The 57,671-nt window shown below is 75.1% G+C and carries 42 protein-coding genes; 21 read left to right on the top strand and 21 right to left on the bottom strand.

Translation table 11 applies throughout. The features are described from left to right. Positions 1–134: 134 nt before the first annotated feature. Positions 135–506, top strand: a complete 372-nt coding sequence (locus AC067J_RS22675) for a hypothetical protein (protein WP_478301893.1) — start codon at positions 135–137, stop codon at positions 504–506. 27 nt (positions 507–533) lie between these two features. On the opposite strand, the gene AC067J_RS22670 is transcribed toward AC067J_RS22675, so the two are convergent. The 3 genes from AC067J_RS22670 to AC067J_RS22660 all read right to left on the bottom strand — a co-directional run bounded on the left by AC067J_RS22670 (position 534) and on the right by AC067J_RS22660 (position 3,042). Then, complete coding sequence (locus tag AC067J_RS22670; RefSeq protein ID WP_478301891.1) at positions 534–1,184, bottom strand: LamG domain-containing protein; 651 nt, start codon at positions 1,182–1,184, stop codon at positions 534–536. A 161-nt stretch (positions 1,185–1,345) separates the two neighbouring features. Further along, positions 1,346–2,122 (bottom strand): CBS domain-containing protein, encoded by a 777-nt coding sequence (locus AC067J_RS22665; protein WP_478301889.1) that lies wholly within the window; start codon positions 2,120–2,122, stop codon positions 1,346–1,348. A 314-nt stretch (positions 2,123–2,436) separates the two neighbouring features. After that, the gene (locus AC067J_RS22660) at positions 2,437–3,042 is read right to left on the bottom strand and encodes a TetR/AcrR family transcriptional regulator (protein WP_478301887.1); all 606 of its coding nucleotides are present in this window, start codon (positions 3,040–3,042) and stop codon (positions 2,437–2,439) included. Positions 3,043–3,115: 73 nt separating this feature from the next. Here AC067J_RS22660 and AC067J_RS22655 point away from each other — a divergent pair, with 73 nt between their 5' ends. Beyond that, positions 3,116–4,036, top strand: a complete 921-nt coding sequence (locus AC067J_RS22655; RefSeq protein ID WP_478301885.1) for an alpha/beta fold hydrolase — start codon at positions 3,116–3,118, stop codon at positions 4,034–4,036. An 88-nt stretch (positions 4,037–4,124) separates the two neighbouring features. Here the strand turns inward: AC067J_RS22655 and AC067J_RS22650 are convergent, their stop codons facing one another. The 3 genes from AC067J_RS22650 to sigK form a co-directional block, all read right to left on the bottom strand. Then, entirely contained in the window at positions 4,125–4,511 is a 387-nt protein-coding gene (locus AC067J_RS22650; RefSeq protein ID WP_478301883.1) for a hypothetical protein, read from the bottom strand. Between the two features lie 101 nt (positions 4,512–4,612). Next, on the bottom strand, positions 4,613–5,365 hold the full coding sequence (locus AC067J_RS22645) for an anti-sigma factor (RefSeq protein WP_478301881.1): 753 nt from the start codon (positions 5,363–5,365) through the stop codon (positions 4,613–4,615). Then, the gene (sigK, locus tag AC067J_RS22640; protein ID WP_478302183.1) at positions 5,362–5,922 is read right to left on the bottom strand and encodes an ECF RNA polymerase sigma factor SigK; all 561 of its coding nucleotides are present in this window, start codon (positions 5,920–5,922) and stop codon (positions 5,362–5,364) included. Before sigK ends, AC067J_RS22645 begins: the two co-directional genes overlap by 4 nt. A gap of 523 nt (positions 5,923–6,445) precedes the next feature. On the opposite strand from sigK, the gene AC067J_RS22635 reads away from it, so the two are divergent. The 3 genes from AC067J_RS22635 to AC067J_RS22625 all read left to right on the top strand — a co-directional run bounded on the left by AC067J_RS22635 (position 6,446) and on the right by AC067J_RS22625 (position 11,908). Then, positions 6,446–7,588 carry a spore photoproduct lyase family protein gene (locus tag AC067J_RS22635; protein WP_478301879.1) on the top strand — a complete coding sequence of 381 codons (1,143 nt, stop codon included), beginning with the start codon at positions 6,446–6,448 and terminating at the stop codon, positions 7,586–7,588. A gap of 172 nt (positions 7,589–7,760) precedes the next feature. Then, positions 7,761–9,236 carry an SDR family oxidoreductase gene (locus tag AC067J_RS22630; RefSeq protein ID WP_478302182.1) on the top strand — a complete coding sequence of 492 codons (1,476 nt, stop codon included), beginning with the start codon at positions 7,761–7,763 and terminating at the stop codon, positions 9,234–9,236. Positions 9,237–9,721: 485 nt separating this feature from the next. Beyond that, positions 9,722–11,908 carry a hypothetical protein gene (locus tag AC067J_RS22625; protein ID WP_478301876.1) on the top strand — a complete coding sequence of 729 codons (2,187 nt, stop codon included), beginning with the start codon at positions 9,722–9,724 and terminating at the stop codon, positions 11,906–11,908. Between the two features lie 110 nt (positions 11,909–12,018). Here AC067J_RS22625 and AC067J_RS22620 read toward each other — a convergent pair whose 3' ends face one another. The 3 genes from AC067J_RS22620 to AC067J_RS22610 form a co-directional block, all read right to left on the bottom strand. After that, positions 12,019–12,642, bottom strand: a complete 624-nt coding sequence (locus AC067J_RS22620; protein WP_478301874.1) for a MarR family winged helix-turn-helix transcriptional regulator — start codon at positions 12,640–12,642, stop codon at positions 12,019–12,021. A 202-nt stretch (positions 12,643–12,844) separates the two neighbouring features. Beyond that, positions 12,845–15,016 carry an MMPL family transporter gene (locus AC067J_RS22615; RefSeq protein ID WP_478301872.1) on the bottom strand — a complete coding sequence of 724 codons (2,172 nt, stop codon included), beginning with the start codon at positions 15,014–15,016 and terminating at the stop codon, positions 12,845–12,847. A 60-nt stretch (positions 15,017–15,076) separates the two neighbouring features. After that, positions 15,077–15,469 (bottom strand): hypothetical protein, encoded by a 393-nt coding sequence (locus AC067J_RS22610; RefSeq protein WP_478301870.1) that lies wholly within the window; start codon positions 15,467–15,469, stop codon positions 15,077–15,079. Positions 15,470–15,789: 320 nt separating this feature from the next. Here AC067J_RS22610 and AC067J_RS22605 point away from each other — a divergent pair, with 320 nt between their 5' ends. After that, on the top strand, positions 15,790–16,332 hold the full coding sequence (locus tag AC067J_RS22605) for an RICIN domain-containing protein (protein WP_478301868.1): 543 nt from the start codon (positions 15,790–15,792) through the stop codon (positions 16,330–16,332). 134 nt (positions 16,333–16,466) lie between these two features. On the opposite strand, the gene AC067J_RS22600 is transcribed toward AC067J_RS22605, so the two are convergent. From AC067J_RS22600 to AC067J_RS22590, 3 genes are all read right to left on the bottom strand, one after another. Continuing rightward, positions 16,467–16,832, bottom strand: a complete 366-nt coding sequence (locus AC067J_RS22600) for a hypothetical protein (RefSeq protein WP_478301866.1) — start codon at positions 16,830–16,832, stop codon at positions 16,467–16,469. 239 nt (positions 16,833–17,071) lie between these two features. Beyond that, complete coding sequence (locus AC067J_RS22595; RefSeq protein WP_478301864.1) at positions 17,072–18,715, bottom strand: M12 family metallopeptidase; 1,644 nt, start codon at positions 18,713–18,715, stop codon at positions 17,072–17,074. 255 nt (positions 18,716–18,970) lie between these two features. Then, complete coding sequence (locus AC067J_RS22590) at positions 18,971–22,093, bottom strand: phosphocholine-specific phospholipase C (RefSeq protein WP_478301862.1); 3,123 nt, start codon at positions 22,091–22,093, stop codon at positions 18,971–18,973. Between the two features lie 551 nt (positions 22,094–22,644). Between AC067J_RS22590 and AC067J_RS22585 the strand changes: the two genes are divergently transcribed. The 3 genes from AC067J_RS22585 (at position 22,645) to AC067J_RS22575 (ending at position 35,177) form a co-directional block, all read left to right on the top strand. Continuing rightward, positions 22,645–26,025 (top strand): non-ribosomal peptide synthetase, encoded by a 3,381-nt coding sequence (locus AC067J_RS22585; RefSeq protein ID WP_478301860.1) that lies wholly within the window; start codon positions 22,645–22,647, stop codon positions 26,023–26,025. A gap of 102 nt (positions 26,026–26,127) precedes the next feature. Then, complete coding sequence (locus tag AC067J_RS22580) at positions 26,128–31,974, top strand: amino acid adenylation domain-containing protein (RefSeq protein WP_478301858.1); 5,847 nt, start codon at positions 26,128–26,130, stop codon at positions 31,972–31,974. Next, a complete protein-coding gene (locus AC067J_RS22575; RefSeq protein WP_478301856.1) occupies positions 31,971–35,177 on the top strand; it encodes an amino acid adenylation domain-containing protein in 3,207 nt (1,068 codons plus the stop codon). The genes AC067J_RS22580 and AC067J_RS22575 overlap by 4 nt, the downstream gene beginning before the upstream one ends. Positions 35,178–35,253: 76 nt before the next feature. On the opposite strand, the gene AC067J_RS22570 is transcribed toward AC067J_RS22575, so the two are convergent. Further along, positions 35,254–36,597, bottom strand: a complete 1,344-nt coding sequence (locus AC067J_RS22570; protein WP_478302180.1) for a tetratricopeptide repeat protein — start codon at positions 36,595–36,597, stop codon at positions 35,254–35,256. Positions 36,598–36,812: 215 nt separating this feature from the next. Between AC067J_RS22570 and AC067J_RS22565 the strand changes: the two genes are divergently transcribed. The 4 genes from AC067J_RS22565 (at position 36,813) to AC067J_RS22550 (ending at position 40,131) form a co-directional block, all read left to right on the top strand. Further along, positions 36,813–36,941, top strand: a complete 129-nt coding sequence (locus AC067J_RS22565) for an albusnodin family lasso peptide (RefSeq protein WP_478301855.1) — start codon at positions 36,813–36,815, stop codon at positions 36,939–36,941. 71 nt (positions 36,942–37,012) lie between these two features. After that, positions 37,013–38,836: an albusnodin/ikarugamycin family macrolactam cyclase gene (locus AC067J_RS22560; RefSeq protein ID WP_478301853.1), complete on the top strand. Its 1,824-nt coding sequence runs from the start codon at positions 37,013–37,015 to the stop codon at positions 38,834–38,836. Continuing rightward, entirely contained in the window at positions 38,829–39,560 is a 732-nt protein-coding gene (locus tag AC067J_RS22555) for a lasso peptide biosynthesis B2 protein (RefSeq protein WP_478301851.1), read from the top strand. The genes AC067J_RS22560 and AC067J_RS22555 overlap by 8 nt, the downstream gene beginning before the upstream one ends. Further along, entirely contained in the window at positions 39,469–40,131 is a 663-nt protein-coding gene (locus AC067J_RS22550) for a GNAT family N-acetyltransferase (protein WP_478302178.1), read from the top strand. Before AC067J_RS22555 ends, AC067J_RS22550 begins: the two co-directional genes overlap by 92 nt. A 182-nt stretch (positions 40,132–40,313) precedes the next feature. Here the strand turns inward: AC067J_RS22550 and AC067J_RS22545 are convergent, their stop codons facing one another. Both AC067J_RS22545 and AC067J_RS22540 read right to left on the bottom strand, forming a co-directional pair. Next, complete coding sequence (locus tag AC067J_RS22545) at positions 40,314–40,691, bottom strand: hypothetical protein (RefSeq protein ID WP_478301849.1); 378 nt, start codon at positions 40,689–40,691, stop codon at positions 40,314–40,316. 53 nt (positions 40,692–40,744) lie between these two features. Next, entirely contained in the window at positions 40,745–41,401 is a 657-nt protein-coding gene (locus tag AC067J_RS22540; protein ID WP_478301847.1) for a TetR/AcrR family transcriptional regulator, read from the bottom strand. An 86-nt stretch (positions 41,402–41,487) separates the two neighbouring features. Between AC067J_RS22540 and AC067J_RS22535 the strand changes: the two genes are divergently transcribed. Beyond that, positions 41,488–43,077 carry an MFS transporter gene (locus AC067J_RS22535; protein ID WP_478301845.1) on the top strand — a complete coding sequence of 530 codons (1,590 nt, stop codon included), beginning with the start codon at positions 41,488–41,490 and terminating at the stop codon, positions 43,075–43,077. Here the strand turns inward: AC067J_RS22535 and AC067J_RS22530 are convergent. The 3 genes from AC067J_RS22530 to AC067J_RS22520 form a co-directional block, all read right to left on the bottom strand. Beyond that, positions 43,074–43,466: a hypothetical protein gene (locus AC067J_RS22530; protein ID WP_478301843.1), complete on the bottom strand. Its 393-nt coding sequence runs from the start codon at positions 43,464–43,466 to the stop codon at positions 43,074–43,076. The genes AC067J_RS22535 and AC067J_RS22530 overlap by 4 nt on opposite strands. A 195-nt stretch (positions 43,467–43,661) precedes the next feature. Further along, entirely contained in the window at positions 43,662–44,315 is a 654-nt protein-coding gene (locus AC067J_RS22525; RefSeq protein WP_478301842.1) for a DUF3152 domain-containing protein, read from the bottom strand. A gap of 588 nt (positions 44,316–44,903) precedes the next feature. Then, entirely contained in the window at positions 44,904–47,957 is a 3,054-nt protein-coding gene (locus tag AC067J_RS22520) for a class I adenylate-forming enzyme family protein (protein WP_478302176.1), read from the bottom strand. Between the two features lie 375 nt (positions 47,958–48,332). Between AC067J_RS22520 and AC067J_RS22515 the strand changes: the two genes are divergently transcribed. The 7 genes from AC067J_RS22515 to AC067J_RS22485 all read left to right on the top strand — a co-directional run bounded on the left by AC067J_RS22515 (position 48,333) and on the right by AC067J_RS22485 (position 55,261). Continuing rightward, positions 48,333–49,607, top strand: a complete 1,275-nt coding sequence (locus tag AC067J_RS22515) for an ABC transporter substrate-binding protein (protein WP_478301841.1) — start codon at positions 48,333–48,335, stop codon at positions 49,605–49,607. After that, positions 49,604–50,536 (top strand): carbohydrate ABC transporter permease, encoded by a 933-nt coding sequence (locus tag AC067J_RS22510; protein ID WP_478301839.1) that lies wholly within the window; start codon positions 49,604–49,606, stop codon positions 50,534–50,536. The genes AC067J_RS22515 and AC067J_RS22510 overlap by 4 nt, the downstream gene beginning before the upstream one ends. Then, on the top strand, positions 50,533–51,366 hold the full coding sequence (locus AC067J_RS22505) for a carbohydrate ABC transporter permease (RefSeq protein ID WP_478301837.1): 834 nt from the start codon (positions 50,533–50,535) through the stop codon (positions 51,364–51,366). The genes AC067J_RS22510 and AC067J_RS22505 overlap by 4 nt, the downstream gene beginning before the upstream one ends. 9 nt (positions 51,367–51,375) lie before the next feature. Next, complete coding sequence (locus AC067J_RS22500) at positions 51,376–52,632, top strand: ABC transporter ATP-binding protein (protein WP_478301835.1); 1,257 nt, start codon at positions 51,376–51,378, stop codon at positions 52,630–52,632. A 103-nt stretch (positions 52,633–52,735) separates the two neighbouring features. Continuing rightward, entirely contained in the window at positions 52,736–53,002 is a 267-nt protein-coding gene (locus AC067J_RS22495; RefSeq protein ID WP_478301833.1) for a GlsB/YeaQ/YmgE family stress response membrane protein, read from the top strand. 172 nt (positions 53,003–53,174) lie between these two features. Then, complete coding sequence (locus AC067J_RS22490) at positions 53,175–53,915, top strand: polyprenol monophosphomannose synthase (RefSeq protein ID WP_478301831.1); 741 nt, start codon at positions 53,175–53,177, stop codon at positions 53,913–53,915. A gap of 71 nt (positions 53,916–53,986) precedes the next feature. Continuing rightward, entirely contained in the window at positions 53,987–55,261 is a 1,275-nt protein-coding gene (locus tag AC067J_RS22485; RefSeq protein WP_478301829.1) for an FUSC family protein, read from the top strand. 84 nt (positions 55,262–55,345) lie between these two features. Here the strand turns inward: AC067J_RS22485 and AC067J_RS22480 are convergent, their stop codons facing one another. The 3 genes from AC067J_RS22480 to AC067J_RS22470 all read right to left on the bottom strand — a co-directional run. Continuing rightward, positions 55,346–55,795 carry an SRPBCC family protein gene (locus AC067J_RS22480; RefSeq protein ID WP_478301827.1) on the bottom strand — a complete coding sequence of 150 codons (450 nt, stop codon included), beginning with the start codon at positions 55,793–55,795 and terminating at the stop codon, positions 55,346–55,348. Positions 55,796–55,799: 4 nt separating this feature from the next. Next, the gene (locus tag AC067J_RS22475; RefSeq protein WP_478301826.1) at positions 55,800–56,273 is read right to left on the bottom strand and encodes a VOC family protein; all 474 of its coding nucleotides are present in this window, start codon (positions 56,271–56,273) and stop codon (positions 55,800–55,802) included. Positions 56,274–56,459: 186 nt separating this feature from the next. After that, on the bottom strand, positions 56,460–57,671 hold a 1,212-nt coding region (locus AC067J_RS22470; RefSeq protein WP_478301824.1), incomplete at its 5' end, for an alkaline phosphatase family protein.

The raw sequence follows: 57,671 nt of genomic DNA, 5'->3' as shown, positions 1-57,671 counted from the left end.
GTCCGGCGTCCACCCACCACCCGCCGCCCCACCACCCGTCCACCGTCCACCGCCCCACCACCCGCCGCCCACCGAGACCCGGAAACCCCCGGGGGCGGGGCCGGCCGGGCCCCGGCGGGGTAGCGTTTCAACCCATGAACCACCACCCGCCGGCCGACGACCGCGAGCGCCAGGTCGCAGCCGGGGTACTGCTCCGCTACCAGGACCCGCACCCGCACCCGGCCCTGCGCCACTCCCCCGTCAGCTACGTCTCGACCGCGCTCTGGTTCGAGCTGACCGCCCTCGCCATCGCGCCCGCCGCAGCCGCCCCGACCGCCCACGCACTGCTGCGCGCCATCGCCGCCGACGCGGTCGACGCCGCACTCGCGCCCGGCAACGAGCGGGCCCCGCGCGACGACCTGTACGTCACGCACCCCGCGTACATCGGCCCGCACCGCCGGGTGGTCTGGTTCCAGCGCTCGGGCCCGCGCGGTCTGATCACCGCGATGTTCCCGCCCGAGTCCTGACGCCGGGCGACACCCGGGCGAGGACGCTCAGCGCTCGACCCGCAGGCTGTGGCAGACCCAGCTGAGCCGGTCGGGCCCGAAGACCGGCGGCCGGTCGTGGTACGTCCCGTCCGAGACCGAGAGGTTGACGATCAGATAGGCGTGCCAGTCCGGGCCGACACCGCGCCGGTCGGCGTGGATGAGCGTGTCGCCGACGAACCAGTCCACCGAGTACGCGCCGAAGACGGTCCGCAGGTCGAAGGTCGCGCCGGGGGCTATCCCGGCGGCGGCGCCGTGCCAGTACCGGTAGCCGCCCCGGACGTGGTTGGAGATCTCCAGCAGGTCCGGGTGGTCGGGGTGGTACTCGAAGACGTCGACCTCGTTGCCGCCCTCCCGCCACGTCCAGATGGCGGGCCAGGCGCCCAGCTCGACGGGCAGGGTGACCCGGGCGGTGAGGACGTCGCCGGTGCGGACCTGGAAGCCCTCCGGACTGCCCTCGGTGGTCAGCAGGTTGCACGTCCAGAGGTCGCCGCCGTGCCGCCGGGTGGCGGCGAACACCCCGCCGGGGCAGTGGAGGCGGCTGAGGAAGTCGAGCTTGTGGTCGCCCCGGTTGGTCGGGCCCATCCGGGGATAGGCGCTGCTGCGGCCCGCGATCCACTGGCTGGTCGATGTGAAGTCGGCGTCGAACACGACGGCCACGGCTGCCTCCCCGGTGCCCCGGCGTCGCGGCGGCCCACTACCGCCGCACACGAACGGTGATTTACCCGACACGCAGCGCAATATGCGAACCGGACGCTCCGGGTCCACACCGATCGCCCGCCGGGCGTGGCGGGGAGGAGGGAGTGCGCGGGCGCGTGGGGTCAGCCGACGGCCGTGGGCGCACCACTGCCGCGCGCGTCGCCGCCGCGCGCGCCCCGACCGACGGACGACGTGCCGCGGCCACCGGCGGCGGAGGAGGAGGCGGCGGAGGAGGAGGAGGAGGTGGCGTCACCGTCGGAGGGCGCGCCGTCCGACGACTCGCCGCCGAAGGTCTCGGCGCTCAGCCGGTCGGTGACCGACACGACGCCGTCGACCGAGCGGCAGAGGTTCAGCACGATCGGGATGAGATGGGACTCCGGCACGGTGCCGCTGAGCACCACCCGGCCCTGGTCCACCTCGATGCCGACCTCGGCCGGACTCACGCCCTCGACCACGCCCAGCACCTCCTCGACGATCTCGCGGCGGATCACCCGGTCCTCGCGCAGGAACACCCGGAGCAGATCGCCGCGGCTGACCATGCCGAAGACCCGGCCGTCGTCGTCCAGCACCGGAAGGCGCTTCACCCCGTGCCGGCTCATCAGCCGGGCCGCCGCGACCACGCTGGTGTCGGGGGTGGTGCAGACGGCGGGGCCGGTCATCAGATCGGCGGCGGTCACCGCGCCACCGGGGCCGGTGCGGGAGAGTTCGGGCGGTGGCAGCAGGCTGCCGGGGTCGTCCTGTGCGGCCAGGGTGAGCAGCAGGTCCGCCTCGGAGACGATGCCGAGCGGCCGGCCGTCCGCGTCCACCACCGGCACGCCGGTGATGTCGTACTCGGTCAGCAGCGCGACGATCTCCCGGAAGCCGGTCTCGGGGGCGATCCGGATCACGGGGCTGGTCATCACTGATTCGACGTTGGCGTGGCGCACGCCGGTTCACCTCGTCCGCGGGCGTCGTTCGACCGGACACCTGGACGTCCGACCGGTACACCTGGAGCATCGCCCCCGGCCGGGCGAACCGCCAGGGGCCAAGGGGCTGAAAAGCCGGGACCAATGACCCTGCCGCCGAACGCGCTCCGAACGCCCCCGACCTGGGGCGCCGCCCGGCCGGCCTCCCCGCCGCACGGGTTCCGTCGGCCCCGACGGGGCCCGACCGGATCGTCGGGGCCGACGTCCCGACCGGCTCGTCGGGGCCGACGGAACCCACGCCGGTCCTGCTACCCGGCGGGGAACAGGCGGCCGAGGTGGTACTGCAGGACGGCGGTCGCGTCGTCCGCCGTGCGCTGGCCGAGCAGGACGCTGAGCCCGAGGCCGGAGGACATCGCCAGGAGGACGACGGCTTCGTGCCGCGTATCCAGCCGCGGGTCGGCCTCCCCGGCCGCCCGGGCCGCGTCCAGCCGGCCGACCAGGAACTCCTCCATCTCCGAGGGCGCCGAGAGGAACGGCTGGCCGGCGAGCACGGGGTCGGTGACGGCGAGCACCGCGTACTCGGTGTAGACGAGGTGGAACGTCCTGCTCTCGTCGTCGGTGGGGACGGCCTCGACCAGGACGGCTTCGATGACGTCGCGCGGCCGCGGTGACGCGCCGACCGACCGCACCCTCGCCCGGACCCGCTCGCCCATCCGGGTCGCCAGCCGGGTCAGCGTGGCGAGGAGCAGCTTCTCCTTGGAGTCGAAGTAGTACTGCACGAGCCGCACCGAGATGCCGGCCTCGACGGCGACCGAGCGCATCGTGACGGCATGGAGCCCGTCGGTCGCGGCCGACCGCAGCAGCGCATCGATGATCTGGGACCGCCGCTCCTCGTGATCCACCAGTTTCGGCATCGCGCTCCCTCCAAAAGCTTTTATGGTACAAACATACCATCAAGTGAGCGTGCTTCCATCCCAGGAGGACCCCATGACCAGGACCGCCGTCGGACACTTCGTCAGCGAGGAGGCCCGCGAGGCCTTCCTCCAGGCCTACGACCGCGCCATGGAACTGTGGCCGAGCCCCCGCCAGGAACTGGACGTCGAGACCGGCCACGGCACCGTCCACGTCCACCGCTACGGGCCGGCCACCGGCGAGCCCGTCGTGCTGCTGCACGGCCACGCCGGCCACCCGTCCAACTGGTACCCGCAGATCGCGGCCCTCGGTGAGCACCGCCCGGTGTACGCCGTCAGCACCCTGGACGACCCCGGCCGCAGCGTGCAGCGCGTCGTCGCGAAGGACTCCGCGGACAACGCCGCCTGGCTGGACGAGGTGCTCGCCGGCCTCGGGCTGGACCGGGTCCACCTGGTCGGCGTCTCCTACGGCGGCTGGCTGGCCCTCAACCAGGCGATCCACGCACCCGCGCGGCTCGCATCGATCGCCCCGCTCGACCCGGGCGGCATCGAGAAGGTGCCCGCACGGTTCTACGCGCACATGATCGGCGGCCTGCTCGGCATGCTCGCGCCCCGACGCTTCCGGCCCGCCCTGGGACGCCTGCTCGCCAACCCGGCCCTCAGCTCGCCGCGGGAGATGCTCGCCCCGCTGATGCTCGGCATGCGGACCTACCGGCCGCGCAACCGCCCCGCCGCCAGGCCCTTCACGGACGTGGAACTGAGCTCCGTACGGCTGCCGACCCTCGTCCTGCTCGGAAGCCGCAGCGCCCTGCTCCGACCGCGCCGGGTACTAGACCGGGTGGTCGCCCTGATCCCCGGAGTCCGCGCGGAGATCGTGCCCAAGGCCGGACACGGGCTGAACCTCGAACGCCCGGAACTCGTCAACGCCCGCCTGCTGGGCTTCATCGAGGACTGCACCCGACCGACGCCGACCCAGCCGACGCCGACCCGACCGTAGCCGGACTCCTCCAAGGGCGGCCCGACGGCATCGGCGTGGGCCTCGCGCGGACCATCGGAGCAGCTCGGCCCGCGTGAATCCGCGCCCGCTACCGCACGACGCGGATCTCCGGCATCGGCAGGCGCCATTCGCCCGAGGTCCGGACGAGGACCCTCCGGGCCAGCTCCCGGGCTTCGATCCACCCCGGATCGGCCGCCAGGGCTTCCCCGCTCCACCGTTCCGCGTTCTCCCGGCCGCTCATCCCCGCGAAGACCGCGTCGATGGCTCGCAGGTGAGGCAGGACCTCACGGTCGAGGTCACCGTCCTCGACCAGGATCTCCACCATGCGGAAGGCGTGGTCGAAGTCCAGAGCGACCTCATCGGTCAGGACACCGTGCGCGTCCACCCATGCGAGCTGATCCGCGGGGTCAGCCGCCAGCACGGTCAGCGACTCGACCAGCAGGCGTCCACGCAGAGAAGTTCCAGGTTCCCCCATCCGGGGATCGTCGCACAGTACGACGGGGCGTGGACGTCCCGGGCGGGCCTCGGCGGCGGGCGGTGGGCGGTGGGCAGCGGGCAACGACGGGGACGGGGCGGTCAGGCGAACGGGAGCAGCACGACCGGGGCGCCGGTCGGGTGCGGGGAGCCGCCGGCGGGTTCGACGGTGACGCCCACACCCGCCGCCCCAGCGATCGGCCCGTCGAGCAGCACCGCGCCGGTGCCCGCGGGCAGCAGGCCGGCCGGCCGCATGGTGCCCCCGTCGTCGAACCAGAGCTCGTACGCCAGGCCGGGCGGCAGCGCGGGCATGGCCGCCGCCAGCAGGCCGGCCCGGCCCCGGCTCTCCGACCAGACCACGGTGGCCGTGCCCGCCCCCGCCGTCGCGGTGGCGGTGGCGGTCCGGACGTCCGGCGCGGTGAGCAGCGTGCCGAGAACGGCCTGCTGTTCGACCAGCCGGTCCGCCCGCGCCCGGGCCTGCCGGGCCTCCTCGTGCTGGTGGACGGCGGTCCCTCCCAGCGCCGCGGCCACCGCGACCGAGGCCGCCAGCGCCAGCTTCGGCCAGTGGCGGCGCACCCCGGCGGCCCGTCCGGACCGCACGGCGGCGGCCCGGCCGCGCGGCGGGAGCTGGCGGACCGACCCGATGCCGGTCATCACCCGCGCCTTGAGCGCCGGCGAGGGCGCCACCGCCTCGGCCGCGCCGAGGCGGGCCAGGGTGGCCGCGAACTCGTCGACCTCCCGGGCGCACGGCCCGCAGCGGGCGAGGTGTTCCTCGAACGCGTCGCGCTCCGGGTCCGGCAGTGCGTGCGCCGCGTAGGCGCCGGTCAGCGTGTGGAGGTCCGCCCCGGTCGTCATGACGCCACCCCCAGGCAGTCGCGGAGCCGGATCAGGCCGTCCCGCATCCGGGTCTTCACCGTGCCGAGCGGGGCGGCCAGCAGGTCGGCCACCTCGCGGTACGACAGGCCGCGGTAGTAGGCGAGCGTGACGGCCTCGCGCTGCAGTTCGGTGAGCGCGCGCAGGCAGCGCCGGACCAGTTCCCGCTCCAGGCGCCCCTCGACCTGCTCCGCCACCTCGTCGAAGGCCGGCGTGTGCGACCGGGCGGCGACCCGCCGGTCGCGGTCGGCCGCCGCCTGGGCGGCCCGCACCCGGTCCACGGCGCGCCGGTGGGCCATCGTCAGCACCCAGGTCATGACCTCGCCGCGCTCGGGCCGGTAGCGCGCGGCCGTCCGCCAGACCTCCAGCAGGACCTCCTGGGCCACCTCCTCCGACTGCGCCGCGTCCCGCAGCACCCGGCGGACCAGGCCCAGTACCGGGCCGGCCACCGCGTCGTAGAGGGCCGAGAAGGCGTCCTGGTCGCCCAGGGCGGTACGGGCCACCAGCTCCCCGAGGTCCGGGCTGCGCCGCGCGGGCATCGGCAGGGACACGACACTGCTCACGCGGCCGCCCCCGGTCGCAGGGCGGAGACGGGGGCGGGCTGGCCGCCCGGCGGGCGGTTGGTCGGCATCGTTCCTCCAGTACCCGGCGGCGCGGGGCGGCCGGGGTGGTCGTACGGGCAGGTCACCGGGTCTTCGGAGCCGCGCGCCCGGCGGATTGCCCCGGGTTCCGGTGCGGCACGACGGAGCTGTCCGGCGGAGCTGTCCGACGGAGTGTCCGGCCCCGGCCCGGCCCTGGCGCCCGGCTCCTGCGGGCGGGCGTGGGCGGGCGCGGGCATGCGTGGGCGGCCCAGCCTGCCACCACCGGGCGGCCGGACGGAACCCGAGCGGCGACGGGCCGACGGGAACGGACCGAAGGGAACGGCCTGCAAGGAACGGTCCGGACGGAACGGACCGAAGGGATCGACGGACCCTCAGGAACGGACCGGGGCAGGGTGCGACCCGTCCGCCGGGGCTGCGGCCACGAAGAACGGACAGCGCCACGCTCTCAGGAGGTCCTGCCATGCCACCCACCGCCAGGCCGCCCCGGCCGTCCGGGCCGTCCAACCCGTCCGGGCCGGGGCCACGACCACCACGACCACCGCGGCCGCCCCGGCCGTTCGACATCCGCTACGTCTACGCCGAGCCCGAGGCCGCCGCCTCCCCCCGGGGACGCGCGGTGCTGGCCCGGCTCCCGGAGGCGCGGGTGATCGAGGTGGACTCGCACTGGCGGATCCCGCACCTGCACGGCAACGCCGGCAACGTCGAGCGGTGGGCCCGGATCAAGCGCGAGGTGCTGGTGCTCGGGGTGAAGAAGTCCCTGACCGCACGGCCCAACGGGCGTTCGGCCGACTGGATCGCCCCCAGCTCCGCAAACGGGTGCGCCCTGGCCTGCGCGTACTGCTACGTCCCCCGCCGCAAGGGGTACGCCAACCCGGTCACGCTGTTCACCAACATCGACCGGATCGTCGGGTACCTCGCCGGGCACGTCCGGCGTCAGGGTCGCAAGCCGGGGCCCAACCAGTGCGATCCCGCCGCCTGGGTCTACGACATCGGGGAGAACAACGACTGCGCGGTGGACGCCCTGCTCTGCGAGAACACCGCCGACCTGGTCCGCGCGTTCCGGCACTGGCCGACCGCCAAGGCCTCGTTCGCCACCAAATGGGTCAACCCCGCGCTGCTCGGCCTGGATCCGCGCGGGCGGACCCGGATCCGCTTCTCGCTGACGCCCCCGGCCGACGCGCGGCTGCTCGACGTCCGCGCCGCGCCCGTCCCGGACCGGATCGCGGCCGCGGGCGACTTCCTGGCGGCCGGCTACGAGGTGCACTTCAACCTCTCACCCGTCGTGCTGCGCGCCGGCTGGCAGGCCGACTGGGCCGAGCTGCTGCGCCGGATGGACGACACCCTGCCCGCGGCGGTCAAGGCGCAGGCGGCGGCGGAGATCATCATGCTGACCCACAACCGCGCCCTCCACGAGGTCAACCTCGGCTGGCACCCCCGGGCCGAGGAGGTGCTCTGGCGGCCCGCCCTCCAGGAACCCAAGCGGTCACAGAACGGCGACCTGAACGTCCGCTACCGCCTCGGGGCCAAGGCCGCCGCGCTCGGCGAGCTGTCCACGCTCATCGGGCGGCACGCGCCCTGGTTGCGCGTCAGGTACGCCTTCTGACCCCTGCCCCCACCTCCCCGGAGCCACCGTGAACCCCGACCACGAGACCCCTGACGAGCCGGACACCGACGACAGCGGCAACGACAGCGGCGACGGCACCGGCACCGGCACCGGCACCGGCGGCAACAACGCCGGGAGCCGTGCCGGACGCGCCGGGCCGGGCGCGCGCTGCCTGGTCACCGGCGCGACCGGCTACATCGGCGGCCGCCTCGTGCCGGAGCTGCTCGCCGCCGGCCACACCGTCCGCTGCCTGGCCCGCGATCCGGGCCGGCTGCGGGACCACCCCTGGCGGAGCCGGGTCGAGGCCGTCGCCGGTGACGTCACCCGGCCGGAGAGCCTGGCGGGTGCCTTCGAGGGCGTCGACGTCGCGTACTACCTGGTGCACTCGCTGGGCACCGGCCCCGGCTTCGAGGCCACCGACCGGGACGCCGCCCGCTCCTTCGGACAGGCGGCCCGCCGGGCCGGCGTGCGGCGGATCGTCTACCTGGGCGGGCTCGTCCCGGCGGGGGTGGCGCCCGACCGGCTCTCGCCGCACCTGCGCTCGCGCGCCGAGGTCGGCCGGGTGCTGCGGGAGAGCGGCGTCCCGACCGCCGAGCTGCGGGCCGCCGTGATCATCGGCTCCGGTTCGGCCTCGTTCGAGATGCTCCGGCACCTCACCGAACGGCTGCCGGTGATGGTCACCCCGAGCTGGGTGGACACCCGGATCCAGCCGATCGCCGTCCGGGACGTGCTGCGGCTGCTGACCGGCGCCGCCTCGCTGCCGCCCGAGGTCGACCGGGCCTTCGACATCGGCGGCCCGGAGGTGCTGACCTACCGCCGGATGATGGAGCGCTACGCCGCCGTCGCCGGGCTGCCCCGGCGGCTGATCGTCGCCGTGCCGGTGCTGACGCCCCGCCTCTCCAGCCACTGGGTCGGCCTGGTCACGCCGGTGCCGAACCGGATCGCCCGCCCGCTGGTCGAGTCGCTGCGCCACGAGGTGGTCTGCGCGGAGCACGACCTCGCCCGGTACCTGCCGGACCCGCCCGGCGGCGCCACCGGGTTCGACGAAGCGGTCCGCCTGGCGCTGCGGCGGATTCAGGACGCGGAGGTCGCCACCCGCTGGTCCTCCGCCTCCCTGCCCGGGGCACCCAGCGACCCGCTGCCCACCGACCCCGACTGGGCGGGCGGAAGCCTCTACGAGGACGTCCGGGAGCTCCGGGTGGACGCCGGGCCGGCCGCGCTCTGGCGGGTGGTGGAGGGGATCGGCGGCGAGAACGGCTGGTACTCCTTCCCGCTCGGCTGGGCGCTGCGCGGCTGGCTGGACCGGCTGGTCGGCGGGGTCGGCCTGCGGCGCGGCCGGCGGGACCCGCACCGGCTGCGCGTCGGCGACTCGCTGGACTTCTGGCGGGTCGAGGAGCTCGTCCCGGGCCGGCTGCTGCGGCTGCGCGCCGAGATGCGGCTGCCCGGGCTCGCCTGGCTGGAGCTGTCGGTCGGCCCCGACGGGGAGGGCAGCCGCTACCGGCAGCGGGCGCTGTTCCACCCGCACGGGCTGGCCGGGCACGCGTACTGGTGGTCGGTGGCGCCGTTCCACGCCGTGGTCTTCGGCGGCATGGCGCGCCGGATCACCGAGCGGGCGCGGGCGGAGGGCTCGCCGGGCCACGGCGGGTGAGCGTCCGGGCCGGACCTCGTCCCCGGCCCTGACGGCGGGGACGAGGACACGTGCGGAGGCAGGGCGGGGACAGCGCGCGGGCGGAGGCAGGGGCGGGGTCGGCCGCGCCGTACCGGAACGGACGGCTCCCCCGATCGGCGCAACCATCACATGATCGACTCGTTGGACCCTCCGCCACCATCCATCTCACGGCTCGGGAGGGCACGTTGCTGCGACGGAACGCCGGCGGACCGGCCCGGCCGGACGAACCCACTGCGGCGGACCGGGCCGGGCGGCGCGACCGGGGCGGGGACCGGGCCGGGGACCGTCTCCGGGACCAGGTCAGGGGCCGGGTCGGGGGCCTCGGCGGGCAGCCCGACCGGAACTCGCAGCGGGGCGGGCACACACCCCCGGGCGGGTACCACCCGCAGCCGGACCGGTCCGGGCGGCCGGACGGGGCCGCCCGGACCGAGGGCGGCGGACGGCCGGAAGGAGGCGGACGGACGGTGGCGCTGGCCGAGGCCGCGCTGGTCCGCCACTACCGCCGGCTCGTCCGGCTCGCCTACCTCGCCCTGCCGGCCGACCGGGACCGACACAGCCGGGTGCTCGCCGCGCACTCCGCCGTCCAGCAGGCCCTGCCGTACCGCCGCCCGCGGCCTGCGGCCCGCCCCGGTGCGGGCCCGACCGGGGGCGACCCCACCGGCAGCGCGCCGGTCGGCACCGGCCGCGCCGGAGCCGATCCCACCGGATCCGTCCCGGCCGACGGCGGACCGGCCGGGGGCCGCTCGACCGACGGCAACCCGACGGCCGACGGCTCGACCGACGACGGCTCGACCGACGGCCGCTCGACCGGGGGCGGCGACCCGCTCTACGACGCGCTCCGGCTGAGGGTGCTGCGCGCCGCCCTCCGGCCGCGCCCGGCGGGGCGGCTGCTGGCGCCCCGGGTCTGGGGCCTGCGGCTGTTCACCCCGACCGGCGGCGAGGAGGACGCGGCACTCGACCGTGCGCTCGCCGAGGCCGATGCGCCCGTCCGGGCCGCGTTCGCGCTCCTCGCCGTCGAGGGGGTCCCCCCGGGCCGGGCGGCCGGGGTGCTGCAACAGGCCGGGGTCGCCCACCCCGACGAGGCCGTGGACCGGGCCTCCCGGCTGCTCGCCGAGCACGGCCCCGCCTCGGCCGCCGGCGGCACCGCGCCCGGTCCGGCCGCCTTCGACCCGTGCGCGGTCCGCGTGCAGCCCACCGACCTCCTCCGGCGCCGCCGGGCGCTGGGCGCCGCGCTCGCCGTCGCCGTGCTCGCGCTCACCACCACAGCGACCGTCCTGACCGGCGCCCCGGCCGACGACCTCCCGCCGACCGGCCGCGCGCTGCCGCTCCCCCCGGCGGGCGACTCCGCGGGCGACTCCGCAGGCGACTCGCCGGACGGAGTGGCGGGCGGGGCGGCGGCCTCGGCGGCCGACCCGGCCCGGCTGGTCCGGGTGGCGGCGGACCGCTGGCAGCGAACCGCCCGGGTCGACCTCTCGGTCTGGCCGGCCCGGGGCGACCGCCTCGCCGACACCGCGCTGCTCGGCCGGGCGCTCACCGCGTGGGCCCGGACCGGACCGCAGCGCCGGACCGAACCGGGCACGGCCGCCGCACCGCCGGCCGGCCCGCCACAGCTGCTGTTCGCCGGGACCGTCGACGGCACCGCCGTGGTGGTGTTCTTCGACGGCCTGCGGATCGCCCGGTGGACCGACGGCCGCGGCGGCGGGCTGGACCTCGCGCGGGCGGACGGCTCCTCGGTCACCACGGCAGCGGTGGTGCTGCGCCGCCAGGGGAGCACCGCCCGCTACCTGCTCGCGCCCTGGGTGGAGGCCGCCGAGAGCCGCAGGCTCGACCAGCCCGACGCCCCCGCCCGCCCGGTCGACCGGCCGAACGGCGTGACGGCCGCGCTGCCCGCACCTGGCGCCCCTGCGGCCGTTCCCCCGGCCTCGACCCCGACGCCCGCGACGCCCACGGCACCCGCGGCACCCGCAGCGCCCGGAGCCCCGTCCCCCCGGACCGCCGCGGCGGCGCCCGCCACCTGTCAGGGCGCCACGGTGCTCCAACTGCGGTCCTCCCCGGTGATCGCCGAGAAGCACGCCTTCCTCCTCGCCGACGTCGGCGGCCTCCTTCCCGCCCATCTCACCTACACACCGCCACCGGACCGCACTCAGCCCGCCGGGGCACCGCGCGAGGCGGTCGGTGCGGACGCGCTCCAGGCGTGGGCCCGCGCGGGGTGCGCCGTACCGGACGGCACGCCCGGCGTCCGGCAGCTCAACCTGTGGACGTTCGCGGTCCAGCAGCTGCCGCAGAACGCGGGGGCCGCCGCGTGGGTCTGCCTGCGCGCCGACCGCTGGGACGGCGAGGGCAGCTCCGCGACGGCCGTCCTGCTGCCCGGGGCCCGGACCGCGCAGCGGACCGGCGGTGGACCGGGCCGGGCGTGCAGCCGGTTCGAGCAGGACACCGTCGGCTGGACGTGGTGGCGCTCCCCGCAGGGCACCGAGTACCTGCTGGCCGCCGGAAGCCGCCGGACCACCCGGATCGCCGTCAAGGGCCCGGACTGGGCCGCCGACCGGCCGGCACCGGACCGCACCGTGGCCGTCGAGCGCCCGGGCCGGAGCTCCGTCACCGTGGAAGCCGTCCTGGACGGCGGCGGCCGCATCGCCCCGCAGCGCTGAGCCCGACCCGGCGGGTGCAGGCCGCGGAAGGCCGGGGGCGCCGAGGGTTCGACCGGCGGACCGCCCACCATCGGGCGGCCGGGCCGAGCCGGGCCGGCCGCCTGCGGCGCTCAGCGCGAGTGCCGGAGGTCCTCCAGCTCGCCGGTGATCCGCCCGAGGAAGCGCGCCACGGCGGCCAGCTCGGCCGGGGTGAACTCCCCGCGGACCGCCTCCGTGCGACGCGCGACCGGCGCGAACCACTCGGCCGCCATCCGCCCCGCGCCCGGCAGGTAGTGCACCACCACGAGACGGCGGTCGGCGGCGTCCCTGGTCCGGCGGACGTGGCCGACCCGCTCCAGCCGGTCCAGCACGGCGGTGACGGCCCCGGAGCTGAGGCCCAGCTCCTCGCCGAGCCGCCCCGGGGTGATCCCGCCGGGGTCGCCGGCCGGGCCGGGCGCGGCCCGCATGACCGCCAGCAGCGCCTGGACGTCGGTGGTGTGCAGGCCGCTGGCGGCGGCGAAGCCGTGGCCGAGCAGGTGCATCTCGGAGGCGAGGTCCTGGAGCAGCCGGCCGAGCGCCGGGGCGTCGGACGACGGGTGTCCACCCGTCGGCGGCGCGGACGGCGGGGCGGACACCCCGGACGGCGCAGCGGACGCCCCGGTGGACGGCCCGCCGAACGACCCGTCCGTCGGCCCGCCGGAGGGCCCGCCGGTCGGCGGGGCCGTGCCCGGGTCCTTCTCCTCCTGCTCGGGCAAGGCCGCTTCTTCCGGTCGGGTACGAGGTGGTACGGGGGTACCGGGCGTACGGGGATGACAACCCGTTCAGCCTAACGGTGCCGCCCCGGCGCGCGCTGTCGGACGCGCGCCGGGGCGGAGGGCTCGGTCCCACGCCCCGGTGGGCCGGCCGTCGGACGCCCCGCACCGTCGGTCACACCTCGCCGTCGGACGCACCTCGCCGTCAGACACGCTCCGCCGTCGGCTCCTGCGCCGCCGGGCGCGCGGCCGTCCGCCCGGTCCGGGCCGGCCACCAGACCCGGTCGCCGAGGTCCCGGACCAGCGCCGGCACCAGCAGCGAGCGCACCAGCAGGGTGTCCAGCAGCACGCCGAAGGCCACGATGAAGGCGATCTGGGCGAGGAAGGCCAGCGGGATCACGCCCAGCGCGGCGAAGGTCGCGGCGAGCACCACACCCGCCGAGGTGATCACCCCGCCGGTGGCGGTGAGCCCGCGCAGCACCCCCTCCTTCGTCCCGGTGCGCAGCGCCTCCTCCCGCACCCGGGTCATCAGGAAGATGTTGTAGTCGACGCCGAGTGCCACCAGGAAGACGTACCCGTAGAGCGGCACCGACGGGTCGACGGCGGAGAAGCCGAAGACGTGCGGGAAGACCAGCGCGCTCACGCCGAGCGTGGCCAGGTAGGAGAGCGCGACGGTGGCGGCGAGCAGGAGGGGCGCCAGCAGCGAGCGCAGCAGCAGGACCAGCACGGCGAGGACGCAGAGCAGCACCACGGGGGTGATCAGCGTGCGGTCGCGCCCGGCGGTGACCCGGGTGTCGTACTGCTGGGCGGTGTACCCGCCGACCAGCGCGTCCGCTCCGGGAACGGCGTGCACGGCCTGCCGCAGGCGCTGCACGGTGGCGATCGCCGCGTCGCTGTCGGCCGGGTCGGCGAGCGTCGCCTCCAGGCGGACCCGGCCGTCCACCACCAACGGCGCGCCGCCCGCGCCACCCGGACCCCCCGGGGCGCCGGCGGTGACGGTGCGGACGGCGGCCACGCCGGGGACGGCGGCGGCCACGGCGACGGCCCCGGCCCGGTCGGCGGCGGCGATCACCACCGCGGGGTTTCCGCTGCCGCCGGGGAAGTGCGCGGAGAGCAGCCGCTGGCCGGCCGCCGAGGGCTGGGCCTTGACGAACAGTTCGCTCTGCGGGACGCCGCCCGCGTCCAGCGCCGGGGCGAAGGCGGCCAGCGCGGCGAGCACGGCCAGGCTGCCCGCCCACAGGGCGCGCGGGCGGCGGGCGACCAGCGCGGCGATCCTCCCCCAGACGGCGTGCACCGGCGCCCGGCCGTCGGCGGCGGGCCGGGCGGGCCAGTACGCGGCGCGGCCGGCCAGCAGCAGTGCGGCGGGAAGGAAGGTGAGTGCGGAGAGCACGGCGCAGCCGATGCCGATGGCGCCGACGGGGCCGAGGGCCCGGTTGTTGGTCAGGTCGGAGAGCAGCAGGACCAGCAGGCCGAGGGCGACGGTGGCGCCGGAGGCGGCGATCGGTTCGACGGACTGGCGCCAGGCGGTGCGCATGGCCGCGAACCGGTCGCCGTGCAGGTGGAGTTCCTCGCGGAAGCGGGCGGAGAGCAGCAGGCCGTAGTCGGTGGCGGCGCCGATGACCAGGATCGACAGCAGGCCCTGGATCTGGCCGTCGACGGTGACGAGGCCGTGGTCGGCGAGCAGGTAGACCAGGGCGCAGGCGACGCCGAGGGCGAAGACCGCGCCGAGGATGACCAGCAGCGGCAGCAGCACGCTGCGGTAGACGGCGAGCAGGATCAGCAGCACGACGCCGAGGGCCACGCCGAGCAGCAGTCCGTCGATGCCCGCGAAGGCGCCGCCGAGGTCGGCGAGGATCGCGGCCGGGCCGGCCAGGCCGACGGTGGTCTCCGGTACCCGCGCGGCGAGGTCGCGGACGGCCCGGACGGTGTCGCCGGTCTCCCGGCCGAGGTCGGCGCGCAGCTGGACGACGCCCTGCAGCGCGCGGCCGTCCGCGGCGGGGACGGCGGGCGAGACCTTCCCGGTGGCGCCGGGCAGGGCCGCGGCGGCCTGGAGGGCGCGTTCGGCGGCGGCGCGGCGGGTGTCGTCGACGGGGCCGGTGCGGCTCTCCCAGACGACGACGACCGGCATCGCGTCGGTGGTCCGGAACGCTTCGCCGAGGCGGGCCGCCTCGGTGGACTCGGCGCTGCGCGGCAGGAAGGCGGCGCGGTCGTTGGTGGCGACCTCGCCGAGCCGGCCCGCGTAGGAGCCGAACGCGCCGCCGAGGCCGAGCCAGACGACGAGCAGGACGAGCGGGACCAGCAGGCGCAGGCGGCGCCGGCCGCCGGTCGGGGCGGCGGGCGGGGCGCTCGGCGGCGCGGTGGGGCGGGCAGCGGGCATGGCGGGGCGCCCTCCGGACAGGGGCGGACGGTGGTCAGCCCGGATCATATCTCTCGATCATCAAGAGACTTGACCGGTGGAGAGATCGCGACCGGGCGCCAGCAGGCCGGCCACGGAGAGGGCGCCCCAGCCGACCGAGACCGCGACCGCCATGACCCGGTGCCGGCGGGCCGGGAGGGCGGTGGCGAGCAGGACGGCGTCGCCCAGGTCGGAGGCGATCCGGACGGCGGTGGCGGCGCGGAGGGCGGAGTCGTTCGGCGCCAGTGCCATGGCGAGGCCGCAGGCGGCGTCGCGGAAGGCGAGCGGGCGCAGGCAGGCGGCGAGGCCGGCGGGGAGCGTGCCGTCGGGAGCGGTGAGGCCGGAGGGGCGGGCGAGCAGGGCGGGACGGCGGGCGACGGCGAGTCCGTAGACGGCGGTGGCGGCGCCGGTGAGGCGGAGCAGGCGCTGGTTCATGGCTGGCGGTCTCCCTGGGTCGGTGGCAGAGGTATTCGGGTTCGGGGGGTGTTCGGAGCCGTGGGCCGAACGGCCGGGCCGGGTTCCGTCGGGCTCCGGTGCCCCCTCAGTCTGCCGCCCGGGCGGGGGTGTTGCTCCGCCCGCCGCCGGTTCCCACCCGAACGGTCCGTCCGCCATCCGCCCCCGCCGGCCTCGGGCCCGCTCCGCGCGCGGGGGCGCCGCCCGGCCAGCACGGCAATCGAACGCCGATCCGTCGGCAATCCGACCGCCGGAACCTCGGGACGGCCGGCATCCCCGCCGGTCCAGGGAAGGAGCACCTCATGAGGAAGCTGCTCGGTACGACCGTCGCGGCCGCCGCGTTCGCCACGACGGCCCTGGTCGCCGCCGCCCCGTCCGCAGAGGCGGCGCCGGCCGGCTCGCTCGTCAGGAACCAGTACAACGGCCGCTGTCTCACGGCGACCGGCACCGGCAACGGCTCGGCGGTCCAGCTCTGGGACTGCGACGGCACGAACCGCAACCAGCGGTGGACGCTCGGCTGGATCACCAGCGCGAACGGCAGCGCGTACTACGAGCTGCGCAACACGGTGAGCGGCCGCTGTCTCGACGCCGCCTGGCAGGGCATCGACGGCAACGGCACCCCGGTGCAGGTCTGGGACTGCTACGGCGCCGGCCAGACCAACCAGCACTGGAGGTTCGCGCCCGCCACCAACCAGACCGGCGTCTACCAGCTGACGGTGCGGACCAACGGCCGCTGCCTGGACGGCGCGTACGAGCAGATCGACCGGAACGGCGGCAAGACCCAGCTGTGGGACTGCTACGGCGCCGGCCAGGTCAACCAGTTGTGGCAGCTCGTGTCCATCTGACCGTCCGCACGACCCGGCCGCACGACCCGGCCGCACACCCGGGCCCGCACGCCCGGGCCCGCCACCCGCCCGACCGCACAGCGGCCCACCGGTCCCGCACCGGTGGGCCGCCACTGCCGGTGGGCGGGCGGGTGTCAGGCGACCCGCTTGATCTGCCAGGAGTTGTTGTTGAAGCTCGGCGTGACCGAGTAGCGGCAGCCGCTGCTGTAGAAGGCGCTGACCTCGACCCAGCCGGACGGCGGCAGCGCGGACGCGCAGACGTTGACGGTCGTGCCGACCGGGTAGCCGGTCAGCTGCATGATCCTGTGGGTGTTCGGGCTGAAGCCCGGGCCGCAGCCGTAGCTGTTCCACCACTGGACGTCGGCCCAGCCACTCGGGGGGAGCTGGCTGCCGCAGATGTCCTGGGTGTCACCCGGGGCGGCGTGTGCGGTGGTCGCCGTGAGGGTGAGTGCGGCGGCGGCAGCGCCGATCGTCAGGGCTGCGGCGCGGAGACGGGACACGAGGCGGCTCCTCTCGCGGGTGCGGGCGGTCCGCACCGGCCCCCCTTTCCTACTGGTGACGGGACGGGTGCGGACAGTGAGTTTCCGGACCGTCCGCCGTGCCCGCGTCCCGTTTCCGCCTGTTGACAGCCCGTCGGCACCTCCGGTCCCACCTGCACCACTGGCACCACCGGCGCCACCGGCCCCGCCCGCACCTTCGCCGCCAGGAGCAGCCGTCTCCCGGGCGCGGTGGCGGCCGGTCACCTGATGCGCCACACCCGGAAGCGGCCGCTGTCCGGCTCCCGGTCCAGCACCGCTGCGCCGCCGGGCAGGACCAGCAGCTCGTGCCCGGTGCGGACGGAGGCCCAGGTGCCCCGGGTGGTGGGCGCGCCGGGCAGCGGGTCGGCCCGGCCGGTGAGGGCGGGGTCGTAGGCCCAGACGCGGTAGCCGCCGGTGGCGGGCTCCCAGTCCAGCACCCGGTCCGCCGAGAGCGGCACCAGCTCGTGACCGGCCCTGATGCTCCGCCAGACACCGGTGACCACCGGCTCACCCGGGAACGGGTCCCCGGTCGCCGCCGGGTCGTACCGCCACACCCGGTAGCCGCCCGTGGCCGGCTCCCAGTCCAGCACCCGCCCACCCCCGAGCACGACCAGACGGTGCCCGCCCCTGATGCTCCCCCAGGTGCCCTCGGCGACGGGCTCACCCGGGAAGGGGTCCCCGGTCGCCGCCGGGTCGTACCGCCACACCCGGTAGCCGCCGGTGGCGGGCTCCCAGTCCAGCACCCGGTCCGCCGAGAGCGGCACCAGCTCGTGACCGGCCCTGATGCTCCGCCAGACACCGGCGGCCACCGGCTCACCCGGGAACGGGTCCCCGGCCGCCGCCGGGTCGTACCGCCACACCCGGTAGCCGCCCGTGGCCGGCTCCCAGTCCAGCACCCGCCCACCCGCGAGCGGGATCAGACGGTGCCCGCCCCTGATGCTCCCCCAGGTGCCCTCGGCGAGCGCCGGGCCGGGCAGCGGGTCCGGGGCGTACATCGCGTACGCCGCCTCGACGTCCCCGCGCGAGAGGGCGGTGCGCTGGCCGATGGTCACCCCGGGGCGGCGGGGGACGACGGTGTCCCCGCGGCCGTTGGTGAACGCGTCGGCCGGGTAGTGCATGATCGAGCCGTAGTCGTACGGGCCGGCGTCGTCGCCGTCGCTGATGTGCTGGTCGAAGTTGCCCGCGCGGCCGGACTGCACGTTCTCCGGGTGGACGGTCACGTGGGCGTCCCGGTCCTCGCGGCTCTGCTCGTGCCAGAGACCGACGCTGTGCCCGATCTCGTGGATGACCGTCCCGGTGTTGCTCGCCGAGGGGTTGATCGTGATCCTCCGCTCGCCCCGCCCGTGCCCGACCGGGGAGGAGCCGCCCACCCCGGGGTCTGTGGAGACGGTGAAGCGGACGTAGTCGGGGTGGCGGCGGGCGTCGCGGGGCACCAGGCGGACGGGCGTCCGCTCGTTCCAGTGCCGGATCGCGGCCGGCACCGTGGTGCTGCTCGTCAGCGAGGAGTCGATCACGTACGGGACGACGCCGTCCGGCCAGCGCACGCCGCGGCCGGTGACCACCACCGCGCCCTCCTGGGGGTCCGACCCGTCGGGCGGTGTGCGGAGCTCCTCGACCGGGCCGAGGTCGATGTCCCCCTCGAAGTACGCCCGCCCGGCCCGGACGGTGACCGTCACCTCGCGCGGGCCGAAGGTCTCGCCGCTGATCCACACCGTCTCGGTGACCGGACCGGATCCGCCCTCGAACGGCGGCCGGTAGCAGGACCTGCCCGCAGCTCCGGTCCCGCCCGCTCCGCCCGCTCCGCCCGCTCCGGCGATGTGTCCGGCCCCGGCCGCTCTGCCGTCCTCCGCCGTCCGGTCCCCCATGGTGGCCCCCTCGTGCTCGCACTCGCGTCCCGGCCGGTGGGTCCCGGCCGCGGTGCCGGTGCTCCCCGTGCCCGGCCGCACCAGGGTGGCCGCCCGCCCGGGCCGCCGGAAGGCCCGGGCCACCGGCGCACGAGGCGTTCGCCCGGGCCGCCGGTGCGCCCCGGAGTGCGGACGGCCCGCCGGCACCCCGGGTCGGGGGGCCGGCGGGCCGTCGGGCCACCGGGCTGACGTGCCACCGGCCGACCGGTGCCGGGTTCAGCCGGTGATGGGCTCGGTGTCGAGGCGGATGTGGTCCACGGCCCAGAACCAGTTGTTGCCGGCGTCGTACATCCGGAACTTCAGGGTCACGCTCCGGGCGCCCGCCGGGACGGCGAACTGCCGGGTCACGAAGGCGTTCTGGACGTCCTTGCCGGCGTTGTCGTTGCCGGTCGCGTCGGAGCTGTAGTGGACGAGCCGGGTCTCGGTGCCGTTGTCGAACACGGCGGTGACGGCCGCCTTCTGCGGCGCCTCCTGGCGGTAGTGCGAGTCGAAGGCCAGGTGCAGGGTAGTCGCGCCGGCCGGGAGGGCCACCGCGGGCGAGACCAGGGTGGAGTCGAAGACGCCCTTGCGCGACGGCGCGCCCGTGTCGTCCCAGTCGTCCGGGTCGGCGACGGCCAGGATGCCGAGGCCGCGGGTGAAGTTGCCGCGCTCCTGCCCGGCCGGGGTGGACCACTCGCGCTTGGTGTGGAACGTCCAGCCCTGGAGCCGGACGGTGCCCTGCGGCATGGCCGGCGCGTTGACCACCGACCACCCCTGCGGGGCCTGCGGCGTCCAGCCGAGGACGCCGGAGACCGGCTGGAGCGCCCCGGCCAGCGACTCGAAGTCCTCGCCCAGCAGGTGGCCGGCCATCACCGGCGCGGTGCGGGCGGCGAGTTCGCCGTCCGCGACGGCGAACCGGTCGCCGGCCAGCGCCCGGGCGGTGACCAGGATCCGGTGGGTGGCGCCGTCCGGCAGCTGGGCCGGCGGGGTGACGTCCCACTCCGCGGTGGCGCTGGCGCCGGCGGCGAGCGCGGCGGGCGGCGCGGTGACGGCGGCGACCGTCCAGCCGGCCGGGACGACCGGCTGCGCCTCGATCGAGGTCAGCGCGGCGGTGGCGGTGAACTTGGCGGTGACCCGGGCCGGGCGGCCGGGCAGCAGGATCGCCTCGTCGATGGTGGTCGACGCGGCCTTGAGCGCGACGTCCAGGGCCAGCGGGTCGGCGAGGCCCATCGCCGGGTCGGTGAAGAGGTGCTCGCCGTCCCACGGGAAGCGGCCGGCGATCCGGCGGCGGAAGGAGAGGTCGCCGCGGACGCCCACCGCCACGTCGTACCAGCCCTCGGGGCAGACCTTGACGTTGACGGTCTTGTCGTCGCCCGCCGCGACCCGGACCTCGCGCAGCCCGTCGCCGTAGGCGAGGTCGCCGACCAGGAAGGTCTGGGCGGTGCGCGAGCGGTTGATCACGTCCACCTCCAGCACCTTGCCGTTCTGCTCCTCGGAGAGCGAGATCTCGTAGGCGGAGGCGGTGTCGCCGCGCAGGTGCCAGAACGCGCCGTCGGGCCCGTGCACCCGCAGGTCGTAGCCGTCCGCGCCGACCGTCCACACGTCGGAGAGGCGGGACTTGGCGCCGACCGTGTAGTGGCGCGGCGCGCCGCCCGTGGCGGGGTAGACGGCGAGGACGGCGCCCTGCTTGCCCTGGTTGACGAAGTCGACGGTCAGCTGGTCGCCCTTGAGCTTCGGCTTGACCAGCAGGTTGTACGGGGCCGGGCGGGCGGCGCGGGTGCCGCGCTGCTGCTGCGGGAAGGCCTGCGGGTTGGGCACGGTCGGCGCGGGCAGCTTGCCGGTGTCGACGACCTTCTGCCGGTTGCCGCTGGTGTCGGGCAGCTGCGGCCACCGCGGGTCGCGGCCGGAGAAGTCGAACAGGTTGGTGAGGTCACCGCAGACCGACCGGCGCCAGGGGCTGATGTTGGGCTCCTGGATGCCGAACCGCTGCTCCAGGAAGCGCAGTACCGAGGTGTGGTCGTAGACGGTGGAGTCGACGACGCCGCCGCGGGTCCAGGGCGAGACGACGATCATCGGCACCCGGACGCCCAGGCCCATCGGGTACGGGCCGGAGACCCGGGTCTCACCGGCGGGGAGCGTGTCGGACCAGGTCAGCGAGCCGTCGGCGGCCTTGACCCGGTACTTGCCCTCCTGGCTGACCACCCGGTGGTAGGTGGAGCCGCCCTTGCTCACCCGGACGACGACCTCGCCGTCGACCGGCACGGTGGACTTGCCGCGCCCGGCGGCCAGCGGCGGCACGGGCGGCAGCTGGTGGTCGAAGAAGCCGCCGTGCTCGTCGTAGTTGAGGATGAAGACGGTCTTCTCCCACACCTCCGGCTTGGCGGCCAGCGCGGCCAGCAGCCGGGCCGTCAGGTGCTCGCCGTTCGGCGGGGCGTGGTTGGCGTGCTCGGAGAGCGCGGCGGGGGCGACGATCCAGGAGACCTGCGGCAGGGTGTCGGCCTGGATGTCGGCGGCGAAGGCCTCGACCAGGGCGTCGCCCATCGCGAACGGGTCGTTCTTCTTCGCCGGGTCGCCGACGGCGCGCATGCCGCGCTCGTACAGCGGCTCACCGGGCTTGGCCTTGACGAAGGGGGCGAACCAGGCGAGCGCGTTGTCGTCGAAGTTGTCCAGCGCCTGGTAGGTCTTCCAGCTGACGCCGGCCTTCTCCAGGCGCTCGGCGTAGGTGGTCCACTCGTAGCCGCCGGGGATCTCGGTGTTGTCGGTCACCGGGGTGTCCCGGACGGTGCCGCCGCTGGTGCCGGTCATCAGGTGGTCGCGGTTGGTGTTGGTGTTGCACTGCACCGACGCGTAGTAGGCGTCACAGGTGGTGAACACCGAGGCGAGCGCGTTGTAGAAGGGCATGTCGGCGGGCTCGTAGTAGCCCTGGCCGAGCCAGCCGCCGGAGCGGCGGGTGACCGAGCCGTCGGCGCGGCCGTCGTTCCAGGCGTTCATCGAGTCGACGAAGCCGAAGGCGGGGGCGCCCTGCTGGTAGGCGTTGGTGTGGGCGGCGTTCATCGGGAAGGGCAGCAGGTAGCCCTCCTTGCGGCTCGGGTCGGGCTGGTGGAACACCGAGCGCCCGTTGACCCCGCGCACCGCCGTCCGGTCGCCGAAGCCGCGCACGCCGGGCAGCGTGCCGAAGTAGTGGTCGAAGGCGCGGTTCTCCTGCATGAACACCACGACGTGCTGGATGTCCGCCAGGCGGCCGGGCTTGGCCGGCGCGGCGAGCGCCTCGCGGACGCTGAGGGGGAGGGCGGACAGCACGGCGGCCGCGGCCGCGCCACCGAGCAGGGTGCGGCGCGACAGTTCGGGCTTCGGACTCATCGGGGGTGACTCCTTGTACACGGGCACTGGGCCTCCGTTCGGCCCAGACCCGTTATGTCTATGGCTCCGAGATGGACGGCAACGGACCGGTTCGATGGCGCTCCGATGACGGACAGTGAACCCAGAGCTGTACAGACAACTTGGCCCGACTTGACGCCGCCCGCACCACCCCCCGCCGCGGCGTCCGGCCGGGCGTCCGCACCGCTCTCCGACCACGGCCCAGCCGACCCGCGACAGAAGGTAGTTGACGAACCGTCGACCGGCTCCGGCCAGGTCGTGGACAACCCTTGACGAGGCATGTGGTCTGTGGAAATCTCACGGCAGGTCCAGGCCAATGATCTTCTTTACGGGGGAGAGGATCGGACCGCCTGACGCATCAGGGGGGAAACCTGGGAGTCGGGTCGGCCTTGCCAGGGCGGCCTGCCGTCCGGTCCGAGGAGCGGGCCGGACACCACTCGGCAGCCGCGCCGTCCGCCCGGGCCGCATCGCCGCGGCCCCCGCTCGGACGAGCGTCCCGCAGCTCCGTCTCCGACTCCCGAATCGAGCACGCCATGTCCGACTCCCCCGCCGCACCCGGCCCTGTCTCCCTCCCGGAGGAACCCGCGAGAACGGCGCCCGCGAGCAGCGCGCCTGCGAGCGCCGCACCTGCGAGCAGCGCGCCCGTCCTGGACGCACCCGCCCTGGGCGCGCCCGCCCCGGACGCGCCCGCGCGCGCCGCCTCCCCGGCCCAGCACGGGATCTGGCTGACCAGCAGGCTGACCTTCACACCCGAGGCCTTCCACCTCGCCCTGCGGTTCTCCTTCGACCGGATCGACACCGGCGCCCTGGAGCGTGCGGTCACCGCCACCGTCGCCCGTCACCCGGCGCTCGCGGCCGCCCTGGTCGAGCGGGACGGGCTGGTCCGCCAGGTCCCGGCCGAACGACCGCCCGCCCTCACCGTCGTCGACGCGACCGCCGAGAACGGCGAGGCCCTGGCCAAGCGGCTGGCCGAGGAGATCGCCCTCCCCTTCGACCTCGCGGCCGGACCGCTCTCCCGCTTCACCCTGCACCGGCGGCCCGACGGGGCGGCCGACCTGCTGGTGGTGGCCCACCACGCGGTGTTCGACGGCACCTCCAAGGACGTGCTGGCCGCCGACCTCGCCGCCGCCTACGCTGCCGCGCACGACGGCGGTACGCCCGCCGCGGCGCCGGGCTCCCCCGCCGACCCGCCGGCCGGCGGCGGCCCGCCCGCCGACCCCGGGGCCGTCGACCGGGCCGCCGCGTTCCACGGCCCCCGCTGGACCGCCGCCACCGACCCGGTCCTGCCGCACGGCCCCCGGGCCACCACCGACGCCGGGCCGGGCGAGGCCGTCACCTGGCGGCTCGACGGCCCCGCCCACGCCGCCCTGGCGGACGCCGCACGCACCGCCGGGGTGACCGTCTTCGAGTTCCTGCTCGCCGCGCTGCACGGCCTGCTGCGGCGCTACGGCGGCGAGGCCGTCCCGGTGGCCGTCCCCTTCTCCACCCGCCGCCCGGACCAGGCCGGCGAGATCGGCCTCTTCGTCAACGAGCTGCCGGTGTACGCCCCGACCGGCGCCGGGGACGACAGCACCTTCGCGGAGTACGCGCGGGCCGTCCGCGCCGAGGTCCGCCTGGTGTCCGCCCACCGCACCGTGCCGTTCGGCAAGGCCGTACCCGGGCTCACCCCCCGGGCCGGGCTGGCCCCGGTGTCCTTCGGCTACCGCCGGCGGACCACCGCCGACCCGGTCTTCCCGGCCGCGACCACCCGGGTCGACTGGACGGTGTTCCACCACGCGTCCCGCAACACCCTGCACCTCCAGGCGGTCGAGGACACCGGGGCCGTCGCGTTCTCCCTCCAGTACGACCCGGCCGTCCTCCCGGCCGCCGGCGCCCGGCGGATCGCCGGCCACCTCGCCACCCTGCTCGCGGGCGCCACCACCGACCCCGGGACCGTCCTCGGCGACCTGCCGCTGCTCGACCCGTCCGAGGAACACCTCGTCACGACCGGCTGGAACGACACCGCGCTCGCCTACCCCGCCGACCGGACCGTGCTCGACCTGGTCCGCGAGCGCGCCGCGGCCGCGCCGGAGGCCGTCGCCGTGGTGGCCGGCGAGGAGCGGCTGACCTACCGGGAACTCCTGCGGCGCGCCGACCGGCTGGCCGGCGCGCTGACCGCCGCCGGGGTCGGCCGGGACGACCTGGTCGGCCTGCACCTGAGCCGCACCGCCGACCTGCCGGCCGCGCTGCTCGCCGTGCACGCCGTCGGCGCCGGCTACCTCCCGCTCGACCCCGGCTACCCGGCCGAGCGGCTCGCGTTCGTCCTGGCGGACTCCGGCGCCGCCCTGCTCCTCGCCGACCGCGAACCGGCCCCCGAGGTGGCGGCCGCGGCGCCCGCGCTGCTGCGCCTCGCCGAGGCCGTGGGCGGGGCCGTGGGTGACGGGGCCGCCGGGGAGGGGGTGCGGGCGGGCGGCGCGGCCGCCACCGCCGCCGCGCCCGGCCGGCTCGCCTACGTGCTCTACACCTCCGGCTCCACCGGCCGCCCCAAGGGCGTCGAGATCGGCCACCGCGCGCTGGTCAACCTGCTCTCGGCCTTCACCGACCGGCTCGGCGCCACGGCCCGGGACGTCTGGCTCGGCCTCACCTCGCTCTCGTTCGACATCTCCGCACTCGAACTGCTGCTGCCGCTGGTCACCGGCGGACGGCTGGTCCTGGCGCCGGACGGCCTCGCCGTGGACGGGACGGGCCTGCGCGCCCTGATCGAGCGCGAGGGCGTCACCCACGTCCAGGCCACCCCCTCGGGCTGGCGGGTCCTGCTCGGCGCCGGACCGCTGCCGCCCGGCCTGACCGGCCTCGCCGGCGGGGAGGCGCTGCCGCTGCCGCTGGCCCGGGAGCTGCGGGCGGGCACCGACCGCCTCCTCAACGTGTACGGGCCGACCGAGACCACGATCTGGTCCACCTGCGCCGAGGTCCCGGCCGGGCCGGAGGCCGTGCGGATCGGCCGGCCGATCGCCAACACCCGCGCCTACGTGCTCGACCGGCGGCGCAGGCCGCTCCCGATCGGCGTGCCGGGCGAGCTGTACCTCGGCGGCGACGGCGTGGCCGAGGGCTACCTGGGCCGTCCCGAGCTGACCGCCGAGCGCTTCGTCGACGACCCGTTCGGCACCTCCGGTACCGCCGGCGCCGCCGGCACCCCCGGTACTCCCGGCACCCCTGGCACCCCCGGCGCCCAGTCCGGCCGCCCGGGAGGCCCCGACGCCCCTCGCGACCGGCTCTACCGCACCGGTGACCTCGCGGCCTGGACGGCGGACGGGGAGCTGGAGTTCCTCGGCCGGCTCGACGACCAGGTCAAGATCCGGGGCCACCGGATCGAGCTCGGCGAGGTCGAGTCGGCGCTGCTCGCCCACCCGGACGTCGCCGAGGCGGCAGCCGCCGTCCGCCAGGGGGAGGACGGCGAGCCGTTCGTGGCCGGCTACCTCGTCCCGGCGCCCTGCGCCGGTGCCCCGGACGCCGCCGCGCTGCGGGCCTTCCTCCAGCGGGCGCTGCCCGCCGCCGCCGTCCCCCAGCGCTTCGCGGTGCTCGACCGGCTGCCCCTGACGCCCAACGGCAAGCTGGACCGCCGGGCGCTGCCCGTCCCGCCGGTGCCGACCGGCACCCCGGCCGACACCGCCGGCGCGGCCGGGGCCGGGACCGGGGCCGCTGCCGGGGAGCACGACGAGGTGCTCGCCGCCGTGCTCGGCGTCTGGGCCGAGGTGCTCGGGCTGCCCGACCTGGGGCCCGAGGAGGACCTGTTCGAACTCGGCGGGCACTCCCTGACGATCATCCAGATCACCGCCAGGATCCGCGACCTGCTCGGTGTCGAGCTGGACTTCGACGTCTTCTTCGCGACCCCCACCCCGCGAGGCATCGCCGCGGCCGTCCGCGAACTGCGCTGACCCACCCGGGCGGCGCGCTTCACCGCGCGCCGCCCTCCGATCCCGCGACGGACCCGCCCCACCGGCACCGCCGCCCCCGACGTGCGCCGAAATGGAACACCCATGACCGACACCCAGGACCCCGCCGCCGGGCTGTCCGCGACCAAGCGCGCGCTGCTCGCCCAGCGGCTGCGCGCGGCCGCGGCCCCCGCGAGAACCGTGCCCGAGCGGCCGACCGGCGCCCTCCCCCCGCTCTCCAGCGGGCAGGAACGGCTCTGGTTCATGGACCAGTACGCCCCGCAGTCCACCGCCTACACGCTCGCGCCGGCCCGCCGGCTGCGCGGGCCGCTCGACCGTCCGGCGCTCGACGCCGCCCTGACCGACCTGGTCGCGCGCCACGAGGCGCTCCGGATGACCTTCCCGAGCACCCCCGAGGGCACCGCGGAGGTCCGCATCGCCGAACCGGACCCGTGCACGGCCCGGTTCGTCGACGCCGGCGCCGACCCGGACCCGGCCGGACGCGCCGCCGGTGAACTCGCCGCGCTGGTCGCGGAGCCCTTCGACCTCGCCGCCGGCCCGCTGCTGCGCGCCCTGCTGGTCCGCACCGCGCCCGAGGAGCACGTCCTCGCGCTGGTGATGCACCACATCGTCAGCGACGGCTGGTCCCTCGACATCCTCAACCGCGAGCTGGACGCGCTCTACGCCCGCCACGCCCACGGCACCCCGGACGGTCTGGCCGCCCCCGTCGTCCGGTTCGGCGACTACGCGCACTGGCAGCGCGAGCGGCTGTCCGGCGGCGTGCTGGCCGCCTCCCGCGCGTACTGGCGGGCCGCACTCCGGGACGTCCCCGCCCTCGACCTGCCCACCGACCGCCCCCGACCGCCGGTGCTGACCTTCGACGGGGCCGCCCTGGAGTTCCACTGGGGCACCGAACTCGGCAGCGGCGTCAAGGAGTTGGCGCGGTCGTCCAACGGCTCCGCGTACATGGTGCTGATGGCCGCCCTGCAGACCCTGCTCGGCCGGCACGCCGGACGGCGGGACTTCGCGATCGGCTCGGCGGTCGCCGGCCGGCTCCACCGCGAACTGGAGGACGTCGTCGGCCTGTTCGTCAACATGCTGCCGATCCGGGCCCGGCTGGAGGGCGACCCGACCTTCGCCGAGCTGCTCGGCCGGGTCCGCGAGACCACCCTCGACGCGTACACCCACCAGGAGGTGCCGTTCGAGCAGATGGTGGCCGACCTGGAGGTCGAGCGCGACGTCAGCCGGGCCGCCGTCTTCCAGGTCAGCTTCGCGTTTCAGAACTACGGCGACCGCGCGGCCGGCAGCGGCGGCACGCTCCCCACGGGCGGCGGGCTCACCGGCGAGAGCTTCGGCCACGAGGCCGCCACCACCCGCACCGACCTCGCGCTCTACATGCGGGAGAAGTCCGACGGCGGCCTGTACGGGCTGCTCACCTACCGCACCGACCTCTTCGACGCCGCCACCGTCCGGCAGCTGGTCGAGCGCTTCGAACTGCTGGTCGCGGCAGCCGTGGCCGACCCGGCACGGCCGGTCTCCCGGCTGCCGCTGCTCACCCCCGGCGAGCGGCGGGACGTCCTGGAGAGCTGGGCCGCCGGACCGGCGCTGCCCGAGGCGGCCGGGACAGCCGAGGCGACCGAGGTGCCCGGCACGCTGACGGCGCTGCTCGCCGCCACCGCGCAGGCCCACCCGGAGCGCCCGGCCCTGGTGTTCGGGGACCGCACGGTCGACTACCGCGAGCTGGAGCAGCGGGCCACCGGCCTCGCCCGCCGGCTGCGGGCGCTCGGCGTACGGCCGGACGACCGGGTCGCGGTCTGCCTGGAGCAGTCGCCCGAACTCGCGGCCGCCCTGGTCGGCGTACTGAAGTCGGGCGGCGCCTACCTGCCGCTCGACCCGGAACAGCCGCCCGCCCGGCTCGCCCACCTGGTGGCCGACGCCGGCGTGCGGGTGCTGATCACCGACACGGCGCTGCGGGAGCGGTTCCCCGGGTACGGGGGCACGGAGCTGCTGCTCGACGCCGAGCCGGCCGACGGCGCCGCGGCACCGGCCGGCCCGCTCACCCCCGACGCCGGTCCGCTCGCCCCGGACCCCGGCCCGCTCGCCCCCGACGCCGAGCCGCTGGACGAGGCCTCCGGCCCGGACCACCTGGCGTACGTGATCTACACCTCGGGCTCGACCGGCACGCCCAAGGGCGTCGCCGTCCAGCACCGGCAGATCCTCAACTACCTGGCCGGCGTGCGGGAGAGGCTGCGGATCGAGCCGGGCGCCGCGTACGGGCTGCTGCAGTCGCTGTCCTTCGACTTCAGCATCACCATGCTCTACCTCGCCCTGACCACCGGCGGCCGGGTCCACCTCCTCCCCCGCCGGATCGCCGGCGCCGAACTCGCCGAGCAGATCGAGTCGCTGGACCTCGACTACCTCAAGATGACCCCGTCCCACCTGGCCGCGCTCGGCGCCGACGCCCCCATGGAGCGGCTGCTGCCGCGCCGGGCGCTGGTGCTCGGCGGGGAGGCCTCGGCCTGGCCGTGGGCCGCCGGACTCGCCGCCCTCGGCCGGTGCGCCGTCTTCAACCACTACGGCCCGACCGAGGCGACCGTGGGCATCACCGTCCACGAGGTCACCGCCGACGCCCACGGCCCGGGGAACACCCCCATCGGCACCCCGCTCGCCGGCGCCCGCTGCCTCGTCCTGGACGAGGAGCTGCAGCCGGTGCCGCCCGGCGTCACCGGTGAGCTGTACCTCGGCGGCGACCGGCTCGCCCGCGGCTACCTGGGCCGCCCCGACCTCACCGCCGAGCGCTTCGTCGACGACCCCTTCGGCGCGCCCGGCGACCGGCTCTACCGCACCGGCGACCTCGCCCGCTGGCGGCCCGACGGCACCCTCGACTACCTGGGGCGCGCCGACGACCAGATCAAGGTCCGCGGCTACCGGGTCGAGCCCGGCGAGATCGAGGCGGCCCTCACCGCCCTGCCCGGCGTCACCCAGGCCGTCGTGCTGGCCCGCGGCGAGGGCCTGCGGCAGGCCCTGGTCGGCTACCTCGAACACCCGGGGGACGGTCCCGCCCCGGCGCCCGCCGACCTGCGCGACGCCCTCGCCGAGGTGCTGCCGGACTACATGGTGCCGGCCCGCTTCGTCGTCCTCGACCGGCTGCCGCTGCTGGCCCACGGGAAGGTCGACCGCCGCTCGCTGCCCGAGCCCGAGGAGCCCGCCGCCACCGGCGAGTACGTCGAACCGGAGGGCGAGGAGGAGCGCTTCCTCGCCGGCCTCTGGGCCGAACTCCTGGCCGTCCCACGGGTCGGCGCGCTGGACGACTTCTTCGAACTCGGCGGCCACTCGCTGCTCGCCACCCAGGTGGTCGCGAAGCTGCGCCGCGCCTACCCCGGACTCCCCACCCCGGTCGGGGTGATGGACCTCTTCAAGTACCCGACCGTGCGGCGCCTCGCCGCCCTGCTCAGCGACCCGCACGCGGACCGCGGACCGCGCCGGCTGCTGCACCGGCTCACCCCGGCCGGACACCGGACCACGGCCAGCGTCGTCTGCACCCCGTACGGCGGCGGCAGCGCGCTCATCTACAAGCCGCTCGCCGACGCGCTGCCCGCCGACTGGGCGCTGCACTCGCTCGCCGTCCCCGGCCACGAGCTGGGCGAGGAGGCGATGGACATCGACGAGGTGGCCGCGCTCTGCGCCCAGGAGATCGTGGAGACCGTCGAGGGGCGGATCGTGCTCTACGGCCACTGCGGCGTCGGTGTCCGGCTGGCCGTCGAGATCGCCCGCCGGGTGGAGGCGGCCGGACGGGAGATCGAGGCCGTCCACCTCGGCGGGATCTTCCCGTTCGCCCGGCCGCGCGGGCGCGGCGCCGCCGTCGGCGAGTGGTGGGCCCGGGTGGCGGACCGGCTGCGCAGCGACCAGGGCATGATCAACGCCCTGGCGGCGGCCGGCCTGGACACCGACGAGGTCGGCGCCGAGCAGCTGCGCCTGATGGTCAGCAACCGCCGGACCGGCACCAAGGAGGCCGAGCAGTACTTCACCCGGCTCTTCGAGAGCGAGGACGGCCGGATCGCCGCACCGGTGATCGCCGTCTGCGGGGACCGGGACCCGGCCACCGAGTTCTACGAGGAGCGGTACCGGGAGTGGCACCGGCTCAGCGACACCACCGGCGTGGTGGTGCTCGACGAGGCCGGCCACTTCTACCTCAAGTACCGGGCCGCCGAGCTCGCCGAGATCCTGACCACCGTGCACCGCTCGGTGGCGGCCGGCGAGGAGGAGCGGCACCGGCCGCGCGCGGGCGCCACCTGGTGGCTCGCCGGGCTCTCCCGGGACGGCGCGGAACAGCCGGCCGGAGCCGCGGATGCCCCGGACACCCCGGCAACCCCGGACGCCGTGCGGTCGACGCGGACCTCGCGGGCGGCGGGCGCCCCGCCGGCGGCCCGGCCGACGATGCGGCGGTTCCTCGGCGTCGCCGCCGGCCAGCAGGTCTCGATGATCGGCTCGGCGCTCACCGAGTTCGCCCTGCCGGTCTGGATCTACCTGACCACCGGATCGCTCGCCCAGTTCGGCCTGCTGGCCGCCTGCGGCCTGGTGCCCGGCATCCTGGCCGCGCCGATCGCCGGCGCCGTCGTCGACCGGGGCGACCGCCGCCGGATCATGCTGTACGGCGACGTGGCGGCCGGTCTCACCCAGGCGGTGATGCTGCTGCTCTACCTGGTCGACGGCCTGGAGGTCTGGCACGCGTACGTGCTGATCGCGGTCCTCTCCACGGCGCTCACCTTCCAGCGGCTGGCGTGGAACTCGGCCGTCCCGCAGCTCGTACCGAAACGTTTCCTCGGCCGGGCCAACGGCATCGTCCAGATGGCCTTCGGGCTCGCCCAGTTCCTGGTACCGCTGTTCGCGGTCGGCCTGCTCGCCGCGCTCGGCCTCGGCGGCATCCTCGCCCTCGACGTCGCCAGCTACGTCGTGGCCACCGGGGTCACCCTCGCCGTGCGCTTCCCGGACGTGATGGCCGCCAGGCGGCGCGAGAGCGTCGCCGCCGAGATCCGGGCCGGGTTCCGGCGCGCGCTCGGCAGCCGGCACTTCCGCGCGATGCTGCTGTTCTTCGCGGTGCTCAACATCTTCCTGTCGCCGCTGTTCCTGCTCACCACCCCGCTGGTGCTCTCCTTCGCCCCGCTCGCGGCGGCCGGATGGGTCGCCGTCGCGGCCGGCCTGGGCGCCGTGCTGGGCGGCCTGACCCTGCTGGTCTGGGGCGGACCGCGGCGGCTGCGGCTGCGCGGCGTCCTGTTCGCCACCCTCGGCCTGGCCGCCGCCTGCCTGGTGACCGGCCTGCGGCCCTCGGTGCCGACCGTCGCGCTCGGCGCCTTCGGCATGGCCTACGCGCTGGGCCTGGTCAACGGCGTCTACGCGACGATCGTGCAGACCAAGGTCCCGCTGCGGTTCCACGGCCGGGTGATCGCGGTGAACACCATGGTCGCCTGGTCCACCCTGCCGGTCGGCTTCGCCCTGGTGGCGCCGCTCGGCCCGCGCCTGGTCCAGCCGTGGGTCGACGAGGGCGGCCCGCTCGCCGGCACCGTCGGACGCCTGATCGGCACCGGCGAGGGGCGCGGCATCGGCCTGCTCTACCTGCTGTTCGGCCTGGCGATGGCCGTGCTCGTGCTGGTCTGCCTCGCCGTCCCCGCGCTGCGGCACTTCGACCGCGACGTCCCCGACGCCGAGCCCGACGACCTGGTCGGCCTCGCCGCCCTCACCGGCCGCACCGACGCCGCCGACGCTCTCGCACCCGCAGCACCCGCAGCACCCGCACCCGCTCGTGCCCCCGCGCCGACGCCCGCACCGACCGTCACCCCGGCCGCCGTCACCGCACCCACCGTCACCGCACCCACCGCCCCCGTACCCACCGCCACCCCGCCCGCCGCCACCGCGGCCGCGCACCGCACCGGAACCGAGGCCGCCACCCGATGACCACCACCGACCGGACGACCGGCGCCGCCCGACCCACCGAGGCCGCCCACCCGCTCACCGAGGAGCAGCGGCGCCTCTGGTTCCTCCAGCAGCTCCACCCCGCCGACGCCGGCTTCAACATGTACCTCTGCCGCCGCTGGAGCGGCCCGCTCGACCGGGACGCGCTGCGCACCGCGCTCACCCGGCTGACGGAACGGCACGAGACCCTGCGCACCCGCTTCGCCCTGGACGGCGAGGCACCCGTCCAGCTGGTCGAGCCCGCCGCGCCGGTCCCGCTCGACCTGGTCGAGCTGGCGCCCGGCGCCGGTGAGCGGGACTTCACCGAGGCCTGCCGCCCGGCCGTCAACGCGCCGTTCGACCTGGCCGACCGGCCGCCGCTGCGCGCCGTGCTGATCTCCGCCGGGCCCGAGGAGCACGCGCTGGCCGTGGTGGTGCACCACATCGTCTCGGACGGCTGGTCGTTCCGGATCCTCTGGCGCGAACTGCTCGCCCTCTACCGGGAGGAGACCGGGGAGGCGCCGGCCGGTCTGGCGCCGCTCGCCCTGCGGTACGGCGACGTCGCCCGGGCCGAGCAGGAGCGCGCGGCCGGCGGCGGGGCCGAGGCGGCCTTCCGCTACTGGGCCGAGAAGCTGGCCGGCACCGGGCGGCTGCGGCTGCCCCTGGACCACCCCCGACCGGCCGAGCCGCTGCACCCGGCCGGGTTCGCCTCGGTGCGGCTGGACCCCGCGCTCACCAGCGCCCTGGACGGGATGGCCCGGCGCGAGCGCTGCACGCCGTTCATGGTGCTGCTGGCCGCCTACCAGTGCGTGCTGGCCCGCTGGACCGGCACCGCCGACTTCCTGGTCGGGACCCCGCTGGCGGGCCGCACCGAGGCCGCCCAGGAGGCGGTGGTCGGCTACTTCGCCCGGACCGGGGTGATCCGCGCCGACCTGACCGGGGAACCGGACTTCCGGACGGTGCTGCACCGGGCCCGGACCGCGACCCTGGGCGCGCTGAGTCACCAGGACGTGCCGGTGGAACGGCTCGCCGCCCACCTGGGCCTGCCCGCCGAGGCGGGCGCGGCGCCGCTGTACCAGGCGGTGTTCGTCCACCAGAGCCAGTACGACCTGGCCGGCGGCGACGGCGGGGCGGATCTCCCGGCGGGGGTGCGCACCGCGTCGATGGACTCCGGCTTCGAGCGCGCCAAGACCGATCTGCTGCTGGACAGTTGGCGGACCCCGGACGGGGGGCTGACGCTGTCCTTCTGCTTCGACCGGGAGGTCTTCGACGAGGCCACCGTCACGGCGCTCGGCGCGCGGTGCCGGGCTCTGCTCGCCGCCGTGGCGGAGGACCCGGCGCTGCCGCTGCACGGGGACTGGCTGATCGGTCCGGACGAGCGGGCCGAGTTGCTCGCCCTCGGCGCCGGTCCCGCCTCCGGGCCCGCGGCCCCGGTGCTCGCCCGCTTCGCCGAGCGGGTCGCCGCCGCGCCCGACGCCCCGGCCCTGGAATGCGACGGCCGCACCCTCTCCTACGCCGAACTCGACCGGCTGTCGTCCGAGTTGGCCGGTCGGCTCGGAGCGGTCGGCGGGCAGCTGGTGGCGGTGCGGATCGCGCCGTCCTTCGACCTGGTGGTCGCCCTGCTGGCGGTCTGGAAGGCCGGGGCCGGCTACCTCCCGCTCGACCCGGCCCACCCGGAGGAGCGGCGGCGGCTGATGCTCCGCGAGTCGGGTGCCGTCCTGCTGCTCACCGACGAGGGCGGCGCCGGACTCCGCGTCCAGCCGACGGCCGCCGCCCCCGCCCCCTTCTCCGCCCCCTCCCCCGACCTCTCCTCCCCCTCCTCCCCCGGGGAGGACCGCGCCGGTCTGGCCTACGTGCTCTACACCTCCGGCTCCACCGGCACCCCCAAGGCGGTGGCCGTCGGCCAGGAGGCGCTCGCCGCCCGGGTCGACTGGATGGCCGGCCCGGACGGCTACCGGCTCACGCCCGGCGACCGGATCGTCCAGTTCGCCTCGATCGGCTTCGACACCCACGCCGAGGAGCTGTGGCCGGCGCTCGCCACCGGCGCGTGCGTGGTCCTGCTGCCCGGCGGCGGCCGCACCCTGCCCGAGCTGCTGCGCGGCCCGGACGGGCCCTCCGTCACCGTGCTCGACCTGCCGACCGCCTACTGGGAGGAGCTGGTCTCGCTCGACGACCGGACCCCGTGGCCGGCCGCCCTGCGGCTGGTGGTGCTCGGCGGGTCCGAGGCACGTGCCGACGCCGTCGCCCGCTGGCGGGACCGCCACGGCGACACCGTCCGGCTGGTCAACACCTACGGCCCGACCGAGGCCACCGTCATCGCCACCGCCGGCGACCTCGGCGCCCCGGACGCCGCCCGGCGGCCACCGCTCGGCCGCCCCCTGCCCGGGGTCCGGCTGTACGTCCTCGACGAGCGCGGCGCCCTCCTCCCCCGGGGCGCCGAGGGCGAGCTGCACATCGGCGGCGCCGGCCTCGCCCGCGGCTACCTGGGCCGCCCCGACCTCACCGAAGCCGCCTTCCGCCCCGACCCGTTCACCGGGGAGCGGATGTACCGCACCGGCGACCGGGCCCGCTGGCGCGCCGACGGACAGTTGGAGTACCTCGGCCGCACCGACGAGCAGATCAAGCTGCGCGGCTACCGGATCGAACCGGCCGAGATCGAGGCCGCCCTGACCGACCACCCGGAGGTCGCCCGGGCGGCGGCCGTCGTCCTCGCCGGCCGCCGCCTCGTCGGCTACGCCGTCCCCGCCGCCGGCACCGAACCCGCCCCGGCGGCCCTGCGCGAGCACCTCGCCGGGCGCCTGCCCGCCTACGCCGTCCCGGACACCGTCGTCCTCCTCGACCGGCTCCCACTGACCCTCAACGGCAAGCTCGACACCGCCGCCCTCCCCGCCCCCGACCCGGCCGCCGCGGCCGAGTACCTGGCCCCGCGCACCGATGCCGAACACCTCGTCACCGAGCTCTGGCAGGAGGTCCTCGGCGTCCCCCGGGTCGGTGTCCTCGACGACTTCTTCGCCCTCGGCGGGGACTCCCTCCTGGTCACCCGCGTCGTCGCCCGCATCCGCGCCGGCGTCGGCCTGGAGGTCCCCATCCGCGACGCCTTCGAACTCTCCACCGCAACCGCCCTGGCCGCCCGCGTCGAGGAACTGCTGATCGCCGAGATCGAAGCCCTCAGCGAAGACGAGGCCGCCGACCGCCTCACCGACTGACCATCCGTCACGGGCCGAGAACCTCGGGCGTCGGGGGATCCACCCCAACGCCCGAGGAACAAGTCCGGGCTCCGCGTCAGACCGTGCGGCCCATCGCCATCGGCCGAGCGCGGTCCACCAGTTCACGGACCTGGTGGTTGCGAGCATGGGGTTTGGTCGCGGCGATCATGGCGCGGAGGCGGTCGTCCGCTCGGCCGGACCGGACCTGGGGGTAGTCGTCCAACGCCAGGTGCCAGTTTCGCACGGCTTCTTCGAGTCGGCCGACCGCGACCTGCCACTCGGCGAGCATCGCCCGGTGACGGACGCGGGCCCGCCGGTACACGGCGGGCCGGACCTCCTCGGAACGTTGGAGCGCCCGGATCGCCCCGTCGCGGTCGCCCAGCTCGAAGTTGACCTGGGCGACGTGGTAGGCGAGGGACGCGGGATCGTAGGAACCATGGGCCTTGGCCTTGGACTCGGCCCGCTCCATGGCCACCTCCGCCGCGTGGAGCATCGCCAGCGCTCCGGCACGGTCGCCGGTCTGCGCGAGGGCGTGGGCCTGCTGGCCGGCGAGGAAGGCGCGCATCCTCGGCCCCGCCTGGGGCGAGGCGGTCGACGCGGCCTCGGCGTACCGCAAGGCCGCAGCGCCGTGGCCGAGTTCGACGGCCTGCACGCTCATGCCACGCAGGGTGGTGCAGTAGGTGAGGTGGTCTCCGGCCGCGAGGGAGAGTTCCAGCGCCTTCGTGTAGTAGCTCTGGCCGAGCGTGTCCAGGCGCTCGTCCACGGCCATGTAGCCGGTCAGGTAGAGGTGGTCGGCGGCGGCCGAGAGCATCGCCCTGCGCACCGGTTCGGAGGCGGTCGCCCGAAGGTACGGAACGATGTTGTTGACCAGGAACGCGGCCGCCATCGGCCGGGCGGTCCGGCCACCGAACTGGTCGTCGATCTCGCTGATGCGCTCGGTCATGGCGATGACGGACTCGACCTCGCCCATGCCGATCCTGCTGCGCGGATCGGTCCTGAGCTTCTCGAACCGCCCTACGGCGTCGGGCCAACCGGGAACGGTGAGCGCAACCGAGTACAGCCCCGCCCCGAGCACTCCCCTACGTGATGGATCCATGTCGGCACTCCCGAGGTCGATCAGTCCCGTCACCGTATCGGTGGATCGGGTCCGGACATCAGGCTGATCGGCAAAGCCTGCGTCGAAAGCCGTGACGGGCCGTCCGAGACGGCGGCTCAGGGCCTCCAGAACCACCCGCCGGTACTTCACTATGGGACGGGTACCCAAAAGCCAGTGGGACACGGCCGATTCGTCGTACTTCAGCTTCAAACCGGCCTCTGTTCCCGCGCGGTTGACCGCACGAGCGAACTCGCCGTTGCTCGACCACCGGCACTCGGCCATCAGCCCAGCCAACCTCTGATTCGGTGTCCGCCCGATTGCCATCAGCGCCGCCTCCGGACCCACGTTTCAAGGGTTTCAGACATCAATGACCTATCTACCGTGTTCACGGCCAGTATGCACCTGTTGACTGACTGTCAGATCACCCCGGAAGGTTTCCTTCCTGCGAGGGAGATACGGCCCCCGCCCCGGGGTGCCGGGTCCGGTCCTGCCGACGCAGACCGGGCAGCACACGCAATTTCACAGAAAGGGAACACCTCATGGTCGAGCAGCACACCATCGACCCGACGGACGACGAGCCGGTCGTCGAGATCGGCGACGTGGCCGTCCTCACCGAGGGCCAGGGCAAGGGCAGCAGCGAGGACAAGCGCCGCGCCTACAACAGCTGACCCGCTGGTGGTGCGGCCCCGGCTCGTCGGGGCCGCACCACTCTCTCGCCTGCTCTCCCCAAGGAGGAATCGTGCTCTTCGGAGGGTTCAGCACCACATCCGCTTCCCATCCGCTCCCCGTCGGTGCCGATCTGCTCACGGCCGGATCGTCGGCCTGGCGGATCGGTGACCACCCGGCACGTGTAGTCGCCTCCGACGGAGGCCATCGCAGGGTGCTCGTACTCGGTCCTTGCGGGGCCGGTGAGTTCGAGCTGTCGCTGTTGAACAGCAGCACCCCACCCGCAGATGTGGCCTGGCGTTGGGCCGGCGCCTATGTAGTGGTGGAAGAAGGCACGACAGCCGTCGTCGTGCACACGGACCCGGCCGCCGCCCGCCCGGTATACGCGGCCCGGTGGAACGAGGGCTGGGCCTGGTCCACGTCCGCGCGGTCCCTCGCCTCCCTGAACGGGGCCTCGATCGACATCGAACGGCTGGCGTGCGCGGTGTTCCTGCCGTCAGTGCCGGCCTTGGTAGGCGACCGGTCCTTCTTCGACGGGGTCCGGCAGTTGCCGCCCGGCTCTCGGATCGAGTTTCCCGCCGACGGCTCCGACCCCCGCATCACCACTCGTTGGCGGCCTGACCCGGTGCCCGACCTGCTGCCCCATATTCGGCTCCGGGACGCCTTGGAACGCGCGGTCACGCTTCGGGTCGTCTCGGACCCGGCGCTGTCGTGCGATCTGTCCGGCGGGCTGGACTCCACCAGCATCACGGTCCTGGCCGCCACCGCCCTGCCCTCCGACCGACGTCTGAATGCCGTCACCGTCCACCCTGACGGCGACCTCGGCGGCGCCGACCTCCACCACGCCCGCCTGACGGCGGCGCGCCACGCTCACCGCATCACGCACCGCCTGCTGCCGCTGACCGACCGGCATCTGCCCTACACCGCCATCACCGAGGTTCCGGCAACCGACGAACCGGCGCCATCGACCCTCACACGCGCCCGTCTGACCGGTCAACTGGATTGGATGCGCATGAAGTTGGGCACCCGTACTCATCTGACCGGCGACGGCGGCGACAGTGTCCTCTTCCAACCGCCCATCCGCCTTGCCGACCTGATCCGCCACCGCCGAGGCCGTCGAGCAGTCACCGAGGCGTTCGGCTGGGCCCGGCTTCGCCGCATTCCCGTCGGCCCGTTGCTGCGGGAGGCCGCCCTCACCGCCCTCACCAGTCGCCGAGAGGCGCTGACCGCCCTCGCCGACATGGTCGGAGCGCCCGGCCGCGACGACCACGGCCGAGCCGCTTGGTTCCCGCTGCTGCCGTTCCCTCCATGGGCCACCCCGCGGGCCGCCGGTCTCCTCGGCCAGGCCGCCCGCCGAACAGCCGCCGAGGCCGACCCGTTGACCGGCCTGGACTTCTCGGTGCGGGTTCTGGTGGACGAGATCCGCGAGGTCGCCCGTACAGCCGCCTCCGATGCCCAGCTCGCCGCCGCCTGCGGCGTCGAGCTGCACAACCCGTTCCTCGATCCGGCTGTGGTGGACGCGGTGCTGACGGTGCCACTCCTCCGACGCCCACCGCTGTACGCCTACAAGCCCACCCTGGCCCGCGCCATGGCCCACCTGTTGCCGTCCGAGACGGCGACCCGCACCACCAAAGGCAGCTTCGACGCCGATCACTACACCGGGATGCGTGCCAACCTCCCGGAGCTGTCCGCCCTCGCCGACGGCAATCTCGCCGCCTTCGGTCTCGTCCACCCCACCCTGTTTCGCCGCCACCTGGCCCGGGCATCCGCCGGCCTGCCCCTGCCCCTCGCCACCCTGGAACAGGCCCTCACCGTCGAAGCGTGGCTGACGGCGCACCATCGCGACCCGGTTGCCGCCTGGACCCACGCCAGCGTGAGGAACGGTTCCCGTGACTGATCCGCCTGCCTTCGCCGCCCCGCCCCACCACGTTCACCCCATCGACTTCGGGCACGTCTTGGTACTCGTCGACTACCGCACCGGGTGCGTCCAATGCCTGCTGCCCGATGCCGCCGGGTGCTTCCGGGAGGCCGCGCGCATCGGCGCCCCTTCCCCGCTGCCCGGCCGACTCGCCGGCCGGCTCTCGGCTGCGGGGCTCCTCGCACCCGCCTCCGCCGCCCGGCCGTGGCCGGTGACCCAGGCCACCACCGCGCGGGCGAGCTGGGGAAGCGCCGAGCACCCCGCCGGAGCCACCCGGCCAGGTCCCGTCCGACTCAGAGCGCTACTCGGGGGCGCAGGGGCGCTGGCGACACTGGCTGCGGTCAAGGCCGCCGGGGACTCCCGGACCACGATGCTCCGCATCATCCGCACCGTTCACCAGGCCTCGTCGAGCTGCCTCCTACCAGCCACCCCCGAACAGGCGAAGGCCGCCGTGCTCGCAGTCCGGGCCGCCGGATGGCATTCCCCGGCCCGCACGGCCTGTTTGGAGGAGTCCGTCGCAACCGTGTTGCTGCTGGCTGCCCGACGTCTCGCCGTCACCTGGTGCCACGGGATCGCCGCCGACCCGGTACGGCTGCACGCGTGGGTGCAGACTGAAGACGGCGCACCGGTCGCCGAACCGTCCTCCACCGGCGCCTACACGCCCGTCCTCACCCTCGGAGCACGCCATCGCCGCCAGCCATGAACCGACTGTCTGGGTCCGCGCCGAAGCTTGTGGGCTCGGCCCCTACCGGGCCGATCTGGTCGAGACCTACTGGCGCTGGGAACAGGACCCCGCCCTCCTTGTCGGATACGGCCGTCAACAGCCCGAATCGCTGGAGTCCCGCATCGAAGGCATCGCGAATCAACTTCGCGGCGACAACGTCCGCTTCACGATCTACAATCTCGCCGACGACGCTCCCGTCCCGGCTGGTGTCGCCACCCTGCTGCCCGATCCATCCGTCCGCACCGCCGAGTACGTGGTGATGCTCGCTCCCGAGGCCCGTGGGAGAGGGCTGGGCACCGCGGCGACCCGCCTCGTCCTCGACTACGCGTTCCACATCACCAACCTGCGGATGGTCTGGCTGAAGGTCCTCGCTCCGAACAAGCCCGCGATCCGCGCTTACGAGAAAGCCGGTTTCCGTGGTGCGGGAACGCTGAGGGAGGCCGGGTACTGGCTTGGGCAGGTCTGTGACGAAGTGATCATGGACGCCCTCTCCGCCGAGTTCGTCGGCCCCTCCGTGATCACTCCGCTGGTGAGCGATCGGAAGCCCTGAGCGCCCGGGAAGCCGGCCACGTCAATCCACGAGCCGTCTGCACGGGAGGGCGCTCTGAACTCGAACCGCTCCGGCACGGGAGCGGGGTGACTGCCGGGAAAGGGACACGGACGCCGCCTCAGCGGCCGGTGCTCGTCCGCCCTCCGGCGTCGGGGCGCCGGAGGGCGGACTCCGAACGTCCCTCAGAAGCCGCCCAGGGTGGCCGCGAGGTCTGCGTCGTGCATGCCGGGGAAGGCGTAGCCGTCGCTCTCGTCCCACGGGACGTCGAGGTCGTCCATGTGGACGCGCCACTCCGCTCCCGGGAGGGCGCGGCGCAGCTCGGTCACCGAGTCCAGCACGTGGACCAGCACCGGCAGCAGCCGCCCGGGGTCGGGCGGCAGCTTCGTGGACCCGGCCAGGACTTCGTCCGGCTCGGTACCCCCGTCGTACAGGTGGAGGCTTTCCTCGTCCCGGTAGGGGAACGAGGACGCGTGTGCGGCGACGATGCGCTCGACGGCGGCCGTCTCGGCATCCGTCAGGGGCTCCGCCCGGTCGGCCGAGTAGTAGAGGGAGACGCTCATGGGGCCGACCGTACCGAAGGGGTACGACAGCGCCGCCGGGCGCGGTGGGCGGGTCAGGGGGTGATGCGGCCGAGGCGGCGGACCATCTGTTCGACGGTGTCGGTGGGGGGCCAGGGGAATTCGGGGAGGTCCGCGCGCAGGGTGACCTGGCCGTGGAGGGCGGTCCAGAGGGTCACGGCGTCGGCGAAGGGGTCGGTGCTGGACGAGCGGCCGGCGCGTACGCAGGCGTCGAGGTTGTCGACGAGCATCTGGAAGGAGTCGAGTCCCTGGCGGCCGGGGTCGTCGGCGGGGGCTTCGGGCTTGGGGCGGGCCCAGCCGAAGAGGACGCGGTAGCGGGCGGGTTCGCGGACGCCGAAGTCGACGTAGGCGGCGCAGCCCGCGAGCAGTGCCTCGACCGGGTCGTCGTGTGCCGAGACGGCGGCGGCGATCCCCTGGTGGAGTTGTGCGATCGCCTCGACGACGACCGCTTCGACGATGGCGTCGCGGTCGGGGAAGTGCGCGTAGATCGAGGGGGCGGCGATGCCGACCTCGCGGGCGACGGAGCGCAGGGTGACGGCCTGGTCGGAGCCGGTGCGCACGATGAGGGCGGTCGCCGCCCGGATGATCTCCTCGCGCAGTAGCAGGCCCTGCCCGCGCCGGTTCCGAGGCCGGGTCGAGGCGTCCTCGCCTTGGCCGGCAGGGAGGTCGGTAGCTGTGGGGGCCTTCTTCATGCCGTCGACTTTACAGGTGTTAGCCGATCGCTGTAGCGTCTCGAACAGGTAGCTAACGCTTGTAAGTTTACGACCGTGAGGACATCGTGAGCACCGAGGACGCACCCGACCCGGAGCCGGGCCACCCGCGCCGCAAGCCCGCACTGGCGGCGCTCTGCCTGGCGCTGGTCGTCACCACCATCGACAACACCGTGCTCAACACGGCCCTGCCCGCGCTCGCCGAGGCGCTGCCGGCCTCCACCGCCGACCTCCAGTGGATCAACAACGCCTACACGCTGGTGTTCGCCGCGACGCTGATCACCGCGGGCAGCCTCGGCGCCCGGTTCGGGCACCGCCGCGCACTGGTCGGCGGCCTGGCGGTACTGGCCGTGGCCTCGGCGTCGGCCGCACTGTCCGGCTCGACGGGCCAACTCGTCGCGTTCCGCGCGGCGATGGGGCTGGGCGCGGCCTTCGTCATGCCGGCCACCCTCTCGATCATCGTGGCGCTGTTCGGCCCCGCGGAGCGCGGCAGGGCCATCGCCGTCTGGTCCGCGACCGCCGGCATCGGCATCGTGGCCGGCCCGGTCACCGGCGGGCTGCTGCTCGACCACTTCGCCTGGGGCAGCGCCTTCTGGATCAACGTGCCACTGGTCGCCGTCGCGCTCACCGCCACCCTGCTCCTGGTCCCCGCCCTGCCGGGCCGCCGCACCGGCCGGCTCGACCTCCCCGGCCTGCTGCTCTCCGCGACCGGCCTGGCCGCCCTGGTCGACGCGGTCGTCCAGGGCCCCGAACGCGGCTGGCTGACGGCCACCACCGCCGCCGAGGCCGGCGCGGCGGTCGGGCTGCTCGCGGCGTTCACCTACTGGGAGTTGCGCACCGCCCACCCCATGGTCGACGTGCGGCTGTTCGCCGACCGGACGTTCAGCGTCGCGAGCGGCATCCTCGGCATCACCTTCTTCGCCCTCTTCGGGCTGCTGTTCGGCTACACCCAGTACCTGCAACTCGTCCACGGCTACAGCCCGTTCGCGGCCGGGCTCGGCGCCCTGCCGTTCGCGCTCTCGATGGCGGCCACCGCCGGCACCAGCGACCGCAGCACCGCCCGGTTCGGCGCCCGGAACACCATCGCCACCGGACTCGCCGTCATGGCCGCGGGCCTGGGCGGCCTCTCCCTCGTCACCGTCACCACGCCGTTCGCCGTGCTCGCGCTCACCATGGGAGCGGTGGGCGCGGGGATGGGCCTCGTCATGGCGCCGGCCAGCACGGCGACCGTGGCCGCCGTGCCCCGCGAGAAGTCGCCGATGGCGAGCGCGGTGAACAGCGTGGTCCGCGAACTGGGCGGGGCGCTCGGCATAGCGGTGGTCGGCACCGTCGTCTCCGCGTCCTACCGGTCGCGACTGGCCGGCACCCTGCCGGACGCGCCCTCCCCGGCAGCCGAGGACCTGACCTCCGCCCACCTGCTCGCCGCCGAGCTGCCCCCCGGCCCGGCCGGCCGACTGGTCGCCGCCGCGGACGAGGCGTTCACCACCGCGATGAACCACGGAACGCAGCTCTGCGCCCTGGTCGCCCTGCTCGGCACCGCGGCGGCCCTCGTCCGGCTGGACCGGCGGCCGGGCGCCGAGCAACGGGCCGCGAAGCCCGGTCCGGCCGACCTCCCTCCACGGGCTTCCGTGGAGCAGCGCCGGCCGGGCCCTGGCTAGGCGGTCCGGGTGAGCATGAGCTCCTGGGCGTAGCCGACGGTGTTCGGCTCCGTGTACAGGTTCACGAATCCGGGTTTGGTCAGGCTGTTGTCGCAGCCGCGGAACGTGCTCGTGTACGTCACCGACCCCAGGTGGAGGGTGAGGGCCTGGAGGTTCACGCTCCAGGTGCGCCCCTCGCTCGCCGGCGAGAACTGCCCGCCGCTGTCGAAGGTGCGCGGCGTGTAGGCGGAGGTGGTTCCCGCTCCGGCGACGTGGTACGTCGACCCGACGTAGTCCGCCGGGACGGTCCCGCAGAGGAGTGCGGCGTGGGCGGGAGCCGCCGCCAGCGCCACCGGTGCGGCGGTACCGACGGCGAGGGCGAGCGCGGCGAGCCCGGTCCTGAACTTCACCTGGATTCCTTTCGTATACGGCCGATGGGGTTGCGCTATGGCTCTCCGGCCGGAACCAGGTGTAACCGACTTGCCGGGCAGCCAAGCCGTTCGGCCCCACGGCCCGCCCACGCGCCCGGTCGAGCCGGTCGGAGGCACGGCGGGGGTGCGGCGAGTGGAGCGGTCGGGGGGTGCGGCGGAAGGCGCGCCCGCCCCCTACGGGGCCGGGGTGGCGGCGGGGAGGAGGGGGCCGGTGAGGAGGGTGCCGGTCTCGGAGAAGGGCCAGCCGTTGGGCACGCAGCCGTGCAGGCCCTTGATCTGCTGCATCATCACCGGAGCCGGCTGACCCGGGCCGGGGCAGTCGACGTGGCCGAGGCCGAGGACGTGGCCGACCTCGTGGTTGACGGCGAGCGCGTGGTACAGCTCGGGCTGCCCGGCGTAGAACTCCGTCAGCTCGTTCCAGCGCTTGACGTTGACGACCACTTGGTGGCCCACGCCGCAGTTCACCCAGCCGCCGGTGTCCAGCCCGTACTGGCCGCATATCCGGTCGGTGGTCTCCGGGGTGGCCAGGTAGACGGTGAAGTCCACCGGGTCGGCGGGCATCCGCTGGAACGCGTGGGTGCCGTCCGCGGCCCAGCCCCTCCGGGTGTCGCCGAGGACGGCGTCCACCTCGGCGGCGAACTGCTCGGGGCTCACCTTGAGCCCGTTCTCGGCGCGCACCTTGTAGCGGAGGAGCTGCTCGCCGGCCCCGAAGCGGGCCGAACCTCCGGTGGCCGTGGTGAACGCCGAGGCCAGCGGCTTCTCCCGGTCGGCGGCGGCCGGGCCCCACGGGCGCCACCACAGCAGCCCGGCGGCCAGGGCGGCGGTCACCGCCAGGGCGATCGCGCCGGTCCGGGCCGATCGGAGGCGGAGGCGGGGGCGGGGGCGGGGGCTGCCGCCCGCGGGGTCCGACGGTGGCTCCGGGCTTCGCCGGAGTCCGGCGAGGCCCTTCACCGGCCGCTCCCCGCGACGGGGCAGGCGAGCCCGGCGGGTGCAGCGGGCCCGGCAGGTGCGGTGGGCAGCGGCGCCCGGGTGTTCGAGGGGACGGTGCCGACCGGTCGAGGGCGGGCCGGGGCCTGGATGAGCATGGTGGCGCAGGACTCCTGTACGTGGATCGCACGGTTGTACGGTCACGTAGAGGCTAACCGGCCGAAGTGAACCACCCGTCCGGGTGACCCTTCGGAACGGTTCCCGGCGGACCTCCGGACGCGCCGGAGCCGACACCCTGACCCGGCATCGGCTCCGCAGGCACGGCGGTCCGTTCCCGGCGGACACCCCGGTCCGTTCCCGGCGAACACCGCGGCCCGTCCCCCGGCGGACACCGCGGTCCGTTCCCCGGCGGGCACGGCGGCCGGGCCCGGCCGGGCACCGCGCACCGCCCCGGTGGGCACCGCGGCTCGGCCCGGACGGGCAGCACGCTCAGACCCCGGCGGCCTCCGCCAGCCTGGCCTCCAGCTCGGCGGCCAGCGCCTCCACCGCCCCCGTCGTGAAGGCGTGCTCGTTGTAGCGGAGCCAGCAGACCAGGCTGCCGTCCGGCTGCTCGGTGGCCGCCAGCTCCGGGACGTGGCGGTCGCCGCCCGGCATCGGGTACGGGACGGTGGCGCTGCGCGGGACCTCCCAGGCGGTGCAGGCGAGGCCCGGCAGCTGGGCGGGGGCGCTCCAGCTCTCGTAGCGCAGCCAGGCCGCGAACGGCGCCTGCGGGCTGAACTCCGCGAACGGGTACAGCTGGTGGTCCAGTGCCGCCGTCGACGTCTCCCGGACCCGGGCGAGCAGTTCGGCGAAGCCGGGCGAACCGGAGGCGTCGATCCGCAGCAGCAAGGACTGGACGAAGCAGCCGACCAACCGCTCCGCCTCCGGCCTGGTGCGGCCCGGCACCGGGGTCATCAGCACCAGGTCGGACTGGCCGCTGCGGTCGGCGAGCAGGCCGAGCCAGACGGCCGCGAGCGCCTGGAAGGGCGTCGCGCCGGCCTCGGCGGCGCGGGCGCGGAGCGCCTCGGCACGGAGCGCCGGGACGGCGAGGCGGTGGGCGGCGCTCAGGACCGTCTCGGTGTCGGCGCGGCCGGGGAAGGGGTGGACCGCCTCCGGCGCACCGGCCAGGGTGCGGGCGAAGTGGGCCCGGGACGCCGTCCAGTGGGCGTTGGACCACGCGACGAGTTCGGCGTACTCCGGTCCCGGCCGGGGCTCGGGTGCGGGGCGGCCGCGCCGCAACGCCGAGTAGATCACGCCCAATTCGCGCAGCAGCACGCCGACCGACCAGCCGTCGCCGACGATGTGGTGGACGGCGAGCAGCACGGCGTGGTCGTCCGGGCCCCGGCTGATGACGGCGAGTCCGGTCATCGGCCCCTCGCCGATGTCGGTGAGCCGGTCGCGGACCGCGACCAGGCGGGCCGAGACCTCGTCGTCGCTCTCGCCCGGTGCCTCGGCGAGCACCAGCTCGACCGCCGGCTCCTCGTCGACGACCGCGCGCCGCACGCCCGGCTCGACGGCGTCCGGTACCGGGACGAACCGCGTGCGCAGCGCCGGGTGGCGGCGCACGGCCTCGCGCAGCGCCTCGGCCAGCAGGTCGGTCCGCAGCGGCTCGGTGACCCGGAACATCACCGCGACCGCGCCGACGTTGCGGCCCTCGGCCTCGGCCGTCCAGCGCAGGAAGTTCTCCTGCTGGGAGGTGAGCGGCACGTCGTGCGGCTGGGCGCGCAGCTCCCGGAGGAAGGCGGAGACCTCGGACTCCGCGACCGGGGGCCGGTCCGCCACGGCCGCGGGGGCGTCCCTGAGCCAGGCGGCCTGGGCGCGGAGCGAGGGCCGCTCGAAGACCAGGGCGGTGCTCGCGGTGACGCCGAACTCCTCGGTGATCGCGGCGGCCAGCTGGACGGCCCGGAACGAGTCCCCGCCGAGGGCGAAGAACTCGTCCTCCACGGCGTGGACCGGGCGGCCGAGGACCTTGCGCCACAGGGCGGCCAGCGCGGTCTCGCGGCCGGTGGCCGGCGGGGTGCCGGGGGCGGCCGGGGCATCGGCGGCCGGCTCGGTGAAGCGGGCCCGCAGCTCGTGCTTGACCACCTTGCCGCTGGGGTTGCGCGGCAGCCGGTCGGTGACCAGGATCCGGACGGGCAGTTCGGCGCGGCCGAGCCGGGCGGAGAGGAAGAGCCGCAGCTCGTCGAGGTCCAGGCCGTCGGCGGCGGGCACCACGGCGGCGACCGGGACGGCGCCCATCACGGGGTGCGGGACGCCCAGCGCGGCCGCGTCCGCGACCCGCGGGTGGGCGTGCAGGACGTCCTCGATCCGCAGCGTGGAGACCTTCAGCGCACCGGACTTGATGATGTCGCTCTCGCGGTCCACCAGGTACAGGTAGCCGTCGGCGTCGAGCCGGCCGAGGTCGCCCATCCGGACCCAGCCGTCCCGGAAGACGGCGGCCGACTCGGTGCGCCCGGCCACGTAGCCGCGCGGCGGGCCGGGCTGGCGCAGCCAGACCTCGCCGACGGCGCCGGGTTCGGCCGGGCGGCCGTCGGCGTCGAGCAGCCGCAGGTCGGCGGGGTTGGCGGGGCGGCCGACCGAGCCCGGGCGGCGGGCGTCGACGACGGCCGAGATCTGGGCGGGCGAGGCCTCGGCGGAGGTGTAGGTGTTGACGACGGTCGCGCCGGGCAGCGCCTCGCGGAGGGCGGCGGAGACCGGGGCCGGGAGCGCGGCCGCCGAGGAGCTGACCAGCAGGACGCTGCTGAGGTCGCGTCGGCCGGCGACCCCCGAGTTGAGGAGTTCGACGGCCATCGACGGCACCAGGAAGACGGTGCCCGCCCGGTGCTCCTCGACGGTCCGGCCGAACTCCTCGGCGTCGAAGCGCGGCAGGCAGACCGTGGCGGGCGCGGCGACCAGTGCGTTGACCAGGACGACCTGGGCCGCGTTGGTGCCGATCGGGAAGGCCTGCACGGCGTGCGCCGAGTGCGCGTACGGGCGCGGGCGCGGGTCGAGCCGCTGACCGGCGGTCAGGCTGGCGTGGGCGGCGTGCACGCCCTTGGGCGCCCCGGTCGTCCCGGAGGTGCCGATGACCTGGGCGAGGTCGTCGGGGCGGGGCCGGTGCGGCGGCTCGTCGGCGCCGGCCGGCCCGCCGGCCGCCTCCAGCTCGGCGAGCCGCAGGAAGGGCACGCCCGCCTCCCCGCCCCGGGGGTCGTCCGCCGTACCGGCCACCGCCCAGCGGACCTCGCTCGCCGCGGCCAGCCGCGCGGTGTCCTCCCGGCCGAGGTCCTCGCGGACCACGACGCCCGCCGCGCCCGCGTAGTGCGCGGCGAGGAAGGCCACCGCGTACTCGTCCCACGCGCTGTTGGGGAACAGCAGCAGGACGCGGTCCCCCGGCCTGACGCCCGCCCCGGCGAGCCCGTGGGCCGCCCGGACCGCCCGCTCCCGCCAGCGGCGGTAGTCGAGCACCGGGCGGCCCGGGACCAGCAGGGCGGGCCGGTCCGGGTGCCTGGCGGCCCGGTCGTCCAGCAGGTCGGGCAGCGTGAGCGGGGGACTGACGGTGGATCGGGTGCTGATGACGACTCCCGGAAGGTGCCAGGACGGGGCGACGGCCGATCGGCCGGACGAGTGATGATCCAGACCGTAGCGGCTGGGTGGTCGCGCCCGCCAGAGCCGTCCGGCCCGACGCCGCTTCCGGGGGCGCTCCGGCCACCACCGGTGACGGTGTGTCAGCGTCGGTCCGCTCGGGCGGGCGCGGGATCGGCGCCGGCGCCCGGCACCCCACACCGCGTCACGGCTACGCCGCCCGGATGCCGTCGGGGGTGTCGCACCGCCGGCTCCGCCCCGGCACGGCCCCGTCGGCCTAGCGTGGCCCAGCCGCCGACCGACGCCGGAGGGAGCACGATGCCGAGACCCCGCGACCGGGCCGCACTCGCCCTGGTCCTGCTGCTCACCTGGGTCCTCACCGCCTGCGGCAGCGGCGCCGGGAACGGGAGCGGCAACGGCCCGGTCACCCTCGACTGGTACAACTTCCCCGACGACTCGGGCGCGCTCCAGCAGGCCGCCGACTCCTGCGGCAACGCCTCCGGCGGGCGCTACGCGATCCGCTACAACAAGCTGCCGCGCTCCGCCGACGGCCAGCGCCAGCAGCTGGTCCGCCGGCTCGCCGCGCACGACAGCGGGGTCGACATCATGGGCCTGGACGTCACCTGGACCGCCGAGTTCGCCGAGGCCGGCTGGGCCCGCGAATGGACCGGCGCGCTCAGGGACCGGGCGAGCGAGGACACCCTGGCCGCCGCGCTGCGCACCGCCACCTGGCGGGACCGGCTCTACGCCGTCCCGTACAACTCGAACACCCAACTGCTCTGGTACCGCGACGACCTGGTCCCGACCGCCCCCCGGACGTGGGCCGAACTCCTGGACCGGGCACGGCAGCTGGACGCGGAGGGCAAGCCGCACTTCGTCGAGGTCCAGGGCGCCCAGTACGAGGGCCTGACGGTCTGGTTCAACACCCTCGTCACCAGCGCCGGCGGGTCGATCCTCACCCCCGACGCGACCGCGCCTTCGCTGGGCGAACCGGCCGTCACCGCCGCGCGGGTCATCCGCGACCTCGCCCGCTCCCCCGCCGCCGACCCCTCCCTGGCCAACCAGATGGAGGACCAGAACCGGCTGGCGATGGAATCCGGGACGGCCGCCTTCGAACTCAACTACCCCTTCGTCTACCCGTCGATGAAGGCCAACGAGCCCGAGCTGTTCCGGCACTTCCGCTGGGCCCCCTACCCGGCCGTCGTCCCGGACCGGCCGGCCACCGTCACCATCGGCGGCATCGACCTCGCCGTCGGCGCCTACTCCCGCCACCCCGACCTGGCCCAGGAGGCCACGCTCTGCCTGCGCAACCGCGACAACCAGCTGACGAACGCGCTCAAGGGCGGGCTGCCGCCCTCGCTGCGCAGCCTGTACACCGCCGCCGAACTCACCGACAGCTACCCGTTCGCGGCCGACGTCCTGGCGGCCCTGGAGACCGCCTCGGTGCGGCCGCAGACGCCCGCGTACCAGAACGTCTCGATCGCCGTCGCGCACGCCCTCTCGCCGCCCTCGGCGGTGGACCCGGAGCGCACCGTCGCCGCGCTCTCCGGCCAGATCAGGGACGCACTCGGCTCGAAGGGGCTGATTCCATGACCGGCACCACCACCCGCGAAGCCGTCACCGCCGCGCCGCCCGGAAAGCGCTCGGAGGGCTCCCGCCAGGAACGCCGCCTCGGCTGGCTGCTGTGCGCCCCCGCCGTCCTGGTGATGACCCTGGTGACGGCCTACCCGGTCGGCTACGCCGTCTACCTCTCGCTCCAGCGCTACGACCTGCGCTTCCCGGACCAGGCCTCGTTCGTCGGCCTCGCCAACTACGGCGCCGTGCTCTCCTCCCCGTACTGGTGGCAGGCCCTGGGGGTGACGGTGCTGATCACCGCCGTCTCGGTCACCGCCGAGCTGGTGCTCGGCCTGGCCCTGGCGCTGGTGATGCACCGCGCGGTCGTCGGCCGCGGCCTGGTGCGCACGGCGGTGCTGGTGCCGTACGGCATCGTCACGGTCGTCGCCGCCTACTCCTGGCAGTACGCCTGGACGCCGGGCACCGGCTACCTCGCGGCGCTGCTCCCCGAGGACAGCGCCCCGCTCACCGAGCACTGGCCCGCGATCGGCCTGATCATCCTGGCCGAGGTGTGGAAGACCACCCCGTTCATGGCGCTCCTGCTGCTGGCCGGGCTGGCCCTCGTCCCCACCGAGACCGTCCGGGCCGCGATGGTCGACGGCGCCGGCTTCGGGCAGCGGCTGCGCCTGGTCGTCCTGCCGCTGATGAAGCCGGCCATCCTGGTGGCGCTGCTGTTCCGCACCCTGGACGCGTTCCGGATCTTCGACAACATCTACGTGCTGACCGGCGGCGCCAACGACACCGGCTCGGTGTCGATCCTCGGCTACGACAACCTCTTCACCGCGCTCAACCTGGGGATCGGCTCGGCGATCTCGGTGCTGATCTTCCTCTGCGTGGCGGCGATCGCCCTGGTCTTCGTCAAGGTCTTCGGCGCGGCCGCGCCGGGCGACGCGACGGAGGGCCGGTGACCGCCCGGCAGGCCCGCGCCCGGACCGGCTGGGGCCTGGTCAACCTGGTGGTCGTGCTGTACGCGCTCTTCCCGGTCTGGTGGATCGCCGCCCTCTCCTTCAAGGACCCGAGCACCCTGTCCGACGGGGACTTCGTCCCGCGCAGCTGGACACTGGAGAACTACCGCGGCATCTTCCGCACCTCCGAGTTCACCCGCGCTCTGGTCAACTCGATCGGCATCGCGGTGATCGCCACCACCCTCGCCGTCGTGCTCGCCACCATGGCCGCCTACGCGGTGGCCCGGCTGCGCTTCCCCGGCAAGCGACTGCTGATCGGCATGTCGCTGCTGATCGCGATGTTCCCGCCGATCTCGCTGGTCTCCCCGCTGTTCGAGATCGAGCGGGTGCTCGGACTCTTCGACACCTGGCTCGGGCTGATCATCCCCTACATGACCTTCTCGCTGCCGCTGGCGATCTACACCCTGTCGGCCTTCTTCCGGGAGATCCCGTGGGACCTGGAGAAGGCCGCCAAGGTGGACGGCGCGACACCCGCCCAGGCGTTCCGCCTGGTGATCGCCCCGCTGGCGGCACCGGGTGTGTTCACCACCGGCATCCTGGTCTTCATCTTCTGCTGGAACGACTTCCTCTTCGCGATCTCGCTGACGTCCACCGACGCGGCGCGCACCGTCCCGGCCGCGATCGCCTTCTTCACCGGCAGCTCCCAGTTCCAGCAGCCGACCGGCTCGATCGCCGCCGCGGCCGTGGTGATCACGGTGCCGATCGTGCTCTTCGTGCTGTTCTTCCAACGCCGCATCGTCGCCGGCCTCACCGCCGGCGCAGTGAAGGGGTGACCTGAACCGATGGCCGAGATCGCCCTCGACGGCATCAGCAAGCGCTACCCGGACGGCTCGGTCGCCGTCCACGACGTCGATCTGACCGTCGCGGACGGCGAGTTCGTCATCCTGGTCGGGCCCTCGGGCTGCGGGAAGTCCACCACCCTCAACATGATCGCCGGCCTGGAGGACATCACCGGGGGAACCCTTCGGATCGGCGGGCAGGTGGTCAACGACCTGGCTCCGAAGGACCGGGACATCGCGATGGTGTTCCAGAGCTACGCGCTCTACCCGCACATGACCGTCCGTCAGAACATGGGCTTCGCCCTGCGGCTCGCCAAGGCCGAGAAGGCGGTCGTCGCCGCGAAGGTGGAGGAGGCCGCCCGGATCCTCGACCTCACCGAGCACCTCGACCGCCGGCCCGCCAACCTCTCCGGCGGGCAGCGCCAGCGCGTCGCCATGGGCCGGGCGATCGTCCGCGACCCCAAGGCCTTCCTGATGGACGAGCCGCTCTCCAACCTGGACGCCAAACTGCGGGTCCAGATGCGCACCCAGATCTCCCGCCTCCAGCGCCGGCTCGGCACCACCACCGTCTACGTCACCCACGACCAGGTCGAGGCGATGACGCTCGGCGACCGGGTGGTGGTGCTCCGCGCGGGCGTCGTCCAGCAGGTCGGCCCCCCGCAGCGGCTGTACGACGAGCCGGCCAACCTGTTCGTCGCCGGGTTCATCGGCTCGCCCGGGATGAACCTGCTGCACGGCCGGCTGGAGGAGGGCGTGCTGCGCACCGCGCTGGGCGACCTGCCGGTGGGCGACCGGCTGCGCCGGCGCCTCACCGCGGCCGACGCACCGCGCGAGGTGGTGGTCGGCATCCGCCCGGAGCACTTCGAGGACGCCGCGCTGCTGGAGCGTCCGACCGGCGGGGTGACCGTCACGGCCGGGGTCGAGGTGGTCGAGTCGGTGGGCTCGGACGTGTTCGTGCACTTCACCGTCGAGGGTGACGCGGTCGCCGGGGGCGGCCTGGAGGAGATCGGCGCGCGGCAGCGGGAGGCGGGTGCCGGGGCGCCCGGGCGGGAGGTGGTGGCGCGGATCGGCACCGCCACCCGGGCGGCCGAGGGGGCTCCGCTGGAGCTGTGGATCGACACCGCGCGGCTGCACGTCTTCGACCCGGCGACCGGCGCCGCGCTGAGCGGGGACGTCAGCGGCGGGGGCTCCGCGGGCGGCGCGGGCGGGGACGGCGGAGGCGGCGGCGGCGCTGGCTCCGTGGGCGGCGGCGCGCGCTGACCGGCACTGACCGGCGGCCGCCGGCGGCGACCGGCGCCTCCGAGGTGCCGCACCGGGCCGTTCGGGCGATCATGGGGAAACGCGCCTCGAAAGGTGGAATGCGATGTTCCAGCTCCTCTGGATTCTGCTCATCGGCTTCGTACTGGGCGTCCTCGCGAAGCTGATCCTGCGCGGCCCGCAGTCGATCCCGTGGTGGCTCACCATGCTGCTCGGCGCGGCGGGCGCCTGGCTGGGCAACTCGGTGGCCGGCTGGATCGGCGTCCGGCACACCTCCGGCATCGACTGGATCAGGCACCTGCTCCAGATCGGCTTCGCCGTCGCCCTGGTCGCCCTGGTCGCCCCCGCCTGGAGCTCGCGCCGAACCCGGTAGCGGTTCGGGCCACGCGCCGGTCGGGCGGGTGCCCCGACCGGTGGACGGACCGGCGGAACGGCCCACGAACCGTCGCGGCTAGACTCACACGGCCGTAGTACTGGACATCCGTCCGGACCGGAGCCGGCGGCGACCGCGCGGCACCGGCCGAGAAGCACGCGAGGGATAGAACATGGTCGAGGCCTCCCCGAAGGTCGTTGTGGTCGTGCCCACCTACAACGAGCGGGAGAACCTTCCGGTCCTCGCCGGACAGCTCGCCGACCTCGGACTGCCGGATCTCCACCTGCTCGTGGTCGACGACAACTCGCCCGACGGCACCGGCGAGGTCGCGGACAAGCTCGCCGCCGAGTCCGGCGGCCGGATCCGGGTGCTGCACCGCACCGAGAAGGACGGCCTCGGCCGCGCCTACGTCGCGGGCATGACCCAGGCCCTGGAGGAGGGCGCGGACGTCGTGGTCCAGATGGACGCCGACCTCTCCCACCCGGCGGCCGTCCTGCCGACCATGCTGGAGACCCTGCTGGCCGACGACACCGCCGTGGTCCTCGGCTCCCGGTACGTGCCGGGCGGCTCGACCGCCGAGGAGTGGCCGTGGCACCGCAAGGCGCTCTCCAGCTGGGCCAACCTCTACGTGAACACCATCCTCGGCCTCGGCGTGCGGGACGCCACCGCCGGCTTCAAGGCCTGGCGCGCGGAGACGCTGCGGGCGATCGACCTGTCCACGGTGGACAGCAACGGGTACTCGTTCCAGGTCGAGCTGAACTACCGGGTGGTGCAGCGCGGACTCACCGTCAAGGAGGTGCCGATCCGCTTCGAGGAGCGGGTCAAGGGCGCGTCCAAGATGAGCCTCGCCGTCCAGGTCGAGTCCGCCCTCGCACCGTGGAAGCTGCTGCGGGACCGGCGTCCGCGCCCCTGAGGCGGCGGACCGTTCGGGTACCGGCGGGCCCCGGGAAGGTGTGAACCGGCGCTTCGGGGAAGAAGGTCCGCATGTCCCTGCTACCGGACTCCGTCGCCGCCGCGGTCCGCCGCGGCGCCCGCGAGCCCTTCGTCGTGCAGACCGTCCGGGCGACCGTCGCCGCCACCCTCTCCTACGTGGTGGCGACCTGGCTCAGCAGCGAGCCGGCCCCGCTGACCGCGCCGCTCACCGCGCTGCTGGTCGTCCAGGTCACCGTCTACTCGACGCTCACCACCAGCATCCGCCGGGTCAACTCGGTGGTGGTCGGCGTCCTGATCGCGATCGGCTTCAGCTCCGTGGTCGGGCTCTCCTGGTGGAGCCTGGGCCTGGTGATCCTGGCCTCCCTGGTCGTCGGACGGTTCGTCCGGGTGGACGAGTTCGTCCAGGAGGTCGCGATCAGCGCGATGCTGATCCTCGGCGTCACCAAACTCGCCTCGCAGGCCTGGGACCGGGTGCTGGAGACCCTGATCGGCGCGGTCGTCGGCCTGCTGTTCAACCTGCTGTTCGCGCCACCGGTCTGGGTGGACACGGCGGGCGAGTCGATCGAGGACCTCGCCCGCCGGGCCCGGCAGCTGCTGCTCGACCTGGCCGAGCAGCTCGACCGCCCCACCCCGGTCGCCCGCGCCGCCGAACGCCTGCACGAGGCCCGTCGGCTCGACCAGGCGATCGCCGACGTCGACGCCGCGCTCCGGCAGGCCGAGGACAGCCTCCGGCTCAACCCCCGGATCAGCGAGGGACTGCTCTCCCGGCTGGTGCTGCGGACCGGACTGGACACCCTGGAGATCTGCGTGGTGGTGATCCGGGTCCTCGCCCGCTCCCTCACCGACCTCGCCAAACGGCGGCCGGCCGGCGAACCGCTGGTCGCCCCGGACGTCGCGGTGGCCCTGGAGGAACTGCTGGCCCACGTCGGCGGCGCGCTGGTCAGCTTCGCCGTACTGGTCACCACCCAGGTCAGCCGGAACGCCGAGGAGGCCGAGCAGCGGCTGACCGCCGAGCTGGCCGCCGCCTGGGCGAGCCGGGAGAACGTGGCCCGGCTGCTGCTCGACCGGGTCCGCGAACACCCGGAGGCCTGGCAGCTGCACGGCGCGCTGCTGGCCGAGGTGGACCGGATCCTCGACGAGCTCGACCCGGAGCACCGCGGCCGGCGGCTGATGGAGGAGCTGGACCGGGCGTCGGTGGCGAGCCGGGAGCGGTTCTCCCGGCTCGCCTGGCTGCGCCGGCTCGTCCGGGGCGAGCGCCTGCGGGGCGGGCGGCTGCGGCCCTCACGGCTGCGGCGGCAGCAGCGGCAGCAGCGGCAGCGGAGCTGAACGGCCGGACGGGCGGCCGGGTGGGCGGGCGGCCGGAGAGCACCGGGCGGGCAGGGGCGTGGGCGGAGTCGCGGGCGGGCGGGGTCAGGGCATCGACCAGGGCTCCTGCGGGAGCGGGCGGCCGGTCTCCAGGTACGTCTTGAGGTTGGACAGGACGGCGGACCAGCCGGCCTCGGCGTCCGCGCGCTCGGCCTCGTCCGCGAGGTTGTCGTGGGTGACGGTGAGCCGGGTGAGGTCGCGGTACCCCTGGAGGTCGAAGGTCACCCGGGACGGCCCGGCCGGGCGCTGCTCGCCCGGACCGGCCCACGTGGTGACCAGCCGGTTCGGGCGGTCGACGGCCTCCACCGTGCCGACCACGTCGGCGGTGTCGGACCCGTCGGTGCGCCGGTGCTCCCACGCCGCGCCGGGCAGCCAGGTGGAGACGTTGCGGTGCCCCCAGTAGAGGCCGGACTCGTCGGCGCTGGTGAGGGCGTGCCAGACCGCTTCCGGGGTCGCGTGCAGGTAGAGGACGTAGCGGTGGGCGGGGGCGGCCATCCGGTCACCCCCGCGCGGCGTCGAGCAGCTGCTGGATGTCGATCTTGCGCATCGTCAGCATGGCGGCGAAGACCCGGTCGGCCTTGGCCCGGTCCGGGTCGCTGACCAGGTCGATCAGCACGCGCGGGGTGACCTGCCAGTTGAAGCCCCAGCGGTCCTTGAGCCAGCCGCACTGGCTCTCCTCGCCACCGCCCTCCAGGAGCCCCGCCCAGAGCCGGTCGACCTCGGCCTGGTCGTCGCACTCGATCTGGAGCGAGACCGCCTCGGTGAACGGGAACAGCGGGCCGCCGTTGAGGGCGACGAACGGCCGGCCGTCGAGTTCGAAGGCGACGGTCAGGACCTTTCCGGGGGTCCCCGGGCCCGCCTCGCCGTAGTGGGTGATCCCGGTGATCCGGGAGTTCGGGAAGAGCGAGACGTAGAAGCGGACGGCTTCCTCGGCCTGGTCGTCGTACCAGAGGCATGGGGTGATGTTCTGCATGGAGCCGACGGTAGCGGCGGGCCCCGGACGGACGGCCGCGCCACGGCCGGGGGTCACCGGTTCGGCGCCCCGGGCCGTGACGGACGCTGTCACACGAGCCGTGACGGAGGCCGTGACGGGGGCAGTGACGCGAGCCGTGACGGGGGTCGTGACGAAGGCTTCTGCGTCACGACCCCCGTCCGATGATCAGTGCACCCAGCCCGCGTACCGCTGGGTGAACCGCAGGCCCGTGGCGGCGGTGACCACCACGTCGTAGCGGCCCTGCTTGTCCAGCGGCCAGGCGAGGTTGACCTGCTTGCCGGGCCGGACCCGGACGGTCTGCGCGGTGCCGGCGAAGTCGTTGGGCGCGGCGGTGAAACAGACGTCGGTCATGCCGTCGTTGACCAGCTGCAGGGTGAGCCGCCCGGAGCCGGAGAGGTCGGCGGTGACGACCGGGACGCCGACGTCGTTCTGACCGTCGGGGAGGGCCGGCCCGTTCGCGCCGCTCCGGCCGTTCACGCCGTCCCGGATCACGGTGCCGGCGAAGCGGCGGACGAAGCCGTCGGGGCCGTGGACGGTGAAGTCGTAGCGGCCGTTGGTGGTCGCGGCCTCCCACACGTAGGTGGCGAAGGCGCCGGGCGCCACCGTGAACGGCGTGCCCGCGAACGGGTGGACGATGTTCGGGTAGACGGTGTACGGGAACGCCACGGAGCCGTCGTTGCTCATGGTGCAGGTGACCTTGCCGGTCCGCCGGTCCACCTCCACGTCCGCCCAGGGCTGGTAGGGCAGGTGGCGGTGCGGGCGGTCGCCGCGCTCCTGGACGGGCATGGACTGGGTTCCCGTGGCCGGGAGTCGGACGCCCGGGAGCTTGGTTCCCGCGTCGGCCCGGGCCATCAGGGCCGTGGTGTCGGGTAGTTGGGGGATGGAGTAGTCGGGTGCGGTGAAGTCGAAGCAGCTGGTGAGGTCGCCGCAGACGGCGCGGCGCCAGGCGGAGATGTTGGGTTCGGCGACGCCGGTGACCTGTTCCATGAAGCGCAGGACGGAGGTGTGGTCGAAGACCTGGGAGTCGACCCAGCCGCCGCGCGACCAAGGCGAGACGACCCAGAGCGGTACGCGGTTGCCGAGGCCGATGGCGCGGCCCTGGGTGAACTCCTCGGGGGTGCCGGCCTCGGGGGTGGGCGGGACCACGTGGTCGAAGTAGCCGTCGTTCTCGTCGTACATGACGAGGAAGACGGTGTGCTTCCAGACCTCCGGGTTGGACATCAGCGACTGGAGCGCCTGGTCGACCCAGTGCGCGCCGTACGCCGGACCGGCCTCCGGGTGCTCGGAGAACAGGTAGGGCGCGACCAGCCACGAGATGGTGGGCAGGGTCCCGTCCTTGCAGTGGGCGTCGAACGCGGCCGGGTCGAACTTGGTCAT

The sequence above is a fragment of the Kitasatospora sp. NPDC042419 genome, from assembly GCF_056437345.1.
This window is presented reverse-complemented; position numbering and strand designations above follow the sequence as displayed.

Bases quoted from the DNA above. Each gene is read 5' to 3' on its own strand.
- AC067J_RS22660 (WP_478301887.1), bottom strand. From the start codon at position 3,042: ATGCCGAAACTGGTGGATCACGAGGAGCGGCGGTCCCAGATCATCGAT.
- AC067J_RS22565 (WP_478301855.1), top strand. From the start codon at position 36,813: ATGGTCGAGCAGCACACCATCGACCCGACGGACGACGAGCCGGTCGTC.
- AC067J_RS22475 (WP_478301826.1), bottom strand. From the start codon at position 56,273: ATGCAGAACATCACCCCATGCCTCTGGTACGACGACCAGGCCGAGGAA.
- AC067J_RS22595 (WP_478301864.1), bottom strand. From the start codon at position 18,715: ATGGGGGACCGGACGGCGGAGGACGGCAGAGCGGCCGGGGCCGGACAC.
- AC067J_RS22515 (WP_478301841.1), top strand. From the start codon at position 48,333: ATGCCGAGACCCCGCGACCGGGCCGCACTCGCCCTGGTCCTGCTGCTC.
- AC067J_RS22585 (WP_478301860.1), top strand. From the start codon at position 22,645: ATGTCCGACTCCCCCGCCGCACCCGGCCCTGTCTCCCTCCCGGAGGAA.
- AC067J_RS22480 (WP_478301827.1), bottom strand. From the start codon at position 55,795: ATGGCCGCCCCCGCCCACCGCTACGTCCTCTACCTGCACGCGACCCCG.
- AC067J_RS22615 (WP_478301872.1), bottom strand. From the start codon at position 15,016: ATGCCCGCTGCCCGCCCCACCGCGCCGCCGAGCGCCCCGCCCGCCGCC.
- AC067J_RS22495 (WP_478301833.1), top strand. From the start codon at position 52,736: ATGTTCCAGCTCCTCTGGATTCTGCTCATCGGCTTCGTACTGGGCGTC.
- AC067J_RS22645 (WP_478301881.1), bottom strand. From the start codon at position 5,365: ATGACGACCGGGGCGGACCTCCACACGCTGACCGGCGCCTACGCGGCG.
- sigK (WP_478302183.1), bottom strand. From the start codon at position 5,922: ATGCCCGCGCGGCGCAGCCCGGACCTCGGGGAGCTGGTGGCCCGTACC.
- AC067J_RS22590 (WP_478301862.1), bottom strand. From the start codon at position 22,093: ATGAGTCCGAAGCCCGAACTGTCGCGCCGCACCCTGCTCGGTGGCGCG.
- AC067J_RS22540 (WP_478301847.1), bottom strand. From the start codon at position 41,401: ATGAAGAAGGCCCCCACAGCTACCGACCTCCCTGCCGGCCAAGGCGAG.
- AC067J_RS22575 (WP_478301856.1), top strand. From the start codon at position 31,971: ATGACCACCACCGACCGGACGACCGGCGCCGCCCGACCCACCGAGGCC.
- AC067J_RS22545 (WP_478301849.1), bottom strand. From the start codon at position 40,691: ATGAGCGTCTCCCTCTACTACTCGGCCGACCGGGCGGAGCCCCTGACG.
- AC067J_RS22650 (WP_478301883.1), bottom strand. From the start codon at position 4,511: ATGGGGGAACCTGGAACTTCTCTGCGTGGACGCCTGCTGGTCGAGTCG.
- AC067J_RS22655 (WP_478301885.1), top strand. From the start codon at position 3,116: ATGACCAGGACCGCCGTCGGACACTTCGTCAGCGAGGAGGCCCGCGAG.
- AC067J_RS22485 (WP_478301829.1), top strand. From the start codon at position 53,987: ATGTCCCTGCTACCGGACTCCGTCGCCGCCGCGGTCCGCCGCGGCGCC.
- AC067J_RS22635 (WP_478301879.1), top strand. From the start codon at position 6,446: ATGCCACCCACCGCCAGGCCGCCCCGGCCGTCCGGGCCGTCCAACCCG.
- AC067J_RS22500 (WP_478301835.1), top strand. From the start codon at position 51,376: ATGGCCGAGATCGCCCTCGACGGCATCAGCAAGCGCTACCCGGACGGC.
- AC067J_RS22665 (WP_478301889.1), bottom strand. From the start codon at position 2,122: ATGACCAGCCCCGTGATCCGGATCGCCCCCGAGACCGGCTTCCGGGAG.
- AC067J_RS22675 (WP_478301893.1), top strand. From the start codon at position 135: ATGAACCACCACCCGCCGGCCGACGACCGCGAGCGCCAGGTCGCAGCC.
- AC067J_RS22610 (WP_478301870.1), bottom strand. From the start codon at position 15,469: ATGAACCAGCGCCTGCTCCGCCTCACCGGCGCCGCCACCGCCGTCTAC.
- AC067J_RS22510 (WP_478301839.1), top strand. From the start codon at position 49,604: ATGACCGGCACCACCACCCGCGAAGCCGTCACCGCCGCGCCGCCCGGA.
- AC067J_RS22605 (WP_478301868.1), top strand. From the start codon at position 15,790: ATGAGGAAGCTGCTCGGTACGACCGTCGCGGCCGCCGCGTTCGCCACG.
- AC067J_RS22490 (WP_478301831.1), top strand. From the start codon at position 53,175: ATGGTCGAGGCCTCCCCGAAGGTCGTTGTGGTCGTGCCCACCTACAAC.
- AC067J_RS22580 (WP_478301858.1), top strand. From the start codon at position 26,128: ATGACCGACACCCAGGACCCCGCCGCCGGGCTGTCCGCGACCAAGCGC.
- AC067J_RS22570 (WP_478302180.1), bottom strand. From the start codon at position 36,597: ATGGCAATCGGGCGGACACCGAATCAGAGGTTGGCTGGGCTGATGGCC.